The sequence below is a fragment of the Streptomyces sp. NPDC005752 genome (assembly GCF_040630715.1).
GTDB lineage: Bacteria > Actinomycetota > Actinomycetes > Streptomycetales > Streptomycetaceae > Streptomyces.
Map to the genome: position 1 here is coordinate 57,009 of NZ_JBEXYB010000015.1, position 55,551 is coordinate 112,559.

A 55,551-nucleotide genomic window follows, 5' to 3' on the forward strand; every position below is an offset into this window, starting at 1 on the left:
GACGGGGATCTCCCTCGACCAGCGCGACGCGCCCTGGCTCGAAGGGCGACTCTGGGGCCTCGCTGAGGAGATCTCTGAGACATTCGATGGAACCGCACGCTGTACCCGCTATGTCAACGCACTCACCCGAGGGAAGAAGCACTTCACGCCCCAGAACATCGACGAGCTGAGGCGTCTTGTCGAGGAGGACCTGAGGCTGCACCAGGCAGAGCTGCCTGACGGCTACCAGACCGCGTACGACGACATCAGCCGCGGCCTCGACCTTCCCTCCAAGGTCATCATCACCACCACATCGACATCGGTACGCCGCTCCATCGCCCACCAGATCCAGCGCGCTCTACTCCGAGGGGGACGCGTTAAGCCATTCTCATAAACGACCCTTTCCCGGAGTAAGATCGAAAATGATCGGCGGGAGCGGTCCGGATCGCGGATTCACTGTCACAACTCGATCTCACTCAAAAGTGGAACCAGGCATGTTCTGAGAAATGTTTGTGACAGCATCCGGGGTCATGACGGGCCCTCGAACCGCACCCACGTCCGAAGCGGACGACGTCGAGCGCCACACCTGCCCACGCTGTCACGCATCGCCAGGCTCACCCTGCCGATCGCGCTCCGGCGCGGTCACCGGGACCTATCACACCGGCCGCTTCACCAAGGTGCCCCGGCTCGCGAAACTCCTGCGCGTGCCCACCCCCTCCGACCGTGCCCCCGGCCAGCCGTGGCGACCCGGCACCCGCGCCCGTCGACCCCGACACCCCAAGCGCCGACATCCGCATCGGATACGCCCGAGGCTCGACCCTCACCCAGGAACTCCAGACACAGCTCGGCGCCCTCGCGGCCAAGCACATCCCCCGCGACAAGATCTTCGCCGAGAAGATCAGCACCCGCGTGAGGGTCCGCCCGCAGTTCGAAGCAGCCCTCACCGCCGCCCGCGAGATCAAAACCCACGCCCCGCACTGCCGGGTCATCTTCACCGTCTACGAGATGAAACGCCTGGGACGCGATGCCGCAGAACTGACAACCCTGGCCGACCACCTCACCGCCCACGGCCTGGTGCTGGAGATGCTCGCCGGACCTCTCCAGGGGATGTACGACCCCAGCGGTCCAGGACGCCTGCTGTTCGGGTTCTTCGCCGCGATGGCCGAGACCGAACGCGAGAACATCCGCGAGGCCACCCTCGAAGGACTCGACACCGCTGCCCGCAAGGGCAACCACGGAGGCCGGCCCCCGGTCATCACCGACGACATGCTCCACACCGTGCTCCGTCGCCGCGCCCAGGGCGAAACCGTCGAGACCATCCAGCCCGACCTGCTCATCCCCACCGGCCGCCGCAAAGGACAAAGCCCCAGCCTTTCCAGCATCTACCGGGCGCTGGCCGAGCACGAGAAGGCCCAGGCGTACCCGGAGGCCATCGAGACGGCGCACGCCGACTTCGCCGCCCTCCAGCAGCGCGACCGCAGCCCAGAGAGCAGGTGGTGCAGCGTCACATGCTGCCACCCGGGCGCGCAGTCGGGCAGCCACTCGACAATCGGAACATCCGCGGCAATGACCCCGTCTTCAATCAGAAGCATCGCCGCTGCCGCGGTGAACTACTTACTCACCGACGCGACCCGAAATTGTGTGTCCGACGTGCACACCGCACCTGTCCCGGCGTCGGCCACACCGGCCGACACCCGCATGACGACTTCCGGCCCACGCATCACCAACACGGACCCACTCAACCCGTAGACCTCGTTCACCAGGAAACCGTAGCCATAATCGATGCTTGATGGGGGCCTCGACCCAAGGCCGGTCATGTGGCTGAAGACGCTGCACCGCTGGTCGTGGAAGGACATCTGCAGGTGGCTTCCTGGACGCGACGGGTCCTGGCTGCCGATCGCGTGGACGGGGTGGAACTGGTCAACCCGGCGCGGACACCTGCAATTACGCGGTACCGCTACCGGGGCGACGCGACCCAACCCCCTGGACGAACGCCTGACGAACAGCTCACGGCAGGAACTGTGGAGAGCCCGGTATTCGGTAACGGGTACACCGGGTTCGGCGAGCGGCCTGGAGAGACGGGCCGGTGGCGACACCGGTACCGCGCTCCAGGCCGACCAACCGACCCGGCCGCCCTGCCTCGACTTGCCTGAGGTCGGACATCTACGCTCGACGCCCGGGCGGCAGTGATCGCGCCGGACGGGTTCAGAGGGGGAGTGTGCGATGCGCGCGGGGTGGATCAGGCTGTGGCAGTGGACGGCGTGTGGCGGGATCGGGCTGAGTCTGTACGCGGGCTGGTTGACGGTCGATGACATCCGGGACCGCGCCTCCAGCGAGCGCGACATCAGCGCTACATGTGATCGGCTCGTGTCCCCGGCTGCGGTGATGGACCTGCAGGACGGGATGGTCCGGGCGAAGGGCAGCGACTACGACGGGTCCAGGCTCGATGTAGGCGAACTGCCCGGTTCCTGCACCGTCTACAAGGTGCTTGGTCCCGGCAAGACCACGGGCCTGTTCACGTTGGCGGTGCGGGGCAGCGACACTTCCGAGCCGTTGTACCGGATCGGTGACAACAGTGAACTAGAACCGTTCCGCGCCAGTCACGGCAGCCAGAAACCTGATGTCACCGCGATCGCCGATCGGCGCCCCGAACCGCGACCAATCGGCGATGGCACCTTGGGCCGGTACGGCAACTGGTACACCACCATCCGCGCCGAGTGCGGCCCCGGCAGCCGCGCGACGGCCCCGAAGCTCCTGAACGTTACTGCCCGCGCCGACTACGAGGACGTCTCCGCAGCGGACCGTGAGCGCCTCGCCCGCATCGCCCGCTCGGCCGCCGCGGAGCTCACCGAGCGGATCGGCTGCCAGACCCGACTGCCCGCCCTGCCTGAGCACCTGGCACCCGTACCGTCTGGCCTCCGTCCCGCGCAGGCGGCGAACGAGTCATGCCGCTGGTTTGCCCGACACCTCGAGGAGCGAGGGCAAGGCGGGCTGCCCGACCGTGCCCTCGCAGTACCCGCACGGGACGCATACCCGATCGAAAGCTGCCTTCTAGCGGTCAGCCCCGACCAGGTGGGCCGTATCGCCGACGGCTTGCACGACGACGACCGCGATTACGCAAGCAGTGCGCTCACGCACTCGCCCTGGTGGCTGCGCACCGTCTCCTACTTCGGAGCAGAGGCGCGCACGGTGGGATACGAGGACACTGGCGGCGAAAGCAAGATCATCAAAGCAGGGACGGCCGGACACGCAAGCGGAGTGTGGTGGGCCTCCTCCATCTGCGATGGCAAGCCCGCCCTGCACACCCTCAGCTCCAGCTACACGTATGACAACGTGCTCGGCCCGCAGACGCTGTCGGCCCTGTTCCGCACGTACGTCGACGACATCACCAAGCGGCGCGGCTGCACCCACGTGGCGTACCCGGAGGCGAAGGAATTCCGTGCTCCCTGAGCACCACCCGTACTGAGCTCGTCATCTGGCGAAAGACACCAACTCGAGTGCTCAGCCACAGCCGAGCACGTGATCGGCCGAGCCGGACAGCGGCTCACTTCCGCCAGATCGAACCACTACGCCGCCGCCCACTCGTGCGGCCTCCCGCCACGCCACCACACTCGGGCCTGCCGACATCTGAACCGGAGCGCCCGCCACGAGAGCTGTGCCGGAGCCCGGTCTCATCGGCAACGCCACCGGCACCCCTACTCCGGCGGACGGTCGGGGACGAGGCAGAGCTACAGACTCGGCCTGCGGCCACGGACGCCGGGAGGGAGCGTCATGACCGCCGTGCGGCGGATGCGAGCATCGGCAGCGAGAGGGTGTCGGCCAGGGCCTGCTGCCCCGAGATGTTCGCGTGGACACCGTCCCCGGTGTCATAGGGCGGGTTGATGGCGTTCGGCTTCAGCGGGTCCTTGAGGACCTGGTCGAAGCCCATGACGCCGTCGCAGGTGTCGCTGCAGTTGTTCCACTTCGAGACGAACGAGTTGATGGCGTGGCGGCTCCTGTTGTGCTCATCGGTGTAGCCCGGGCGGGGGGTCACCGGAGTGACGTACACCTTGATCCCGGCAGCGTGCAGACGGCGGAAGGTGCCGCGGTAACTCGCCAGCACCTGTGGGGCGTCGCATCCTGCGGGAAGGTCGTTGGTGCCGTAGTAGTAGAGGACTCCGGTGACTCCGTGGAGGGCGAGGACGTCCCTCTCCAGGCGTGCCTGTGCGTCGAGGCCGCGGAGGTGTCCGGCGAGCTCGGGGCAGTCGGCGGCGCTGGTGGTGCCGTTGACACCGGCGTTGGCCACCGCGAGCTGCCGTGTGGGAGGGAGTTCCGTGATGATCCGCCGGGCGAGACCGTCGGTCCAGCGGCGGTTGGTGCCGAATTCCGTGCAGCCGGGTCCGCAGTCGGTGGAACCGACCCCGTCGACCACGGAGCTGCCGTAGGCGACGAGGCTGCCCTTCAGGTGCGGATTGTGTACGTCCACGGCGGTGACCAGGTAGGTGGACTCGGTCGTCTCCGTGTAGGCGGCTCCGCTCGCGTCACGGGTGTGGTCGCCGGTGCCCGGTTCCGTCAGGTAGTTGGTGCGGAAGGCGGTCTGGTGCCGGCCCGGGACGACGGTGCCGGAGACGGACAGGGAGACCGCGACGTCGCTCTGGGCGCGGGTCGTCAGGGAGGTGGGGTCACTCCACAGCTCGCCGCCGGCCGGGATCACCGCTTCCCGCCGGCCGCCGAAGGTGACGGGGCGTGGGCGTCCCTGTGTGGCGGCGCTCCGTCCGTCGGTGATTCCCACGGTGGCTGCGTTCACCGCGAGGGGGGTCGTTCCGAACGTGTTCTGGATCCGGATGCGCAGTGCGTCACCGCCCTGGCTCAGGTGGCTGATCATGCGGACGGTCTGATCACGTAAGGGAGCGGGGGCGAGGTCGTGCTGTGCGCCGACCCACGTCGTGAACCAGCCCCGCGCGCCGGGCCGTTGTCCGGATGCGCTGTCACCCGCGGCCTGGGTCGCCGGGGCGGGGAGGACGAGAGCTGCCGTTATCGCGGTGGTGACCAGGGCGATCGGGAGGAGTCCGGCCGACGGCACCCGACGGCGGCGGGCTCTGGTGAGGAACGAACTGATCATGGACTTGCCTTTCCGTGGGAGGAGAAGGTGTTCCGTGCCCAGTGGCCGTCCCGGGCCCGGACCGGATACGCGTGCCATTCTTCGCGGGACCGGACGGGCCCCTGCCCGGAGGGCGGAGGATCAGGCGCTCCACGCCACCGGCCCCCACCGGCGGGGAATCGAAGGGCTCAGCCAGGTGCCTGCCGGAAGTCATCCGAATCCCGGCACCACCAGGACGAGCCACGCCGCGGCCGGCACCACGGCGACCACGACCCCGCCGTACACCATCAACTGCCGGAAGAACCGGTCCCGGTCGACGTCCGGCGCCGCGGCGAGAACGAGAGCGCCGTTGGTGGAGAAGGGGCTTACGTCCACCACGGTCGCCGACACCGCCAGTGCCGCGATCATCCCGACCACCCCGATCTCTCCGAGCGCGAGGAACGGCACGGCCAGCGGGATCAGCGCGCCCATGATGCCGACCGACGAAGCGAACGCCGATACGATCGCGCCGATGTAGCAGAGCAACAGGGACGCGAGCAACGGGACTCCGATACCTCCGACTCCCTCCCCGGCCCATGTGATGGTGCCCATCTCCTCGAGCACGCCGACGTAGGTGAGTACGCCGCAGATGAGCAGCACGGTGGGCCAGGCGATCGCACCGACCGCCTTGCGGCTGGTGTCCGGCCACACGGCACTGATCAGCACGGCCAGAGTGATGGCGGTCAGACCCGCGTCCAGATCGAAGACGAGCACGGCGACGACGAGAACGACGAGCGAGAGAAGAGTGGCTGCGCGGGGCCCGTCGAGCCGGGCACCCGCCTCCTCCGGTGGGTCGTCCGTGCTCTCCGCGGTGCGGTGGCGCATAAGCCTCAGACCGCCGAACAGCACGAACACCACGCCGGCGATGACCAGGTTGGCGACCAGGGAGGCGAGGAACAGCGCGATCTCGTTGCCCGGCAGGTTCTCGCGCTCCAGGATGCCGTTCACGATCGTGCCGTAGATGCTGATCGGTGAGAAGCCGCCGCCCTGTGCTCCGTGCACCACCATCGCGCCCATCAGAAGCGGGCTGATGCCGTAACGGGCGGCGAAGCTCAGGGCGATCGGCGCGACGATCGCCACCGCGGCCGGGCTGACCGCGCCGATCGCCGTCAGCGCCCCGGTGATCACGAACATCACCCAGGGGATCAGGGCGATCCGACCGCCGACCAGACGTATGGACGCCTGCACCAGCCAGTCCGTGGTGCCGTTGGCCCTGGCGATCGCGAACAGGTAGGTGACGCCCACCAGGACGACGAAGAGGTCTCCCGGGAATCCGGCGAAGATGCCGTCCGCGTCCAGGTCGGCGACCAGCTCGCCCACCGCGAACGCGGCAGCGAAGGCGAGCGCGCCCATGTTGATCGAGCGCGTGGTGGCGATCACGAAGACCACCACGAGTGCGAGGATAGAAATGAGTTCCGCGGACATTGCGGGCTCCCGTCCGAGCCGACCCTCATTGGCCAAGTGGATGAGCCACTCAGCCTGTTGACGGCACTCAGAGTCGGGGTCGCGTTGGGAACCGTCAAGGGTGCGTGCGTCATTTGGTTCAGCCTCTGGACCACTGGCCGCTGTTAGGCTTCCGGAGCCAGGAGGGCGCGGGGGCCCTCCCGAAGGGGGCAGGGGATGTCCGACGCACTGCGGCCCATGGGGCGTACACGACTGTACGAGCAAGTGCTCGACCGGCTGCGTTCCTACGCGGCCGAGAGCGGTCTGGTGGCCGGCGACAGACTCCCGCCGGAGCGCGACCTCGCCCAACGCCTGGGCGTGTCCAGGGCGTCGGTGAAGCAGGCCATCGTCGTCCTCGAGGTTCAGGGACTCGTCGAGGTACGGCACGGAGGCGGCACCTACCTCCTCGGAAGGGGGCTGGACGCCGAACCGGTCGAACGGCTCGTCGAGCGCCGGCGCAGGCTGCCCGATGTGCTGGAGGCGCGCGAGGCGCTGGAGACTAAACTCGCCGAACTCGCGGCGGACCGGCGCACCGAGGAGGACTTGACCGCGCTGAGGGCGTCGCTCGCCCACATGGCCGCGGAGATCGCCGACGGCGGCCACGGCGTCGAAGGCGACCGGCGCTTCCACGCCTCCGTGACGGCGGCCGCCCACAGCGCGCTGCTCGCCGAGTTCATGCGGTCCATCGCCGACCAGATCACCGAGAGCAGGCACGAGTCCCTGCGCCAGCCCCACCGGCCCGGCCGCTCCCTGACCCAGCACAGGGCGATCCTCGACGCGATCGAGGGACAGCGCGGCAAGGCCGCGGCCGCAGCGATGCGACGCCATGTCCGCGCCGTCGCGAAGGTGCGGCTCCTGGACTGGAATCCGGAGCCGGAGCCCACCGACGGGACACCCTGAACGGCACCCACGGAGCGTCATCGGATCTTCACCGGCAAGCCTTCGCCGCCGGAGGAGTCCGTAACGATGTTTTGCCAGGTCAGATGGCCGAAAATAGAGCAAATCGGATAACCCGAAGATTGGGTCTCCCCAACCGGCACATCGTGGGCTTAACTTATGTGTCATGACCTCCCCCCGCTCCACCTACGGCAGCGGCTACTACGCCGCGCCGTCGTTCCCCGACACCCCGATCTACGACTCCCTGGTCGCCGAGCGGGGGACCCCTCAGATCGCACCGATCCGGGTCCCGGCCGCCTACGACACCGGGAACAGCTATCTGCCGGCGCTGCCGTCGGCGCTCCCGGCCCTGCCCGCGGCCCCGTCGCAGCACACCGGGTCCTACGGCTACCCGCAGCAGGCGGCGCAGCCGCAGTACCAGAGCGCCGGGATGCAGCAGGCGCCGGCCATGCAGCCCGCACAGCTGCAGCACGCGCCGGCGCCGTACATCCCGCAGCAGCCGTCGTCGCCCCGCGGCTACCAGCAGCAGCCGTCGGCGAGCCGCGGCTATCAGCAGCAGCCGCCGCAGCAGCAGCGGCCCGGCACGGGGTACGAGTCGATGCGTCCCGCGTCCCCCAGGCCCGCTCCCGCGCAGTCGCCGTACGAGGAGCCCTACAACCGGCCGTACCAGAGCCGGGGGTACTGACGGGGAACTGCCTCCACTGTCGGTGACGGCTGGCAGGATGAGGGCATGTCTTCTCCTGTCCTCGGGGCCGTGTACATCCATCCGGTCAAGTCGCTGGCCGCGTGCGCGGCCGAGCAGGCCGTCGTCGAGCCGTGGGGACTCGGCGGTGACCGCCGCTGGATGCTGATCGACACCGACGACAGGGTCGTCACCCAGCGTCAGCAGCCGCGCATGGCACAGCTGTCCGCCGATCCCTTGCCCGGTGGCGGATTGGCTCTGTCGGCACCCGGGAGCCCGTCGCTGACGGTCGAAGTGCCCGATCCGGTCCGCACGGTCGCCGCGGAGCTGCACCGGAGCAGGGTCGAGGTGGCAGTGGCCGCGGGGGCCGCACACGCCTGGTTCGGCGCGCGTCTCGGTGCGGAGGTCCGGCTCGTCCATCTCGACGCGCCGTCGCACCGCAGGCCCGTCGATCCGGAGTTCGGCCGGCCGGGCGAGACGGTGTCACTCGCCGACGAGTTCCCCCTGCTCCTCACCACGCGTTCCTCGCTGGACGCACTCAACTCACTGGTGGCCCAGGGGGATCATCCGGAGGAGGGCCCGCTGCCGATGAACCGTTTCCGGCCGAACGTGGTCGTGGAAGGCACTGCGCCCTGGGCCGAGGACGGCTGGAGGCGGATCGCGATCGGGGAGGTCGCTTTCCGCGTCGTGAAGCCGTGCGGACGGTGCGTCGTCACGACCACCGACCAGCGGACGGCGGAGCGGGGCAAGGAACCGTTGCGCACACTCGCCCGGCACCGCCGGGACGGGAGGCATCTCCTCTTCGGCCAGAACATGATCCCGGAGGGCAGCGGTACGATCCGGGCCGGGGACCCGGTGCGAGTCCTCGGATGACCGCAGGAGCGGCGACGGCACCGGAACTCGCGGCGGCACGGGGAGTGTTGGCGGCGTGAAATTGCTCTCTCTTCGCCGCCGGGGAACGTAATCGTGGTCCTGTCGGGTTATCACGGTCAGGGAAGGGGGGTGCACGACTGTGCGAGCGGTTCTCGAAATCCGGCGGTGGCGGCGCAATCCCGTGTGCCGCGCCACCGACCGTCACGAGGCGTGGGTGGCTCTGGCCGCACTGCTGTTGATGCTGCTGGCGGCACCGGTTCTCGGCTGGAAGACCGGTTCGCTCACGGACGGCGCCCTGCAGCGGACGGTGCGGGCCCAGCACGCGCAACGCCACCTCACCGCCGCCCTGGTGGTCCGCGCGGCCTCCGGCACCTCCCGTTTCGCCCAGGATCCCGAGACGGCCGTCACGGACGGTTCCATGCGCACGCCGGTGGTGGCCGACTGGCGTGCCCCGGACGGTACGGCACGCACGGGCACCGTGTCGACGGCGTCCAGGAAGACCGCTCCAGGCACCCGGATCCGGATCTGGACGGACGATCTGGGCCACCCCGTGATGCGCCCCATGGACATCCCCACGGCCCACACCCACGCGGCGCTCGCCGGGATCGGTGCGGCGCTGCTCGCGGTCGGTCTGACGGAGATCGCTCGCAGGCTCGTCGTATGGCGCATGATGCAAAGGCGGTACGCCCGCCTCGACCGCGCCTGGGCCGAAGTCGGCCCCGACTGGGGCAGAACGGGTACGGGCAGCTGACCACGGCGTGCGCGGTTCTCCCTCGTGCACGGCCGGGGAGGGCCCCTGGGCAGCCGACCCGTCAACCCGCGCCCCTCGCGCGCGCTACGGTGGACCGGCCCGCCCGACTCCTAGGCAGGCGGGCCGGTGGGCTGCCGGTGAACCGGCGGCCCGCGCGGACAGGCACGAGGCAGCGCACACGGCACGAGGTGGGGGCACAGCAGCACCATGGCACAGGGCACGGTCCAGGTGACGCACACCGGTACATCGCGATGGCGGCGCCGTACGGGCGAATACGCCTCCCTCAGCGCCGCTCTGGAAGCCGCGGCGGACGGTGACGTCCTCACCATCGCCCCCGGCACCTACCGGGAGAATCTCGTCGTGGACCGCGCGGTGACACTGCGCGGCCCCGAGGGGTCCGCCGGCTCCGTACGGATCGCGCCGTCCGACGGCGTGCCCCTGACCGTCCGCGCCTCGGCCGTCGTCCAGGACATCCACGTGGAGGGCCAGGACGCGGCGGCCCCCGCCCTGCTCGTCGAGGAGGGCGCACCCGAGCTGTCGGATCTGCGCATCGTGACCAGGTCGGCCGCCGGCATGGAGGTACGGGGCGCGGCCCGGCCCACCGTGCGACGCTGCACGGTCGACAACCCGGCCGGCGTGGGCATCGCCGTACTCGACGGCGCGGGCGGTGTGTTCGAGGAGTGCGAGATCGTCTCGGCCGGGCAGTCCGGTGTCGCGGTGCGCGACGGTGCGCACCCGCGTCTGGAGCGGTGCCGCGTGCACCACTCCTCGGGTGCGGGACTGAGCGTGACCGGGGAGGGCAGCGGCCTTGAGGCGGTCGGCTGCGAGGTGTACGAGATCAAGGGCAGCGGGGTGCAGGTCACGGCCCGCGGCACCGCGCACCTCACGGACTGCACCGTGCACCGTACGTCCGCGGACGGTGTCACCCTGGACACCGACGCGGTCCTCACGCTGGCGGACTGCGACATCCACGACATCCCTGAGAACGCGGTCGACCTGCGTTCCCGTTCGGTGCTCACCCTGACCCGCTCCACCGTCCGCAGATTCGGCCGCAACGGGCTTTCGGTGTGGGACCCCGGCACCCGTGTCGACGCCAACCAGTGCGAGATCCACGACAGTACGGGCGACTACCCGGCGGTGTGGGTCAGCGACGGTGCCACGGTGATACTCGACTCGTGCCGCGTGCACGACGTGCCCGACGCCCTGTTCGTCCTCGACAGGGGCTCACGCGCGGACGTCGTGGACAGTGACCTGTCGCAGATCCGCAACACGGCGGTGTCGGTGAGCGACGGAGCCACCGCGCAGCTCGACGACTGCCGGATCCGCGAGGCTTCCACGGGAGCGTGGTTCCGCGATCACGGCAGTGGGGGAACGCTGAACAACTGCACGATCGACGCGGCCCAGACCGGGGTCATCGTGACCAAGGGCGCCGACCCGACCATCGAGAGGTGCACGGTCTCCTCGCCCGCGGAGGCCGGTTTCTACGTCTCAGCCGAGGGCCGGGGCACTTTCGAGAGCTGCCGGGTCACGGGGAGCGAGGGCTACGGCTTCCATGTGATGGACGGCTGCCGTTCCACCCTCACCCGGTGCCGGACCGAGCGGTGCGCACGCGGCGGCTACGAGTTCGCCGACGGCTCCGGTGGAGACGGGAGCGCGGGTGGACCGGTGGCTCAGGACTGCACCAGCGACGAGAGCGGTCTGCGCGGTGCCACTCCCCCGGCCCCCGCGGTGCTGACCGCTACGCAGAGCACGCCCGGTCTGCTCGGTGCGATGCCCGGGCAGCGGACGGCGGAGCCCGCCGCCGCCCCGACGGCTCCCGCCGAGCCGGTGCGCGACTCGGGAGCCGTGCTGGGCGAGTTGGACGCGCTGGTGGGCCTGGACAGCGTCAAGCGCGAGGTGCGCGCCCTGACGGACATGATCGAGGTGGGCCGCCGCCGCCGGCTGGCCGGCCTGAAGGCGGCGTCGGTGCGCCGGCACCTGGTCTTCACCGGCTCCCCCGGAACGGGCAAGACCACGGTGGCACGGCTGTACGGGGAGATCCTGGCCTCGCTCGGTGTCCTGGAGCACGGGCATCTCGTGGAGGTGTCCCGGGTCGATCTGGTCGGCGAGCACATCGGGTCCACTGCCATCCGCACCCAGGAGGCGTTCGACCGGGCACGCGGCGGTGTCCTGTTCGTCGACGAGGCGTACGCCCTGTCGCCCGAGGACTCCGGCCGGGACTTCGGCCGGGAGGCCATCGACACGCTGGTGAAGCTGATGGAGGACCACCGTGACGCCGTGGTGGTGATCGTGGCCGGGTACACCCACGAGATGGAGCGCTTCCTCACCGTCAACCCCGGTGTGGCGTCCCGTTTCTCGCGGACCATCACCTTCAGCGACTACGAGCCCGAGGAACTGCTGCGGATCGTCGGACAGCAGAGCGACGAGCACGAGTACACCCTGGCCGAGGGGACCGGTGAAGCGCTGCTCAAGTACTTCACGGCCCTTCCCAAGGGCCCCGCCTTCGGTAACGGCAGGACGGCCCGGCAGACCTTCGAGTCGATGGTGGAGCAGCATGCGGGCCGGGTCGCCCAGCTCACCGAGCCGAGCACGGACGACCTGACCATGCTCTACCCCCAGGACCTTCCGGCGCTTCCCTGAGCGGCGCCGCCCCGGTCGTCCGCGCCCGGCTGCTGGGGTACGACGGGCCCCAGCCTTTCGAGCAAGGCGGCGCGCTCGACGGCGAAGACCGGGTCGGCCTGGTAGTCCGAGTGTCCCAGAACCGGTTCCGGCAGCGGGTGTCGGGTGGTGCGGCCGTAGACCAGAGGATCCTTCAGCGGGCCGCGGTCCACTTCGTGACCCTGCCCCTCGTCGATCCGCACGGGACCGCCGATGGGGTCCGTCGAACGCCAGAGGTTGCGCCAGCAGTGCACGGACCGCTGCAGCCCTTCGAGCGGGACCCGGCCGAAGTAGGCCGGGAACCAGCGCCCGTAGAGCCGCTCGATCGGCGAACCGTAGGTGAGCAGCGCGACCCGGTTCCGGGCGGGGTCGGGGAGCTGCCACACGGCTGCGGCGGCGAGCACGCTGCCCTGGGAGTGGCCGGAGATGACCAGCCTGCCGCGGGTGCTCGCGGTCCACGCGCACATCCGGGACGAGAGGTCCGGGACGGCCCGCTCGGCGTAGCAGGGCGGTGCGAAGGGATGGGCGGCGCGGGGCCAGAACGTGCCCACGTCCCAGAGGATCCCGATGGTGCGGCGTGCGGAGACGTCGCGGTAGGCACGACGGCCCCAGGTGACGAAGAGTATGACGCCGAATCCCGTCAGCCAGGAGCCGGTCGACTGGGCCGTCTCGGCGAGTGATTCGACGAACGGGCCCGTGCCGTCCGTCGCGAGTCCTGGTACCTCGCCGGTCAGCCACGATCCGGTCACCGCTGCGATGCCGAGCAGCAGGGTGGCGGTCGAGAGCAGTCCGAGGATCCCGGGGGCGGAGTCGGTGAGCGCGGCGGCGGCCCGGGTACGGGCGATCTGCCGGGTGCGTCCGGGCTCGGGGTGCTTCTCCTCGTACTCCGCCTCGATCCCGGGTCCCATTCGGCGGGCTCGGCGCACGGTGCGCACCGCCAGCCAGATGACGGGAGGCAGCAGGAGGAGCAGCAGGACCGGGATGACGGAGGCCTGCCAGCTGAGGAGCACGGGCGGTCCCGCTATGTCGGCGCCCGCGCCCATGCCGGGGGTTCCCGGGCCGTCGAGCCAGTCGGCCACCCGCTGGGCGATCCCTCCGGTCATCACACCGCCGAGGGCGCAGGCGAGCATGGCCACCGCGGGGCCGCCGAGGCCGTGGAGGGTGGTGCGCGGATCGGGGGCACGCCGGTAGAGGCTCAGCGCCACCGCGGCGAGCAGGACGACGAGCAGTCCCTGCCCCAGCGCGAGCGCGCGGAATGCCGCCTCGCCGGGGAGTGTGCCCGTGGACACCCAGCCGGGACGCGACCAGCCCGCGTACACCACCGCGCAGGCCAGCAGGATGAGGGCGGTGCCCGGCAGGAACGTGGTCACGGCCCGGTCGACCCGGTTGTCGAGGCGTCGCTCGCTCCGCCCCCGGTGGCAGACGACGGCGACGGTCACGAGTCCGCAGAGTACGAGTACGGCTTCGAGGAGGAAGCCGGCGACCGCGGGTACGGGGCTGTCGGAGGACCGGTCGTACCGGGCCGCGGTGCCGCAGACCGCGGCGGCGACAGTGAGGAATCCGGCTGCCGTGTGCGCGGCGCGGAGCCGGGCGACCAGCCTGCGTCCGTACCAGAAGCCGGGCCTGCCGAGAGCGGGGCGGACCGGCACGGACCGTTCGGCCACGTCCCTCGCCTCGTCGGCGTCCGCGCCCGCCGTCACGGTGTCCGCTTCGTCCCAGGACAGGGGGCGCTGGGCCTCGTAGGCGCTCCAGGTGCGGTTGGACAGGTACCAGAGCAGTCCCACCAGTGCGGCGGGCACGGACGCGGCGACGGCCAGCCGGCGTCCGGGTCGGGAGAACCACCCGTCCTGCTGTGCGGACAGGAAGCCGAGCCATGAGCGCTGCCCGGCGCACTCGGGTGTGCCCGCGCACTGCCAGGCCACCAGGTCAAGGGCGACCTCGCAGGCCGCGGCGGTCAGCAGCACGGTGAGGCTGAGGGCGACGAGCCGCACCAGGATCCCGTAGAGGCGGACCGCACGGCCCTGCCCCGCCGCGGTGGGTCTCATCCAGTGGGCGAGATTGACCACCATGAAGGGGAGCAGCAACAGCCACAGGGCACGGGCGCCGTTGCCGGAGGTGAGGTTGGACCAGCAGTACGCCTCGGCGATGGGCCCGTCCCGGTGGCGCTCGGGGTGCTGTTCGGCTCCGACGTCCTCGGTGCGCCGGTACACGGCAGCCGTGGCGTCACCGGTGATCCTGGTCGTACGCGGATCGCCGAGCATCTCCTGCGGAGTGGTTCCGCCGACGCCGTGGACCAGCAGTTCGAGTGCGGCGCCGCTGCTCTGTTCGGCCTCGGCCCGGGGTGCATGGGGCAATGTCGGTGCCTCGCTCTCTGGTCCGTGCGGCTCGCGGCCGAAGGAAGGGGGCGGCCGGGTGGTGGAACTGATGCGTGGTCACCACCATCGCCGACAGGAGGCGTCCGCCGCAGCGGCTCTCACCGAATCTCCCCAGTGGGACGGCCCGCGGGGGTGCGTGGGAGGATGTGGGCGTCCCGCAGGAACGCTGCCGGACCGTGCGGACAGAGGGAAGGGCCGGGGCCCGGCGTTGAGCGAGAACCAGAACCTGCTCGCGGAGCAGCGGCGCGCTCTCATCCTGGACGATGTCCGCAAGCGCGGCGGGGTCAGGGTCAACGAGCTGACCCGCAAACTGAGTGTCTCCGACATGACCATCCGCCGGGACCTGGACGCGCTGGCGCGTCAGGGTGTCATCGAGAAGGTGCACGGCGGGGCGGTACCGGTCGTCGAGGCGAGCACGCACGAGCCCGGTTTCGAGGCCAAGTCGACGCTGGAACTGAGCGCGAAGGAGGACATCGCACGCGCCGCGGCCGCGATGGCGGTGCCCGGCAGCGCGATCGCGCTCTCCGGCGGCACGACCACGTTCGCGCTGGCCCGCCATCTCCTGGACGTGCCGGGGCTGACGGTGGTGACCAATTCGGTACGGGTCGCCGATGTCTTCCACGGCGCACAGCGTCCGGCGGCGACGGGCGGGTCGCGGGCCGGGGTGGCCACGGTGGTCCTGACCGGCGGGGTCCGCACGCCTTCGGACTCGCTCGTCGGACCGGTCGCGGACCGCGCGATCGGCTCACTCCATTTCGACGTCCTGTTTCTCGGCGTGCACGGGATCTCGGTCGAGGCCGGTCTCTCCACGCCGAATCTCGCCGAGGCCGAGACGAACCGCCGCTTCGTGCGGGCGGCCAGGCGGGTCGTCGTGGTCGCCGATCACACCAAGTGGGGCACGGTGGGGCTGAGTTCGTTCGCGGCACTCGACGAGGTCGACGCCTTCGTCACGGACGCGGGCCTGCCGGTGACAGCCCGGCAGGAGATCGAGGAGCACCTGCCGGGACTGGTGGTGGCGGGCGGACCGGCGGACGAGTAGTCCGCCGCCGGGCGACGCCGACGGCTTCCGCTCCGGGGCCCGCGGGCGGGGGACGTCCTAGGATCGGGACGTGGCCCTATTCCGCATCGAACGTTTCACTCCCCTTCCCGCCGCCGAGGCGTGGCGCCGGGTGACCGACTGGGAGCGGCACGGCGGGACCGTTCCGTTGACGTCGGTCACCGTTCCGGCGGGCCCGCCCACCCGCACCGGAACGGTCTTCGTCGCCCGTACCGGCGTGGGGCCGCTGGGTTTCGACGATCCGATGGAAGTGGTGCGGTGGACCCCGCCCGCCGCCGGCCGGGCGGGACTGTGCCTGCTGGAGAAGCGGGGCTCCGTGGTGCGAGGCCGCGCGTCGATCGATGTCCGTCCGACGGAGTCGGGCTCGCATGTGATCTGGGTCGAGGAACTGCGCGTGAGACTGCTGCCCCGGTGGGCCGATCCGCTGCTGGCGGGCGCCGGGCGGCGGGTCTTCGGCCGGGTGCTCGCCACCCTGCTCGACGACTGAGCGCCCTGACCGCGCGCACGGGCCGAGGGTGTCGCCGTCCGGAGGTGCGGGGCGGGGCGGGGCGGGGCCCTCGTGCAGGAGCGGGTGGCCCTCCTCGCGACCGGGAACTTCCGGAGGCGTCTCCCGGCCGCGCGGGTACCCCGCGGGCCGGCTCAGGAGGGCCAGGTGCCGGTGGCCAGGAAGTGGTCGATCGTCTCCGTGTAGGGCCGGATGTCCAGGCCCTGACCACTCAGCCATTCGTCCGAGTAGTACTTGTCCAGGTAACGGTCGCCGGGGTCGCAGAACAGTGTGACGACGCTGCCCGTGCTTCCCCGCTCCACCATCTCGGCCACGAGCTTGAACGCGCTCCACAGCCCGGTGCCGGTCGAGCCGCCCGCCTTGCGGCCGATGGCACGCTCGAGCACCCGGACCGCCGCGACGCTCGCCGCGTCGGGCACCTTCATCATCCGGTCGATGGCTCCGGGCACGAAGCTCGGCTCCATCCGGGGTCTGCCGATGCCTTCGATGCGGGAGCCGCAGTCGCTGGTCGCCAGCTGGTCGTGGCGGGTCCATCCGTCGAAGAAGCAGGAGTTCTCCGGGTCGGGCACACAGATCCGTGTGTCGTGCTGCATGTAGCGGACGTAGCGTCCGATGGTCGCGGAGGTTCCGCCGGTGCCGGCGGTGGCGACGATCCAGGCGGGCTCCGGGTACCGCTCCAGCTTCAGCTGCTGGTAGACGGACTCGGCGATGTTGTTGTTGCCGCGCCAATCGGTGGCGCGTTCGGCGTAGGTGAACTGGTCCATGTAGTGCCCGCCGGTCTCGGCCGCGAGTGCCGCCGACTCCTCGTACAGTCGGCGCGAGTCGTCGACGAAGTGGCACTGACCGCCGTGGAATTCGATCAGGCGGCACTTCTCGGGGCTGGTGGTGCGGGGCATCACCGCGACGAACGGCACACCGATCAGCTTCGCGAAGTACGCCTCGGATACGGCCGTCGACCCGCTGGAGGCCTCGATGACCGGCTTGCCGCGACGGATCCAGCCGTTGCAGAGCCCGTAGAGGAAGAGCGAGCGGGCGAGCCGGTGCTTGAGGCTGCCCGTCGGGTGCGTCGACTCGTCCTTGAGGTAGAGGTCGATGCCCCAGTGCTCCGGCAGCGGAAAGCGAAGGAGATGGGTGTCCGCCGAACGGTTGGCGTCCGCCTGGACCTTGCGCACCGCCTCCTTGAGCCAGGCCCGGTAGTCCGGATCGCTCCGGTCGACGTCCACGGTCTCCATGACGCCATCGCCGGGTGTGCGCGCACCGGTGTCCATCAGAGGTCTCCTTCGGATGACGGCAGTACTGAGTGGGCCCCACGTTATTCCCCCCACCTGCACAAACGTTCACTTTGACCTCCCATAGCCCTCCCTTGGCCCAGGTGTTCGGGGCTCCTGCCCTCCGAGAGCGCCCCGGACCGGTATCCGGGCCGGAATCAATCGCGGTGCGGTCTGGTGCACGAGCCCTGTCGGCGGGCAGACTTGCAGAAGCCGGTACAAGGGGGGCGAAGTCGCCATGGCCGAGACAGAGTTCAGCGCTGCGGATTTCGGCGTGACGGAGTTCGGCGCGGCGGAGTTCCGCGCGAGTGACGTAAGGATCCAGCGGTGGGCGCGGTCGCTGACCAGGGCCGGCCAGGTGATCGTCAAGGATGGCCGGATCGCGCTGCTGACGAGCAACGGGCGGGAGATCGCCAGCGCCCCCGTGTCGGCGGTGAGCGCCGGGAGGCCGTGGTTCCCCGCAGCCGACTCGGCGGTCGCGCGCATCGACGGGGTCCGGTACCGGCTGACCATGGGCCAGCGCAACCGCAGGCCCGGCGGGGCCGCGCCGGTCCGCAGATTCCTGGAGGCGCTGCGAGGGGCCGCGGGCCGGCGGAACTGACGCTACGGCCCGGTACGGACACCGCGAGTTGCGGAGCCTCACCCCCTGGGTCACGCTGGTCACACGTCACTGATGGTGCACCTGGGGTGACAGCGCAAGCCACCCCGCCGGAAGCCACGCAGGGCGGACCACGCATGACCAGAAACAGCAGTCAGCCATCTGCTGGATCCGTTCCTTCGTCTTCTTCCGGACCTATTTCGGGGAGTCGCAGCCGTGATCAGCGAGCCAAGCAGGCACTGCGCGGTGGAGCTCAAGGCCCTGCCGTCGCGGATCGGTCAGGTCCGCAGAATCATTTCGGCGCAACTGCGCTACTGGCATCTCGATCCCTTGATCGACCAGGCGGCGCTCGGTGTCACCGAACTGCTGACCAACGTCCACCGGCACGCACAGCCGGACAAGTCATGCACCGTCGAGATCGAGCTGCTGCTCGACCGGCTGACGGTCTCCGTCCACGACCACGACCCCCGGCTGCCGACCGTGTGCGATGCCGATCAGTCCGCCACCTCCGGGCGCGGACTGGCGATGATCGCCGCAGTCAGCGAGAGCTGGGGCGTACGACCGAGTGATGACGCGGGGAAGGTCATATGGTTCACCCTGTCCGCACCGTCCTTCACCACCACCGCCGCCTTGCACTCCCTCCCGGTGTACGGGTCGACGACCGACGGCCCGTTCGGCTCGGACGTCGCCGGGCTCATGGAGCCGACGGCGGCACGGACCCGGGCGCGGTCGGCCGTCGTCGGCTGACGGGGACGGACCGCCCCCGCACAGGGCACCCCGGAGCGTGTCGATCCTCTCGTGACCGACGCGCTCCGGGCTCTTCCACACGTCCACACGGGCACCCGCTTCGGACGGGCGTTCCCACCGGTCGGCGGCGCCCCTCGCCCTGTGCCGGTCAGGCGAGTGCGGCCAGCGGGTCGTCGAGCACGGGCTGCCAGGCGAGTTCCGCCGCGCCCACCAGGCTGTTGTGGTCCAGCGTGCAGGACAGGATCGGCACACTGCCGCTGCGGCCCCACAGGCTGCGGTCGGCGACCACGGCGCGCAGCCGTTCGGGGTCGGCCTCCAGGAGGTCGCGGTGCAGTCCGCCAAGGATGATGCGGTCCGGGTTGAGGATGTTCACCAGCCCGGCGAGGCCGAGGCCGAGCCGGTCGATCAGTTCCTCGGCCGCGGCCCGCACACCGGGGTCCCCGTACTCCGTGCGCAGCAGGTCGCCGGACTGCTTGAGCAGCGACTCCTCCGGGCCGGGCTCCCTGCGGGCCGCGGTGAGGAAGGCGAGGGGGTCGGTCTCGACATCGAGACAGCCTCGCCCGCCGCAGTGACAGGGGCGCCCCTCGGGGTTCACGGTGAGGTGCCCGACCTCCAGGGCCAGTCCCGAACTCCCGCTGTGCAGGCGGCCGTCCAGGACGAGGGCGCCACCCACGCCCCGGTGCCCGGTGGCGACACAGAGCAGGTGCTGGGCACCGCGCCCGGCGCCGTGCCGGTGTTCGGCGAGGGCGGCGAGGTTGACGTCGTTGCCGGTGAACGCGGGACCGGTGATCCCCGCCGCCCGTACACAGGCGGAGAAGATCTCCCGGACCGGAGCACCGGCCGGCCAGGCGATGTGCAGCGGGTTGAGCGCCGTCCCCTCGGGCTCGGCCACGGCGGAGGGCACGGCGAGACCAGCGCCGACGCAGCGCAGCCCGCTCTCGCGCAGGAGTTGGGCCCCCGCCTCGACGACCTCGCCGAGGACCTGGGCGGGATCCGCCATGACGGCGACGCAGCCTGGCGCGGTGGCCACCGTCCTGCCACCGAGCCCCACAAGTGCGGCGCGGAAGCCGTCGGAGTGCACCTGGGCGGCAAGGGCCACGGGCCCGCTGTCCCGGACCGAGAGCCGGTGGGAGGGGCGGCCCTGGGAACCGGCTGCGGAACCCGGGCTGGAGTCGACCCTGATCAGCCCGAGCGCTTCGAGCTCCGCGGCCACCGCACCGGCGGTGGCACGGGTGACACCGAGTTCGGAGGTCAGTACGGCACGGGTGGGAGCGCGTCCGGTGTGCACGAGCTCCAGGGCGGGCCCGAGCGCGCTGCGGCCCCTCTCCAACTTCGTCCGCGTGGTGGTCGACTTGCCGTTCATGGGGGCGAGTCTCCCATGATCCGGGGCGGTTTCCGACGCTCCGGCATCCGGCTCCGTTCATCGGGCGGTCGTCGGGACGACGTCTTGCACCCGCCGCCGGAAGACCTCTATGCTCACTTTGTGCCGCGACTGAACAAAATGCGGACGGCTCTGCCGAGGGGTTCTGGCGGAAACACCGCCCCTGCCTCCCTCAGCCGCCTCCGTACCGCGCTGACCGTCTTCTTCGCCCTCGACGGCTTCCTGTTCGCGGGGTGGGTGGTCCGCATCCCGGCCGTCAAGCAGCAGACCGGAGCGACGGCCTCCACCCTCGGGCTGGCCCTGCTCGGCGTCTCGGCGGGGGCGGTGATCACCATGATGCTCACCGGCGCCCTCTGCCGGCGCCACGGCAGCCACGCCGTCACCGTGGTCTGCGGCGTACTGCTGTCGCTGAGCATCGCCCTCCCCGCACAGACGGGTTCGGTCACCGCCCTGGGTCTCGTGCTGTTGCTCTTCGGCGCCGCGTACGGCGGCATGAACGTGGCCATGAACAGCGCTGCGGTCGATCTCGTCACCGCGATGCGCCGCCCGGTGATGCCGAGCTTCCACGCCGCGTTCAGCTTCGGGGGCATGACGGGCGCGGGGCTGGGCGGCCTGGTCGCCGGACGCCTTTCACCCGCAACGCATCTCCTGGCCCTCACCGGCGTCGGACTGCTCGTCACCGCCGTCACCGGGCCTGCTCTGCTGGGCGGAAGGGCTGCAGCCGCCCTTCCCACGGAGGAGCGGAGAACGGACGACTCCCGCGAGCAACCGCGGAGGATGAGCGCGCACACCCGCCGCGTCGTTGTCCTGTTCGGTGTCATCGCCCTCTGCACAGCGTACGGCGAAGGCGCCCTGGCCGAGTGGGGCGCCCTGCACCTCAGCCAGGATCTGCGAGCGACTCCCGGACTCGCCGCCGCCGGCTACTCACTGTTCGCACTCATGATGGGCATCGGCAGGCTCACCGGCACCACGCTCCTCGAACGGTTCGGGCAGACCCGCACCCTCGTGGCCGGTGGGATGACGGCCGGCGTCGGGATGCTGTTCGGCTCGCTCGCTCCGGCCGTGTGGCTCACCCTGCTCGGCTTCGCCGTCGCGGGCCTCGGCCTCGCCAACATATTTCCCGTCGCCGTCGGCCGCGCCGGGGCACTCGCCGGCCCGAGCGGAGTGGCCGCCGCGTCCACACTCGGCTACGGCGGAATGCTCCTGGGACCCCCGGTGATCGGCTTCCTCGCGGACTGGTTCTCCCTCCCGTCGGCGCTCACCACGGTGACGCTGCTCGCCGCTGTCGCGGCGGCACTGGGCCACACAGCCCGCCACGCGACGAACGCGTGAACGATTGAGTAGCCGTACTCAGGCCCCCACGGCCTGTGCGGCGCACGATGGAAGCACCAACCATCCAGGGGGAGCGGGACATGAGCCACCAGACGACGCACAAGCAGCGGCTGCGTACGGTCGCGCGACTGACCTTCGGCAACACGGCTTCGCGGATCTACCTCGGCCTCGTGCTGGCGGTCGCGGTGTTCGTCGCGGTCGACACGCTGTTCGTGTCCCACGACGACGCGCACCGGCGACCGAGCTGCCGAGGAGGAAGGCGAACACGGTCGGCGCGGCGAGGAAGAACACCCACACCCCGGCGAACGAGATCTCGCACTGGTCGTGTCGGTGCTCGTACAGGCCTGTGCGCTGGGCTGGTTCTCCCGGCTGCTCGGGGGCAAGCACCGGGGGCGTTCGGCGCACCCGCAGGGCGCCTGACGCACTCCGGCACCGTCCCCGGCGTGGAGGTGGCGGAGCGTCCGGGAGCCCTCGTCACCGAAGGCCACACGACCGCGGCGCACCGTGGTCCGGGCGGAGCCGCACCCCGGACTCGGGACCGCGTACCGTCCGTCGGCCCCGAGTCCGGTCCTTGCCGACATCCTTGGCCGCTGCGACACTTCGGGCATGCCACCACGCACTCAGGCGGAGCGGGACGCGATGACCGTCGAGATCGGCTACGCGCTGATCAGCGGAGTGCTGGTGGGCGCGGCCACTTTCACCGGGGTCTTTCTTCCCGCACTGCTCACGCAACTCCCGGACGGCGCTGAACGCATCTTGTTCCGGGCCGGGGCCGTGCTCGGGGCGCTGGTGTTCGCCGTGCGCGTCGTCCACGTGCTGTGGCGGTTCCCTCGCACACACGAGGAGCGGAGTCTGCCGCCCGTCCGGCGGAGCCGGCCGGGGCACACGAACCCCGACCCGTAGGGCGCGTGCGACGGGTCGCGCCCTGCCTCAGCTCGCTGCGCCTGCGGGCCGGCCGTCCAGCAGACCCACGGAGCGCCCGAGTTCGTGAACGGCGCGCCGGAAAAGAGGTTCACGCGCCTCGACCAGCCGGTTGAACTGTCCGAAGAGCTCGAAGGACACCAGCCCGAAGATCTGGGCCCACGCGGCGACCAGGGCCACCACGACGGCCGGCGGGAGGTCGTCGGCCAGGCCGGCAGCCATCCGCGCGGCCTCGGGCCGCAGTTCGGCGGCGAGCGGGGGAACCGCGAGGCCCTCGGTGCGGTGTGCGTCGCGTACGAGCCCCATGAGGACCAGGCCCACACGGGAGGCGGGGCCGACGGTGTCCCGCGGGGCCGAATAGCCGGGGACGGGCGAGCCGTAGATCAGCGCGTACTCGTGCGGGTGCGCGAGAGCCCAGTCCCGCACGGCGCAGGCGACCGCGACCCAGCGGGCGGGATACGGGCCAGGGGCGTCACCCGCGTTCGGGAGCGCCCCCTCCGCGGCTTCGCCCACCGCGTCGTAGGCGTCGACGATGAGGGCGGTCAGCAGGTCGTCCCGGCTGGGGAAGTAGCGGTAGAGCGCGGAGGAGGCCATACCGAGCTCACGAGCCACAGCACGCAGGGAGAGCTTCGCGGCCCCCTCCGCGGCGAGCTGCTCCCTGGCCTCGTCCTTGATCGCCGCCGCGACTTCGATGCGGGCACGTTCCCTGGCTCCTCGAATGGTGCTCATGCGATCAGTCTGCCACGCGATCGGATCACTGAACAGAAACGAGAGCACTGCTCTTGCTTTTGAGCAGCATATCCGTGCACACTGATCTCAAGCGAGAGCACCGCTCTCTCAATGGCGGGAGCCACCATGTCGCAGCAGCAGCCGTACTACCTCCGGGCCAACGCCTTCGCGCAGAGGTTGAACAGCGTCGTCGGCTGGCTCGCACGCCACGGCGTCAGCCTGCTCGGCTCCGCCGAGATGTCGGTGAGGGGCCGCAAGAGCGGGCAGATGCAGCGCATCCCCGTGAACCCCCACCACCACGACGGCGTCCAGTACCTGGTCTCCGCCCGAGGCCACTCCCAGTGGGTGCGCAACATGCGCGTGGCCGGAGGCGGAGAGCTGAAGGTGGGCCGGAAGGTCAGGACCTTCAGTGCGGTGGAGATCGCGGACGACGAGCAGAAGATGCGGATCGTCCGCGCCTATCTGGAGCGCTGGGGCTGGGAGGTCAACCAGTACTTCCAGGGCGTGACGGCCAGGTCGACCGATGCCGAACTCCTGGCCGCGTGCCCCGACCACCCCGTCTTCCGGATCACGGTCGAGAGTTGACCCCGTCCGTCCCCTGACGGTCCATCGCGTGCAGCGCCCGCTGGGCCAGCGGATGCGAGCGGACCAGCTCGGCCAGTGAGGTCGTTCCCCGGGTGACTCCCGCGAAGGCGTTCCAGGCGGGGCGGAACCCGGTCAGTACCGCGTGCAGAACGCCCGGGCGCCGCTCGAACAGCCTGAGCATGCGGCGCCCGACACTCATCTCCACGCCCAGCCCGGCCTTGATCGCGAAGGCGTAGTTGAGCGCCTGGCGCCGGGCGTCGACCGCGTCGTGCGACTCGGCGATCCGTACCGCCCACTCCCCCGCGAGCCGCCCGGACCGCAGGGCGAAGGAAATGCCTTCCCTGGTCCAGGGCTCCAGCAGCCCGGCCGCGTCGCCGCAGACCACCACCCGTCCGCGGGAGAGCGGCGAGTCGTCGCTGCGGCAGCGGGTGAGATGACCGGAGGAGACGGACGGTTCGAACCCGGCGAGACCCAGCCGGCCGACGAAGTCCTCCAGATACCGCTTGGTCCCCGCACCGTCACCCCGCGCCGAGATCACACCGACCGTCAGGGTGTCCCCCTTGGGGAAGACCCAGCCGTAACTCCCGGGCATCGGACCCCAGTCGATGAGCACCCGGCCCGCCCAGTCCTCGGCGACCGTCTCGGGAACGGGGATCTCGGCCTCGAGTCCGAGGTCCACCTGGTCGAGCTTGACGCCGACATGAGCCCCTATGCGGCCCGCGCTGCCGTCCGCGCCGACGACGGCCCGGGCCAGCACCGTCTCACCGCCGGCCAGCACCACGGCGACCGTGCGCCGGTCGGGCACGGCGGTACCGTGCTGCTCGACCCGTGTCACCGTCGCACCCGTGCGCAGTTCGGCGCCCGCCTTCTGAGCCTCCTCCACCAGGCCGGCGTCGAACTCCGGCCGGTTGATCAGACCGAAGAGCATGCGCCTGGACCTGCGGGTGCGTGAGAGCTTCCCGTTGAGCGAGAAGGTGACGGCGTGGATCCGGTCCTTCAGGGGCAGCTCGAATCCAGGGGGAAGGGAATCCCGCGAGAACCCGATGATCCCGCCGCCACATGTCTTGTAGCGCGGGATCTCCGCCTTCTCCAGCAACAGCACCCGACGGCCCGCGACGGCCGCCGCGTACGCCGCCGAGGCTCCGGCCGGGCCTGCACCGACCACGACGACGTCCCATACCGAGGACTCCTGCGGTTCCGACGACGACTCATCCGGCTCACGTCCGGCGTCTGCGTTCTCGCTGCTCACGATGTGCTTCTGCTCCCGATCCGACCAGTGGCCCCAACTGCTCACGGCATCCTACGGCGCGCCGGGACGGAACTCCTCTGTGGGAGGATCTGCCATGAATTCATTGCACACGCAACGCCGTATCCACGGCGTGGCCCCCGGCCGCGTACCCACCGCGCCACAGCCCTGACGTCGCACCCACGAGGAGCGTGCCCATGACCGCCCGTCCGATTTCCGAGACCGTTGCCTCGCTGATGCCCCGTGCGAAGACGGAGCTCGCCGAACTGGTGGCCTTCCGGTCGGTGGCGGACCCCGCGCAGTTCCCGCGGAGCGAGTGCGAGGCCGCGGCCGGCTGGGTCGCCGACGCCCTGCGCGCGGAGGACTTCCAGGACGTCGCCCTGCTCGACACCCCGGACGGAACGCAATCGGTGTACGGCTACCTGCCCGGTCCGGCGGGCGCGCCCACGGTACTTCTCTACGCGCACTACGACGTGCAGCCGCCGCTGGACGAGACCGCCTGGCTCTCCCCGCCGTTCGAGCTGACCGAGCGCGACGGCCGCTGGTTCGGCCGGGGTGCGGCGGACTGCAAGGGCGGCTTCATCATGCACCTGCTCGCGCTGCGCGCCCTCAAGGCGGACGGCGGCGTCCCCGTCTCCGTGAAGGTGATCGCGGAGGGTTCGGAGGAGCAGGGCACGGGCGGCCTCGAACAGTACGCCGAGGCGCACCCGGAGCTGCTGGCCGCCGACTCGATCGTCATCGGCGACACGGGCAACTTCCGCGTCGGGCTGCCCACCGTCACCGCGACGCTTCGCGGTATGACCATGCTGCGGGTGCGGCTGGACACCCTCGAAGGGAATCTGCACTCGGGGCAGTTCGGCGGCGCCGCCCCGGACGCCCTGGCCGCGATGATCCAGCTGCTGGCGTCCCTGCGGGCCGAGGACGGTACGACGACGGTCGACGGGCTCACGCACGATGCGGAGTGGGACGGACTGCAGTACGCGGAAGGCGAGTTCCGCAAGGACGCCAAGGTGCTCGACGGCGTCGGACTGATCGGCACGGGGACGGTCGCCGACCGCATCTGGGCGCGGCCCGCGGTCACCGTCGTCGGGATCGACTGCCCGCCCGTGGTCGGGGCCACGCCGTCGCTGCAGGCGAGCGCCCGGGCGCAGGTCAGCCTCCGGGTGCCGCCGGGCCAGGACGCCGCCGAGGCCACGAAGCTGCTGACCGCCCATCTCGAGTCCCACGCTCCCTGGGGCGCCCGGGTGTCCGTCGAACAGGTCGGCCAGGGGCAGCCGTTCCGCGCCGACGTCACCAGCCCCGCCTACACGTCGATGGCCGAGGCCATGCGGATCGCCTACCCGGGTGAGGAGATGCAGTCCTCGGGCATGGGCGGCTCCATCCCGCTCTGCAACACGCTGGCCGCGCTGTACCCGCAGGCGGAGATCCTGCTCATCGGGCTGAGCGAACCCGAGGCCCAGATCCACGCGGTGAACGAGAGCGTCTCTCCCGAGGAGCTCGAGCGGCTCTCGGTCGCGGAGGCGCTGTTCCTGCGGAACTACGCGGAGTCGAAGAAGGACTGAGGGTTCGGCGCGGGCACGCGGAGCGAGCGTGTGCGGGGGGCCGCGCGGGCACGCCGGGTACGCGCTGAGCGAAGTCGCCAGGAGCAGAACCCCGGGGGACGACCGGCCTGCCGCCCGTACGTTCACCGTATGGACTGTGTCGAAGTACTCCCGCAACTGCACATGTTCCGATTCCCGATCGGCCAGGCGTACCTCTGGCGTGACGGCGCGGACCTGACCCTGATCGACGCGGGTGATGTGAACGCGGCGGCCGCCATCGAGAACGGTGTGCGCGGGCTCGGCCATGACCCGGCCGGGATCCGGCGGATCGTGCTGACCCACGGCCACCGCGACCACTACGGCGCCGCGCAGGAGCTCGCGGACAGACACGGCGCCGAGATCATGGCGCACCGGCTGGACGCACCCGTCGTCCGGGGCGGGAGGAGGGTTCCCGAGCCCGTCCTGCACGACTGGGAACGTCCCCTGTACGAGCGTGCGCTGACGGTCCCCGAGGCACCGCCCACCCGGGTCGACCGCGAACTCACGGACGGCGACGAGCTCCCGTTCGGCGGCGGTGCCCGGGTGGTGCACAGCCCCGGGCACACCCCTGGCTCCATCGGCGTTCACCTGCCCCGCCACGACGTGCTGTTCACCGGCGACGCCGTGGCCGGGGTGGGCGGGGTGATGCTGGGCGTGTTCAACACCGACCACGTGCAGGCCGAGGCGTCTTTCCGCCGTCTGGCTGCACTCGGCCCCGCCCTCGCCTGCTTCGGCCACGGTGACCCGCTGACCATCGACGCCCGGTCGCCCGGTTCGCCGGACCGTGGAGAGCTCCGCCGGGGAGCCGGCTGCGATCGCCCACTCCCGCGTTGAGTTCGGCCCGGGTCCGCCGCACGTCAGCCGCCCGTCCGCGGATCGCGGACAGCGGCCCGACGTGATGCGCGCTCCCGGTGGTCACGCCCCGAGGCCGGCCGCCACGGCCCGGACACTCGGCAGACAGCGGGCCGACCCGCGCCTGCCGCTCCCCCGGCTCCTCGAGACGCTCACCCTGCCCGAGCTGGCCCGCAGCGCGGGTGCCAACCCGGCCCTTCCCCTGGGTGAGATGGCTCGGGTCATGGACGAGGCGGCGGTGCCCGCATGACGACGGGCGCCCGCCTGTGACGCCACGCGTCCGGGTGCTCCCACAGGACGTGGTGGGCTGAGGAGAGCCGGACCGGCAATGACTCCGTGGGCGGCCGCCGGAGACTACCGGCCGCCCACGGGCACCCCGGCCTCCAGATTCAGCACGGTGGACCGCTCGCGGGCACGCAGCGCCCACCGGAGCCTTTCGAAGCGGGTCGGCGGAAGCATCCCGGACGCCTCCTCCTCGGTGACGAACCGCCAGGCGCGCAGTTCCGAACCGGGCAGCAGCAGCCGCGCGGCCTGCTCGCCCCGCAGCCGGCCACCGTCGAACAGGAAGCGCAGCCCCCCGTACGCGGGCGGCTTCGGCGCCTCCCAGTCGACCACCAGGAGCCTCAGAACCGTGTCGAGCCGGAGCCCCAACTCCTCGGCGACCTCCCGCACCCCCGCCTGCGCCGGGGCCTCCCCGCGCTCCACCACACCGCCGGGGAACTCCCAGCCGGGCTTGTAGGTGGGGTCGACGAGCAGCACCCGGTCCTGCTCGTCGAAAAGCAGCACACCGGACGCGACGGTCTCCGCACGCGGCGCGGGGGTCTGGACTATTCCGCACTCCCCGGCCTCACCGGTGCGCAGCGCCTCGGCGATCCGCTCGGCCGTCTCGTACGGGGTGAGCGCGCTGGTGTCGATCGTGTGGGCGTCCGCGGTGATCCACCCGAGGGCCGCCCGGTAGGGCTCGATGTGCGCGTAGGCCCACTGCCGGATCCGCTCGCTGTGCTCGGGGTCGTCGACACATTCCTCGCGCTCGGCGATCCGTCTCCGCAGGATCGTTTCCTCAGGTGAGAGCAGTACATGGCGGACCGGTATGCGACGGGAGGCGAGCCCGCCGAATATCTCGTCGCGGTAGTCCTGCCTCAGCAGCGTCATCGGAACCACCAGCACCCCGGAGAGTTCGGCGAGTAGCGCGGCGGCCGTGTCGACCACCAGGCGCCGCCAGATCGGCAGGTCCTGTATGTCGGTCACTTCGGCGAGCTTCTTCTGGGGCAGCAGTCCGCGCAGTCCCCCGCCGATCAGTTCGGGGTCGTAGAAGGTGCTGTTCGGGATCAGATCGATCAGTTCGCACGCGGCGCTGGTCTTGCCCGCACTGAACGCACCGTTGATCCAGACGATCACGGGTCCCCCTCTTCCGTAGCCCCCTGTGGCTTGCCCGCAACACCCCGCTCCGGAAACCCCGCGGGGCGACGCGGTTGGGCCGGCGCGCGTCCCTCCGCCGGCCCGCAGGGTCGCGCCGACGTGACGAGGGGGCGGCCGGCGCCGCCGGAGCGGTCGTACGGCGCGACGACGAGGGGGTGACGCGTGAGCCGCACCGTACTGGAACGGTGTGCCGCAGCAGGGCCGCGGGGAAGTCGGCCCGCGAAGGAGTACGCGGAGGCCCGCCGTGGCGAGGAGCCGGCTGCCGGGTTCGTGATGGACCCGGAGGAGGACCTTCCTGGTGGTGCCCCCGCAGCCGTGGGACCGGGGACGCCGAGCCGGAGGAGCGGCCCCTCCGGGAGACGGTTTACGGGGCGGCCACGGCCCGCACGCCGTTCGGGGCACCGCGACGGGCCGTCGAGGCCGCGGCCGCGGCGCCCACCAGGCCCGCATCGGTACCCATCACCGCGGAGGTCACCGTGAGGCCCTGGACGAAGGACAGCGTGGCGTAGTCGCGCAGGGATGCGCGCAACGGGGCGAAGAGCACCTCGCCCGCGCCGGCGACTCCCCCTCCGATCACCGCGATGTCGATGTCGGTCAGCGTGGCGGTGGCGGCGATTCCGGCGGCGAGCGCCTGGGCGGCCCGCTCGAAGGAGGCGGCCGCCACCGGATCCCCGGCCCGGGCGGCGGCGGCCACCGCGGCGGCCGTGGCGTCGCCGTCCGGGCCGGGACGCCAGCCGTTGTCCAGAGCCCGCCGGGCGATGTTGGGTCCGCTGGCGAGGCGCTCGACACAGCCGCGCGCGCCGCAGGGGCAGAGGTCGCCGTCCAGGTCGACGCTGATGTGGCCGATGTGACCTGCGTTGCCGGAGGGGCCAGGGTGCAGTCTGCCGCCCAGTACGAGGCCGCCTCCGACGCCGGTCGAGACGACCAGGCACAGCGCGTTGTCGTAGCCCCGGGCTGCGCCCAGCCAGTGCTCGGCCGCCGTCATCGCGACCCCGTCCCCGACGAGGGTGACCGGCAGTCCGCCCGTCTCCGCGGCGACCCTGTCGACCAGCGGGAAGCCGCGCCAGCCAGGGACGTTGACCGGACTGACCGTGCCGGACGAGGCGTCCACGGGCCCCGCGCTTCCGATGCCGACCGCACGTGCGCGGTGCCACATCGGGGAGGCGGTCAGCTCGGCCAGGACCTCGCTCACCGCCCCCATCACGGCCTCGGCGCCCTCACGGGCCGGCGTGGGGCGCTGGGCCCGTACGAGAAGGGATCCGCCTCCGTCGACCAGCGCCCCGGCGATCTTTGTACCGCCGATGTCGAGCGCGGCGACGAGGTCGGTATGCATCGGTGAGGACACTCCGGAGGGGTGAGGCGCAGGACCTGCGGCTTCAGTCGGATGGTCTACCCAGTCTCCATTCTCTTGACAACGTTGTCCAGGGCCTATGCTCGACGCCACAGCATCCGGACACCACCCGGCACCCCCGGCGGAGCCCGGAACCACACGTTCCCGACGACAGGACAGCGCACCGTGGCCGAGACCGCCCGCCACCCATCCGAGTCCCGCTACGGCAACCGGCCGACGATGAAGGACGTGGCGGCCCGTGCCGGAGTGGGCCTCAAGACGGTCTCACGCGTGGTGAACAGCGAGCCCGGCGTCACCCCCGACACCGAGCGCCGCGTCCAGGAGGCCATCGAGGCACTCGGGTTCCGGCGCAACGACAGCGCGCGCGTTCTGCGCAAGGGCCGCACAGCGTCCATCGGCCTGGTGCTGGAGGACCTCGCGGACCCGTTCTACGGTCCGCTGAGCCGCGCCGTCGAGGAGGTCGCCCGCGCACACGGTGCCCTGCTGATCAACGGCTCCAGCGCCGAGGACCCGGAGCGCGAGCAGGAACTCGTCCTCGCGCTCTGCGCCCGGCGGGTGGACGGCCTCATCGTGATCCCGGCGGGCGACGACCACCGGTATCTGGAACCCGAGATGAAGGCGGGCATCGCCACCGTGTTCGTCGACCGTCCGGCGGGCCGGGTCGACGCGGACATGGTCCTGTCCGACAGCTTCGGCGGAGCGCGCGCGGGAGTCGCCCACCTGGTCGCCCACGGCCACCGCCGGATCGGCTTCATCGGCGACCAGCCGCGGATCCACACCGCGACGGAGCGGCTGCGCGGCTATCACGCGGCCCTGGCCGACGCAGGGATCGCGGTGGAGGACTCGTGGGTCTCCCTCGGCCCGACCGACCCGGCCCGGGTCAGGGCGGCGGCCGAGACCATGCTGGCCGCACCGGAGCCGGTGACGGCACTCTTCTCGGGCAACAACCGGGTGACGGTCACCGCCGTCCGCGTCCTCGCCGAGTGCGACCGCCGGATCGCCCTGGTCGGCTTCGACGACATCGAGCTGGCCGACCTGCTCGGCATCACGGTGATCTCGCAGGACGCCGCGGCGGTCGGCCGGACCGCGGCGGAGCACCTGTTCCGCCGCCTCGACGGCGCCGCTCACGCCCCTGTGAGGGTGGAGCTCCCGACCCGGCTCGTCCCGCGCGGCTCGGGGGAACTCCCGCCTGCGTGACCGCTCACGGCGCCGTCACGGTCAGCCCACCGCGGCGGGGCGAGGCGAAGCCGTCCAGGCCGGCGCGGGTCAGGCCGGTGAGGGCCTCGACCTCCGCGGTGTCCAGGGCGCCGCAGTCGATGCCGCGGAGCAGATAACCGCTGAGCGCCTTCGCGGTGGCGGGCTCGTCCATGACGTCTCCGCCGGCCTTGGCCACGTAGGCGGCGAGCCGGGACGCCGCCTGGCCGAGGCCCTCGCGGTAGAAGGCGTAGACAGCGGCGTAGCGGGTGGGCAGATGGCCGGGGTGCATGTCCCAGCCCTGGTAGTAGGCGCGGGCCAGGGCCCGGCGGGTGAGGCCGTGGTGGAGGCGCCAGGCTTCGTGGACCTGTTCGGTGGGGCCGACGGGCAGCACATTGGTGGAGCCGTCGCAGACGCGCACACCGGTGCCCGCGGCGGCCACCTGCATGACGGCCTTCGCGTGGTCGGCGGCGGGATGGTCACTGGCCTGGTAGGCGGGGCTGACGCCGACGCAGGCGCTGTAGTCGAAGGTCCCGTAGTGCAGACCGGTCGCCCGGCCCCGTGCGGCGTCGATCATGCGGGCCACTGCCGCGGTGCCGTCCGCCGCCAGGATGGACTGGCTGGTCTCGATCTGAATCTCGAACCCGAGGCGCCCGGCGGGCAGACCGTGCGTCTCCTCAAAGGCCTCGAGAAGGCGCACGAAGGCGGTGACCTGTTCGGGGTACGTCACCTTCGGCAGCGTCAGGACGAGGCCCTCGGGGAGGCCGCCCGCCCGCATGAGCCCGGTGAGGAAGATGTCCGTGGTGCGGATGCCCCTGTCGCGCACACCGGCTTCCATGCATTTCATCCGGATGCCCATGTACGGGGCAGCGGTACCGCCGGCGTACGCCTCGGCGACCAGACGCGCCGCGCGGGCGGCGGCTTCGTCCTCCTCGGCGTCGGGACGCGGCCCGTAGCCGTCCTCGAAGTCGATGCGCAGGTCCTCGACCGGCTCACGCTCCAGCTTGTCCCGTACGCGGTCGTGGACGGGCTCCGCGAGCTCCCGCGGGATGCCGAGGACCGAGGCGAGGGCGGCGGCGTCGGGGGCGTGCGCGTCGAGCGCCGCCAGGGCCCGGTCGCCCCAGGTGCGGAGGGTGGTGGAGGTGAAGTCGTCGGCGGGTACGTAGACGGTGTGGACGGGCTGGCGCGTGCCGGGGTCCCCCGGGTAGCGGCGGGCGAGCTCGGCGTCCACCGACGCGAGGGAGGCGCTGATCCCCTCACCGACCGTGCCGGCGAGGCTCGTTGCCACCATCTCCTGCTGACCCATGACCGTACCCTCCACGTTTTCAGTACTTCCGCTTCCCGGAATCTTTCATCCGCATGGTGAAGTTATAAGCCCCTGGTCCCTGCGTCAATGGTGAACGGAAACGGCCCGGGGCCGCGCGGTGCGAACACCACGCGGCCCCGGGCCGTCGTGCGGAGCGAGCTCCTGCCGGGTCAGCCCTTGCGGGACTTGACCTCGTCGGTGAGCTGCGGGACGACGTCGAAGAGGTCACCGACGACGCCGTAGTCGACGAGGTCGAAGATCGGCGCCTCGGAGTCCTTGTTGACCGCGACGATGGTCTTCGAGGTCTGCATGCCGGCCCGGTGCTGGATCGCACCGGAGATGCCCGAGGCGATGTACAGCTGCGGGGAGACCGACTTGCCCGTCTGGCCGACCTGGTTGGTGTGCGGGTACCAGCCGGCGTCGACCGCGGCGCGCGAGGCACCGACGGCCGCACCGAGCGAGTCGGCGAGGGCCTCGATGATCGCGAAGTTCTCCGCGCCGTTGACACCACGGCCGCCGGAGACGACGATCGCGGCCTCGGTCAGCTCCGGACGCCCGGTCGACTCGCGCGGGGTGCGCGAGAGGACCTTGGTACCGGTGGCCGTGGCGGAGAAGGAGACCGTGAGGGCCTCGACGGCGCCCGCGGCGGGGGCGGCCTCGACGGCGGCCGAGTTCGGCTTGACCGTGATGACCGGAGTGCCCTTGGAGACACGGGACTTGGTGGTGTACGAGGCGGCGAACGCCGACTGCGTGGCGACCGGTCCCTGGTCACCGGCCTCCAGGTCGACCGCGTCGGTGATGATGCCGGAGCCGATGCGGAGCGCGAGGCGGGCCGCGATCTCCTTGGCCTCGGCCGACGAGGGCAGCAGCACGGCGGCCGGGGACACCGCGTCGTACGCGGCCTGGAGCGCGTCCACCTTCGGTACGACGAGGTAGTCGGCGAACTCAGGCGCCTCGGCGGTCAGTACCTTGACCGCACCGTGCTCGGCGAGCGCGGCGGCGGTGTCGGCGGCCCCGTTGCCGAGGGCGACGGCGACCGGCTCGCCGATGCGGCGAGCGAGCGTCAGCAGCTCCAGGGTGGGCTTGCGGACGGCACCGTCCACGTGGTCGACATAGACGAGAACTTCAGCCATGGGACTTCAATCTCCTGCGTGCGAGGGAGTGCGGGGCGGTGGAGGTAACGGCCGGGGCTCAGATGAACTTCTGGCCCGCAAGGAACTCGGCCAGCTGCTTGCCGCCCTCGCCCTCGTCCTTGACGATCGTGCCCGCCGTGCGGGCGGGACGCTCGGCCGCGGAGTCGACCGCGGTCCAGGAGCCGCCCAGGCCGACCTCGTCCGCCTCGATCTCCAGGTCCTCGAGGTCCAGGGATTCGACCGGCTTCTTCTTGGCCGCCATGATGCCCTTGAACGACGGGTAACGGGCCTCGCCCGACTGGTCGGTCACGGAGACCACGGCCGGCAGCGACGCCTCGAGCTGCTCGCTCGCGGTGTCGCCGTCGCGACGGCCCTTGACCGAGCCGCCCTCGACCGAGACCTCGGAGAGCAGCGTGACCTGCGGTACGCCGAGGCGCTCCGCGAGCAGCGCCGGGAGAACACCCATGGTGCCGTCCGTCGACGCCATGCCGCAGATGACCAGGTCGTAACCGGTCTTCTCGACAGCCTTGGCCAGGACCAGGGACGTACCGATGACGTCCGTGCCGTGCAGGTCGTCGTCCTCGACGTGGACGGCCTTGTCGGCGCCCATCGACAGCGCCTTGCGCAGCGCGTCCTTGGCGTCCTCCGGACCCACCGTGAGCACGGTGATCTCCGCGTCGTCCGCCTCGTCGGCGATCTGCAGTGCCTGCTCGACCGCGTACTCGTCGAGCTCCGACAGCAGACCGTCGACGTCGTCACGGTCCAGGGTCAGGTCATCGGCGAAGTGCCGGTCGCCGGTGGCGTCGGGCACGTACTTCACACAGACAACGATCCTCAAGCTCACGCCGGCTCTCCTACTGCATCGTCATTTCTGGGCTGCCTTGTTGCACGCAGCATAGGCGCCTTATCGGGCGGTTTCCGGTCGGGGCGACCCGGCTCCCGGTGAAATATTACTCGCCAGTACACCCATTACGTTACCCATAAGCAAGCGCTTGGAACTGTGACGTAGCCGACGAGATCGCCTCCCGCACGGCTCCGCCCTCCCTCAGTCTCGCAGAGCCGTGAAACGGCCCTGGTGGTAGACCAGCGGCCGGCCCCCTTCCGAGGGGTCCCCCGCCACCACCTCGGCGATCACGATGCGGTGGTCCCCGGCCGGAACCCGGGCCACCACCCGGCAGACCAGCCAGGCCACGACTCCCCCGAGGAGCGGCACTCCCCCGGGCCCCGTGCGCCAGTCGGTGGACGGGCCGAACCGGTCCGCGCCGCTGCGGGCGAACGTCGCGGCCAGGTCCCGCTGATCCTCACCGAGTATGTGCACGCCCACGTGCTCCGCCTCCGCGACCACCGGCCAGCTCGAGGACGAGGTGCCCACCCCGAAGGAGATGAGTGGCGGCTCGGCGGCGACGGAGTTGAGCGAGGTCGCGGTGAAGCCGACCGGACCCGCGCCCGCGGCCGTGATCACGGCGACTCCGGCGGCGTGCTGCCGGAAGACCGAGCGGAGAAGGGCGGGGGCGGCCGCCGGGGACGTACCGACGTGGGGCGAGGTCGTCATGGAAAGGTCCTTCCGCAAAGAGGCGTACGGGTCCGAGGGCTCTTCAGACACCCGGACAGCGCGCGCTCGCGTGGCGCACGAGGTCGGCACGGACCCGGCCGAAGAGAAGGATTTCTGGCGACATAGCGTCAGGGTGACGATGCGTGGTGTGCGCAGTCAAGCGCGTCCCGTCATATGGGAGGAGCGTCACGGCCCGTCACATCGCCCGGCCCAGAGCGGCGACGACGTCCGCCGTACGCGGCGCGCCCGCAGCCCTGCGCACGATGCGGCCCTGCGCGTCGAGCACCAGGACCGTGGGGGTCCGGTTGATGCCGAGGGCGCGCACGAGGGCGAGATTCGCCTCGGCGTCGATCTCGACGTGGGCGACACCCTCGACCATGCCGGACACCTCGGCGAGGGTGCGCCGGGTGGCGCGGCACGGCTGGCAGAAGGCGCTGGAGAACTGCACCAGGGTGGCCCGATCCCCCAGCTCCGCGCCGAGTTGGGCCGCGTCCAGTGTCTCGGCGGTCGTCCGCCCGTCCATCGAGGCCTCCCTCTCAGAGTTCTGCGCAAAGGGTCAGCACCCCGCGACCTCATTACATTCCCGCGGTATTCACGTGACGAGAATCTCTCGTCCTGGGGCCTTTGGGGCTGGCCACGGCGTCGCACATGGGGCACGATCGCCCCAATGCCGAAAACCTACGGCTGCGTAACTTCCGCCGGGAGAACCCTCCCCAGGCATTGAAGAAGGGTCTTCATCCAGATGGCAGAGCTCGTCTATCGGCCGGTCATCGGCGCCGCTCGCACGCTGTTCAAGGCGCTCGACCTGAAGATCGACACCCAGGGTTCGGAGCACATCCCGAAGACCGGTGGCGCGGTTCTGGTCAGCAACCACATCAGCTATCTGGACTTCATCTTCACCGGACTCGGCGCCCTGCCGCAGAAGCGGCTCGTCCGCTTCATGGCGAAGGAGTCGGTGTTCCGGCACAAGGTGTCCGGACCCCTGATGCGCGGCATGAAGCACATCCCGGTCGATCGCAACCAGGGCGAGGACGCCTACGCGCACGCGCTCGCGTCGCTGCGCGCCGGCGAGATCGTCGGTGTGTTCCCCGAGGCGACCATCTCGCAGTCCTTCACCCTGAAGAGCTTCAAGTCGGGCGCCGCGCGGCTCGCCCAGGAGGCCGGCGTTCCGCTGATCCCGATGGCGCTGTGGGGCACCCAGCGGCTGTGGACCAAGGGGCGCCCGCGTAATTTCCGGCGCAGCCACACCCCGATCACCATTCGCGTGGGCGAGGCTTTGGAGGCCCCGGCGGACCAGTACGCGGGTGCCATCACCCGCCGGCTCCGTGAACGCGTGCAGGAGCTCCTGGAGGCGGCGCAGCGCGCCTATCCCGTGCGCCCCAAGGACGCGGCCGACACCTGGTGGGTTCCCGCGCACCTCGGCGGTACCGCTCCGACGCCCGCGGAGGCGCGCGAACTCGGCTGAGCCGGCGCGCCCGCGCGGGAGCGGACGTGACGTCACGACGGCGCGTGGAGCGTGGTCCACACCCCGGGGCTGAGCTTCTCGAGCGACTCGACGAGCTCGGCTGCCGCGGCCCCGAGTTCCGAGGACGTCGTGGGCGCCAGACCCTCCAGAAGGAACACTGCGTTCACCGTCTCCTCGGTGAGGCGGGTGCGCGCGCCCTGGCGCCAGTTCCACCGGCGGCAGGTGACGGCCTCGTCGTCGCACCAGACGACCTCCCCGGCCTCGGGGTGGTCCACGACCTCCTCTCCGCCCACCACGGTGGGGAACCGCTCCAGGCCGGTCGCGCGCACCAGGCGCATCGCGCCCCTGATCCGGTCGGTGTCCTCGCCCCCGACCGGGATCAGACGCGCGACGCTGAGCGCGTTGTAGGCGTCGACCAGTCGGTTGATGCGTGGCAGTCCCCCGTCGGTGAGCGCGCGCCTGGCGAGGGCTTCGGCGGAGTTGCGGGTACGGGAGGGCTTGGCCCCGAAGGCCGCGTACGTCTCGCGCCAGGCGGCGACGCGTGGATCCTCGTGCGGGGCCCGTCCGCCGAGCCGCTCGGCCAGCCTGCGGGCCGCGTCGTCCAGCAGGGCCGAACTGGTCCGGTCGCTGGGCCCGTTGACCAGGCCGCGCGCCTCGACTGCGAGGTGGGTGAAGCCCGGGGCGAGGCTACGGACTTCGTCGGAGATCGTGATGGTCAGGGTCATCGTCTGCCTTGCTTCGGGGCGGTCGGTTCGCGGCACAACGGCACTGCCGGGTGGGCGGGTTCAGAGCGCGGTGGGGAGCTTCAGGGAGAGCTCATCCCGGCTCCTGGAGCTCCGGAGTGCATGCAGCACCGTCGCATGCGGTACGTCATAGACTACCGGATAGTCCATTTCATTGAACTGTGGTCGCGTCACCCACGCCAGCCGTTCCTCCGATGCGAGAACCGGGCGTCGACCCCCCCGTGTTGCCGCGCGGATCCTGCCGCGCCCACCGATCCCACCCGGGAAGCCGTACGGCGACCAGGCCGTGGACGATCAGCCGCGCGTCGTCGCTTCCGGTGAGCCGCTGGTAACAGAGCCCCGCAGGGATGCCCGCGGCCCGCAGCAGGGCGGTCAGGGCATGCGACTTGGCGAAGCAGATGCCCGTACGGGCGGCGAGGACGTCCGACGCGCGCCAGGTGACCCGCGGGTCCCCCGTGTCCATCGAGTGCGGGATGGCGTCACGCACGAACCCGTAGGCGGCCGCCGCGTATGTATATGCATCGACCGTCTCAGCACCGAGGCGCTGGGAGATCTGTCTCACCAAGGAGTGGCGGTGATCGATGACCTCGTCGTCGGCGAGGTAAGAGGAGATGTCGGGGGCCCGCTGAATCAGCTCCGTGAGCCTGGAGCGTAGCGATGCGGCCGACCGGATTCAATACATTTCCGGTCGACCGCATGAGTATGCCGCTACTGGCGTGCCATCTCCTCCTTGAGCGCCTGCACGAAGGCGTCGACGTCGTCCTCTCGGGTGTCGAAGGCACACATCCAGCGGACGTCCCCGGCCTTCTCGTCCCAGAAGTAGAACCGGAACCGCTTCTGCAGCCGTTCGGTCACCTCGTGCGGCAGCCGCGCGAAGACGGCGTTGGCCTGGACCGGGTGGAGGATCTCCACACCGTCTACCGTCCGGACGCCCTCGGCGAGCCGCTGGGCCATGGCGTTGGCGTGGCGTGCGTTGCGGAGCCAGAGGTCCCGCGCGAGCAGCGCCTCGAGCTGGACCGAGACGAAGCGCATCTTGGAGGCGAGCTGCATCGACAGCTTGCGCAGGTGCTTCATGGCCCGGACGGCGTCCGGGTTCAGCACGACGACGGCCTCACCGAAGAGCGCACCGTTCTTGGTGCCCCCGAAGGAAAGGACGTCGACGCCGACCGTGTTGGTGAATGTACGCATCGGCACGTCCAGCGACGCGGCGGCGTTGGCTATCCGGGCGCCGTCGAGGTGCACCTTCATGCCCCGCTCGTGAGCGTGGTCGCAGATGGCGCGGATCTCCTGGGGCGTGTAGACGGTACCCAGTTCGGTGTTCTGCGTGATCGACACGACCTGCGGCATCGCCCGGTGCTCGTCGTCCCAGCCGTACGCCTCGCGGTCGATGAGCTCGGGCGTGAGCTTGCCGTCCGGGGTGGGCACGGTGAGCAGCTTGATGCCGCCGACCCGCTCCGGCGCCCCGCCCTCGTCGACGTTGATGTGGGCGGACTCGGCGCAGATCACCGCACCCCAGCGGTCGGTCAGCGCCTGGAGGGCGACGACGTTGGCTCCGGTGCCGTTGAAGACGGGGAAGGCTTCGGCTGTCGGGCCGAAGTGGCTGTGCATGATCCTCTGGAGGTGTCCCGTGTAGTCGTCCTCACCGTAGGCGACCTGATGGCCACCGTTGGCGAGGGCGAGGGCCGCGAGGACCTCCGGGTGCGCTCCCGCGTAGTTGTCACTGGCGAAACCGCGTACCTGCGGATCGTGATGACGTCGCGCATCGGTCCTTACGGTTGCGGGGTCAGCCACAGACGCTTTCCGTTCACTTCTCCGGCGGGCATGTCCCAGATTCCGGCGATGGCCTCGGCCAGCTCCGTGACATCCGTGAAACCCGCGAACTTCGCATTCGGGCGCTCGGCGCGCATCGCGTCGTGCACCAGTGCCTTGACGACCAGGATCGCAGCAGCCGAGGTCAGGCCGGACTCGGCCCCCGCCTTGCGGAAGGCGTCGGCCATGGCGAGTGTCCACGCTTCGGCCGCCGCCTTGGACGCGGAGTAGGCCGCGTTGCCGGCGGTGGGGTTGCTGGCGCCGGCCGCGCTGATCAGTACGTACCGGCCCCGGTCGCTGCGCTGGAGGACGTCGTGGAAGGCGAGCGACGTCGACTGGACCGTGCGGATCAGCAGCTTCTCGAGATAGTCCCAGTCGGCCAAACTGGTGTCCGCGAAGCCGGCGCCGCCGCGCCAGCCTCCGACGAGGTGGACCAGGCCGTCGACGCGGCCGAATTCCTTCTCCGTCTTGAGTGCCCATTCACGCGCGGCTCCCGGGTCGAGCAGGTCGACCGTGTCGCCGGTGACGGTCGCTCCGCCGTGCGCGTAGCGCGCGGCGTCGACCGCCTCCACGAGCCGCTCGGGGTTGGCGTCGGAGGCCACCACCGTCGCGCCCGCCTCGGCGAGCCTGAGCAGGGTGGCGCGACCCGCCGGCCCCGCCGCTCCGGCCACCGCGACCACCGCGCCCTCGAGCACGCCGCTGTCGGTTCCGCCTGTTGCGTTCATCGCCACCGCCTCCTCAGAACCCGCGCTCACGCGGCTGCCCGCCCGGCGTCCGCCGCGGTGATCCCCTTGGTGGAGGCGATCACATGCTTCAGCTTTTTCGCGAGCGCCTCATAGAACATGCTCAGGGGAAACTCGTCCGGAAGCACGTCGTCGACGAGCTTGCGGGGCGGCAGACTCAGGTCCAGGGCGTCCGGGCCCTTGGCCCAGCGGGATCCCGGGTGGGGGGCGAGATAGGTCGCGACCAGGTCGTACGCCGCGAACCAGTGCACGAGTTTGGGGCGGTCGATGCCGTCGCGGTAGAGCTTCTCGATCTCACCGCAGAGCTGGTTGGTGACCTGCGGGGCACGGGCCCAGTCGATCTTGAGGGTGTTGTCGGTCCAGCGGACCACGTCGTGCTTGTGAAGGTAGGCGAAGAGGAGCTGGCCGCCGAGACCGTCGTAGTTGCGCACGCGCTCACCGGTGACCGGGAAGCGGAACATCCGGTCGAAGAGCACGGCGTACTGCACGTCACGGCCCTGACCGAAGCCGTCGGCCTCCAGCTTCACGGCCTCCTTGAAGGCGGTGAGGTCGCAGCGCAGCTCCTCGAGTCCGTACATCCAGAACGGCTGGCGCTGCTTGATCATGAAGGGGTCGAACGGAAGATCACCGTGGCTGTGGGTACGGTCGTGGACCATGTCCCAGAGCACGAAGGCCTGCTCGCAGCGGTCCTGGTCGCCGATCATCTCGCGGATGTCGTCGGGCAGCTCGACGCCCAGCAGGTCGACGGACGCCTCGGTCACACGCCGGAAACGGGCGGCCTCACGGTCGCAGAAGATGCCGCCCCAGCTGAATCGCTCCGGCGCCTCGCGCACGGCGATGGTCTCGGGGAAGAGCACGGCGGAGTTGGTGTCGTAGCCCGAGGTGAAGTCCTCGAAGGTGATGCCGCAGAACAGCGGGTTGTCGTAACGCGTCGCCTCGAGGTCGGCGAGCCACTCGGGCCAGACCATCCGCAGAACGACGGCTTCCAGATTGCGGTCCGGATTGCCGTTCTGGGTGTACATGGCGAATACGACCAGGTGCTGGAGACCGTCGGCACGGTTCCTGGCGGGCTGGAAGGCGAGCAGGGAGTCGAGGAAGTCCGGGACGCCGAAGCCGTCCGCGGCCCAGCGGCGCAGATCGGCGACGAGCGCGCGGTGGTAGGCGTCGTCGTGCGGGAGCAGCGGGGAGAGCTGCTCGACCGCGTCGACCACGCGTCGGACGACGGCTCCGGCCGCTTCGAGGGAGGGGGCACCGTCGGCGTCGAAGTCGATGGACCCGTCCTCGGACTGCCAGGGGCGGAGCTCCTCCACGGCACTCTTGAGCGCGGGCCAGGCCGGGTGCTCCACGACCCGCTGGGCAGCAGCTATCGCACCGGTGGTGGTCGCATGCTCAAGAATTTCCGTCATAGCACTTCCTTCACGGGAGAACCTCGCGTCAAGCAACCGTATCCATGAGCGGTTCCTTCAGACAAGTGGAGGGCAGAAAATTATCCTGCCACACCTCATAGTCACCGTTATTTTTCCTGCCACACATCGGCGTGACAACTTCTTCGGCAGGTGCGCAGGGCAGAGACCAAGCGGCACGCGCGAACTGATTGCCTTGGGGTAGGAGCCGCACGCGGGGCTCACACGACGGACGGAAGCAGGAGTGCCTTGACTTTTCTCACCATCGGTCATCGCGGGGTCATGGGTGTCGAGCCGGAGAACACGCTGCGCTCGTTCGCACACGCGGAGCAGGCCGGCATGGACGCCGTCGAGCTGGACCTCCACCTGAGCAAGGACGGCGCACTCGCGGTGATGCACGACGCCGCCGTGGACCGCACGACGGACGGGCGGGGTCTGATCGCCGAGAAGACCATGGCGGAACTCCGCGAACTCGACGCCGGGCAGGGTGAACGGGTACCCGTCTTCGAGGAGGTCCTCGACGCGATCGGCTCGCCCCTCCAGGCCGAGATCAAGGACGAAGCGGCAGCGCGGGCGCTGGCCGAGGTGATGCTGCGACGCGATCTGGCCGGCCGCGTCGAGGTGTCCTCGTTCCACGACGAGGCGGTCGCCGAGATCGGGCAGCTCGTCCCGGGCGTGCGTACGGTGCTCATCGCCAGCCGATGGGAGGCCGACGTGGTGGACCGGGCGAAGGCGGTCGGCGCTGCGACGCTCGCCCTGAACATCCGCCGCCTCACCCTCGAGGTGGTCGAGCAGGCGCACGCCGAAGGCCTGAAGGTGATCGGCTGGGTGGTGAACACCCCGGACCACCTGCGTCTCGCCCGTGCGCTGGACCTGGACGGCGCGACGACCGACCGTCCCGAGATCCGGCGCGCCGGCCGCTTCACCGCCTGAGGCGCCCGGCAGGCCCGCGCGGGGACCACCGCTTCCCGCGGTCTACAGGTTCTTGACCAGCAGCTCGAACGCGAGGTCGTCGCGCTGCGGGATACCGAATCGCTCGTCGCCGTACGGGAAGGGCGTCAGCTCTCCCGTACGGCGGTAGCCCCGCCGCTCGTACCAGGCGATCAGCTCCTCGCGCACGGAGATCACGGTCATGTGCATCTCACTCGCACCCCAGCCCTCGCGGGCCGTGCGCTCCGCCTCGGCGATGATCACCTTGCCGAGCCCCTCTCCCTGCAGCGCCGGGCTGACGGCGAACATGCCGAAGTACGCGGCCTTCCCGCGGTGTTCGAGCTGACAGCAGGCGACCGGCTCGCCGTCCCGCTCGGCGACGAGCACCCGGCCCGAGGGCGCCGCGAGCACCTCACGCACCCCGTCGGCGTCGGTGCGCTGCCCCTGGAGGATGTCCGCCTCCGTGGTCCAGCCGGCCCGGCTCGCGTCGCCCCGGTAGGCGGACTCGACGAGTCGCACCAGGACCGGGACATCGTCCTCGGTCGCGTCGCGGAAGGTCAGTTCTGCCCGTGCTGCCGTGGCCGGTGCGATGTCCATGTGGCTCTTCTCCGGTGGTGTCCCGACTGTGCTGCCCCGAGACTAACCCGGCCCCGAACGCCCCCCTCGGCCCCGAGCGCGCGCCCCCGCACCCCAATGCGCCCCGGTAGGAGCGGCCGGGACGGGGCATCGATGGGACGACACCGGCGTGCCGCGCCGTAGGGGGAGGTCCCACTGTGCACGGACCGGCGATGTCCGGCTGGCTGCTCATGGCGTTGTGCGGAGTCACGGGGGCGTACTGCCTGCTGCGTACCCGGGACGGTACGGAACGGGAGCGCGGACCGGCCCGCGCCGAGGCGCTCATGGGGTTCGGGATGGCAGCGATGGCGGTGCCCCCGGCCCTGGTGACGCTCCCCGCGTGGATGTGGGTGGTGTACGCGGTGGTGTTCGGCGCCGCCTCGCTGCACGCACTCGCGTGCGCCAGTGGCGGCGGCCACCACCTGCATCACCTGGTCGGCTCGCTGGCCATGGTGTACATGGCCGTGGCCATGGCACCGGGGGCCGCGCACGCCGGCGGCGGCCACCTGGGGCACACGGCGACGGCCGGGGGCGCCCCCGTGCTGACGGGAGCCCTGCTCGTCTACTACGCGCTCTACGTCCTGCGCTCGGCAGGACGGCTGATACCCGCTCCCACACCGGTCGGCGCCTCCGCCGAGGGCGTCGGAGCCGGCGTGACGGGCCCGGCCTGGGGTGCGCGCCCGGAGCTGGCCCTGGCGTGCAGACTGACGATGGGAATGGCGATGTTCGCCATGCTGCTCACATTGTGAGACAACAGGCCCCGCACTCCGTGTCGTACGTCACTTGGCGCCCGCGGCCATACCCGTGGATACCGCGGCGCTCATAGGCTGACGCCCATGTTGGTCTCCCTCGCGCTGCTGCTGCTCGGTGCACTGGCTGCCGTCCTGGCCCCGGGCCTGATGGCCAGGGCCCGGTGGCCGGAGCGCGAGCCGGTCGTGGCCCTGTGGGTCTGGCAGTGCGTGGTCGCGGGCGTCCTGTTGTCGTTCGGGCTCTCCATGACCTTCAGCGCGGCCGCCGCCTGGCAGGCGGTCCGCGGCCATGTCTTCGCGCCCGCTCCGCACGCCGTGGTCGAGGCGTACGCCCTGGGCGCTTACGGGCCGTGGTCGGCCGTCATCGCGGTCCTGCTCGCACTCGGCGGGGTGTGGAGCGCCGCCATGCTCGTGCGGGAGATCCACCGGGCCGGCGTCCGCCGCAGGATGCGGCGCACCGAACTACTGGTCCGCTCCCCGCTGATGCCGGGCGAGGAACCCGGCAACGGGCGCCTCGTGGTGCTGGAGGGCGAACGGCCCGACGCATGGTGGCTGCCGGGGTCCGCTCCCCAACTGGTCGTCACCACCGCCGCACTCGGGCGGCTGAAGGGTCGTCAGCTCGATGCCGTGCTGGCCCACGAGCAGGGCCATGCGCAGGCCCGCCACGACTGGCTCCTGCACTGCTCGGACGCCCTCGCGACCGGGTTCCCCCAGGTACCGGTGTTCGCCGCCTTCCGCGATGAGATGCACCGCCTCGTCGAGCTGGCCGCGGACGACGTCGCCTCACGGCGTTTCGGACGCCTCACGATCGCCCTCGCCCTCGTCGAACTCAACGAGGATCGCGGGGTGTTCGGCCCGGCGCCGTCGTCCGGCGCCCATGTCCCGCTCAGGGTGAACCGCTTGCTCGCCCCGGTGGAACGACTGACCGCGGGCCGTCGGCTGCGACTGACGGCCGCCGCCGCGCTGGTGCCTGCCGTACCGCTGCTGGTGGCTTTCGTCCCCGGACTCCGCGCCCTGGGATAGCTTCACGCGCGGATCATGAACAAGAATCGTCCCATGTGTCCCCCTCCCCTCCCTCCGCCTGCCCGCACCCGGGTGCCCTTCCTGACCACGGGCCTCGTGCTCGCGTCGCTGTCCGCCGTCCTCCTGGTGCTGGTCTCGGTGCGCTGGCCACCCCTGATGTCGCTGGACACCACGGTGGCCGAGGCGCTGCACCGCAGGGCGGTGACCGAACCGACGCTTGTCCACGCCAACCGGGTGCTGACGGACTGGGTGTGGGACCCCTGGACGATGCGCGTGCTGACCGCCGTCGTCGTGATCGCCCTGTGGTGGCGCGGCTCACGGCTGCTCGCCGGGTGGATCGCCGCGACCAGCCTGCTCGCCACGCTCGTACAGCAGGGTCTGAAGGCCGCTGTGGGCCGGGAACGTCCGCAGTGGCTCGACCCGGTGGACTCGGCGCACTACGCGGCCTTCCCCTCGGGTCACGTGATGACCGCGGCGGTGACCTGCGGGCTCCTCCTGTGGTTGCTGCGTCTGCACGACGCGCAGCCTGCGCTGTGGTGGGGCTCGGCGGTGGTCGCCCTGGTCTCGGTGGCCGGAGTGGCCTTCACACGCGTCTACCTGGGCGTGCACTGGCTGAGCGATGTGGTGGGCGGGGTCCTGCTGGGAGGAACGGTGGTCACGCTCTCCGTGGCCGGACATACCGCGTACACGCGGCGCTTCCGCCGGCAGGCCTGCGACGGGGGCTCCCTCTTGTAGGCCCTCACCGGGAACGAGGATGATCGGCTCCATGAAGACCAAGGGCGTACTTTTCGACTTCTCCGGGACCCTCTTCCGCATCGAACCCGTCGACGCCTGGCTGCGTGCCGTCCTCGACGCGCGGGGCACAGCGGTGGAGCAGACCGACTTCGAACGCTACGCACGGGAGCTGACCCGGGCCGGGGCACTGCCCGGCGGCCCGCAGCCGGAGCGGATTCCGCCGTCGCTGGCCGCCGCGTGGGACGCGCGCGACCGCAGTGCGCCGCTGCACAGGGAGGCGTACACGGGTCTGGCGCGCGAGGCGGCCCTTCCCGACCCGGGCCTGTACGACGAGCTGTACGACCGCCACATGAGTCCCGCCGCCTGGCAGCCGTACCCCGACGCCGAGGACGTGCTTCGTGGGCTGCGCCGTGACGGAACCGCGGTCGGTGTCGTGAGCAACATCGGCTGGGACCTGCGCCCCGTCTTCCGCGCGCACGGCCTGGACGAGCTGGTCGACGTCTACGTCCTGTCCTACGAGCACGGCGTCGCCAAGCCCGATCCGCACCTGTTCCGCACGGCGTGCGCGCTGCTGGAGTGTGACCCCGCGGACGTGGTCATGGTCGGGGACGACCGCCACGCGGACGGCGGCGCGGCCGCCGTGGGCTGTGAGGTGCGTTTCGTCGACCACCTGCCCGTGGCGGAGCGGCCGGACGGGCTCCGGGCGCTCGACCTGCTGGAACGCGACAAGGAGCGGACTGACGGGGACCGCTCGTGAAGAATTCCGGGAGGAGGTGTGAGGGATGTCCCTGCCCCTGAGGGGGTCCGAGCTCCCCGCCGGGGTTTAGCTTGGTGGACATGTCCCCGAACCCGTCCGTCGCCGCGCGCCCCGCATCCGTGGTCAACGAAGAGATCCGCACCCTGTGGCAGCGGTCGGGCGGGCTGCTGTCCGCGGACGACGAGACGGAGTACCAGCGTCTGCTGGTGGAGTGGGCCACGGCCTCGGGTACGAGCGTGCGGCAGCCGGCCGCCTGAGAGACCACGCGAGGTCCTGCGGCTGATTCCGGCGATCCCCCGCATCGCCGGAATCAGGGCTCAAGCATCTCCCCGCGCCGCTCACGGGTCAATGAGATAAATGTGCCCTGCCGGACGGCTGCGGGAACGCGTCAGGCCTGGCGTAGGGGCTCGGCCCGCAGCTCCGCACCACCGAGAACGCTGTCCAGCGGGCCTGGAAAGAGTGCGTCCAGGTCATCCGTCCGAACGGAGCTCGGCTTGGCCGCGCCTCGGTAGAACTGGGCGATCACGCCGTTCTCACGGAGCACCTTGAAGTGGTGCGTGGGCCGGGACTTGGACACCGGGAGATCGACGCGGGGCCAGGCCTGCTCGTCGGCCACGGTGGCCAGTCGGCGCACGATGCCGAGCCTGATGGGATCCGACAGCGCATGGAGAACGCCTTCCACGCGGATCTCGTCCCGCGAGGGGTGTGCGAGCACACGGGCGGCGTTCGTCGTCACGATGGCTCCACTTCGCACAGGGGCCATCAGTGGACGAGAGGTGTCGCAACCCTATCCACGTGCGGCCACCACGAGCCGGACGTGAGGGCTGCCGTCCGGCCTCCGGCCGAACTCCTCCATCGGCAGCAACCGCACCGTGAATCCGGTCCGCACGAGGTCGTCCACCACGTCGGCCAACGGAAACGTGCGGTAGTACATGACGAAGGGCGGGCGCCACAGCGCATTGCGCGCCCGCATGGCCAGGTCGAAGCCGAGCAGCGACCAGTAGGCGCGGGAGCCCACCGCGGGCGGCGCACCCACCGGGAAGACGAACAGTCCGCCCGGCCGCAGCGCCGCGTACACCTGGTCGAACAGCTCGGGACGTTCCTCCGGCAGGAAATGGCCGAACGCACCGAGGCTCAGGGCCAGGTCGAAGACGCCCGGGAACGGCAGCGCCAGGGCGTCGGCCCGGACCCAGTCCACCGCCGGCCCACCGGGGTCAGCGGTGTACGCGGCGCGGGCGACGTCGAGCATGCCGACACTGAAGTCGACCCCGGTGACCCGCTCCTGGCACAACCCGCGCAGCACGCCCACACCCGCTCCGGTGCCGCAGCAGACGTCCAGACCCCGGCCGAACGGCCCGAGGGGCCGCACCGCGTCGGTGACGGCTTCGAGCACCCGGTCCGGGGTCCGGTAGGGCGTCAGGTCGAACTTCGGGGCGAGCAGGTCGTATCCGCGCATCGTCGAGGAGAACGCCTGTACGGCCAGTTCGCGCAACGTGGGGCCCTGGGGAGTGAACATCGCCGCTCAGCGTACCCACAGACACGTCGGCGCGCCGCGTGGCGGCACTGTTCGGACGCCTCCTCGGGGCCGCCCGACAGGCCGCGCGTGCGGCTCCGCCTCATCCGCCCTGCCGCAGCCTGCGTCGCAGCGGGATGTCGGCATCGGCCGCGTACATCTGGCTCCAGCTGCGTCCGCTTCCGGATGTCCAGGTCACCTGGACGTTCTCCCCGTCGGTCCTGACGGCCTCCACCGTCATGAGCCTGTCCCCGTCCCGTACGTCGCCGCGCAACAGCTCATGCGCCTTGACGGTGACGGGCTCCGCCGTTCGCGCGTTCTCCGCCTCGGTGGCCGCCGCGACGAGTGCGGAGGCCAGTTCCCTGGCCGCCGCCGGTGTGCAGGACCAGGAGGCCTGCACGGAGGTGCCCTCGATCCTGATCGCGACCCGGTCGGGCCCGTCCGCGCCTCCGGGGGCCACTTCCAGGGCCGCACCGCGTCCCTCGGGGTCCCGGATCTCGATGCTCATTCCTGCCGCCTCCTCGTACCGCTCCGGTCCGCTCGGCCGGAGCCTCCCCGGCGGGCCGGGACAGCTGGGCCCGATGCCACCGGTGTCCACCATGGAGGTTCTGGAGTACCACGGTCGGGCCGGCCATCCGCAATTTCACGGCGTGCGCGCCTTCCGGGCCGATCCCACGCGCGGTGCCGGTGCGGTCGGCGTCGTCCGAGGTGCCGCGGGCCCAGCCGGTGTGCACGGTGCGGGGAGGAGGAATCCCCGGCAGGGCCGTCCCTCGCCGGCCGGGCCGACCGGTGTTCGCGCGAGCACGGAGGTGATCGCGCCGGGGCGGGCTTCGAAAGTTTCGAAGCCCGCCCCGCGCACGTGGGCAGGAGGGTGCGCGGGGCCGAGGTACCCGGGGACCGCGGCCCCCGGTCGTCGTCACTTCGACGCGAGGGGCGCACCGAGCGACGGAGCGCACACCATGTGCCGCCGGTGGTCGACGGTGCGCTCGGGTCCGGTGAGACGCAGCCGCACGGTGTGCTTCACATCCGCCATGTCGCTGGACGTGGCGAAGCGCAGCTCGAGATCGCCGGGTTCGACGATCCGGCGCCCGCCCGCCCCGGTGAAGGAGACCAGGTCGGGATGGAAGCGGAAGCCGACCCTGCGGGACTCCCCCGCGGCGAGCGGCACCCGGGCGTATCCGATCAGCCGGGCCTCGGGGCGGGTGGTCTGGGCGACCGGATCGTGGACGTAGAGCTGGACCACTTCTGCCCCGTCGCGGCTTCCTGTGTTGCGGACCGTGATGGCGAGGTCGGTCTCGCCGTCGGTGGGGAGTTCGGCGGCCACGTCGTCATCTGCCTCCCAGACGAACGAGGTGTACGAGAGCCCGTGGCCGAAGGGGTAGAGCGGGGTCGGGTCCAGGTTGCTGACCCCGTTGGCCCGGCCGAGCGGCGGCTGCAGATAGGTCCACGGCTGACCGCCCGGGCCGTTGGGCACGCCCAGCGGCAGGCGTCCGGAGGGGTTGACCCGCCCCGAGAGCACGCCCGCGAGCGCCGGTCCGCCCTCCTCACCCGGGAAGAACGCCTGCACGCAGCCGGCCAGCCGGTCCGCCCGCCCGCCGAGCGCGTACGTACGTCCCGTCAGCAGCACGAGGACCACCGGGGTGCCGGTCGCGAGCAGCGCGTCCAGGAGCTCACCCTGGAGACCGGGCAGCGCGAGGTCGGCCGCGTCGCAGCCTTCGCCGGAGGTGCCGCGGCCGAACAGCCCGGCCCGGTCACCGAGGACGGCCACGCAGACGTCCGCCCCGGCCGCCAGGGCGGCGGCGCCCTCGATGCCCGCGGCGTCGGTACCGTCCACGTCGCAGCCCGGCGCGTGGTCGATGGCCGCACCGGGGAACTCCTCGCGGAGCGCCTCCAGCACCGTCGGTACCTCGATGCCCATGGGCGTCTCCGGGTGCAGCACCCCGACGTGGCTCGGGAAGGAGTAGCAGCCGAGCATGGCCAGCGGGTCGTCGGCACGGGGCCCCACGACCGCGATGCGTCCGCCGCCGCTCAGCGGAAGGGCCGCCTCGGGATTGGCGAGCAGCACGCAGGACCGCTCGGCGAGCAGCCGGGCCAGTGCGCGGTTCTGCGGCAGGTCCAGATTCACCGTGCCGCGCGCCTGCTCCGGATCCACCCCGCGCAGAGCGGTGGGCAGGTCCCGCCGGTCCGGGTCGAGCAGGCCGAGCTCGCACTTCTGGAGCAGGACCCGGTGCAGGGCACGGTCCACCAGTTCCTCGGCCACGAGTCCGTCGCGTACGGCGGCGACCAGCTCGTCCCCGTAGCTGCGCACGGTGGGCAGCTCCACGTCGACGCCGGCCGTCAGAGCCAGACGGGCGGCGTCGCCGCGGCCCGAGGCCACCTTGTGGAGGGTCTCCAGGAAGCCGATGCCGAAGTAGTCGGCGACGACCGTGCCGGTGAACCCCCAGGTGTCCCTGAGGAGTCCGGTCAGCAGCGTCGGGTCGGCGGCGGCCGGGACTCCGTCGATCTCCGCGTACGAGTGCATCACCGAACGGGGGCCGCCCTCACGGACCGCCATCTCGAACGGCGGCAGGAGTACGTCGGCCATCTCCCGGGCGCCGGCCCGTACCGGCGAGAGGTTACGGGCGCCGGCCGAGGCGGAGTAGCCCGCGAAGTGTTTGAGCGTGGCGACGATCCCGGAGGACTCCAGGCCCCGGACGTACGCCGTACCGATGGTCGCGACCAGGTAGGGATCCTCGCCGATGGTCTCCTCGACACGGCCCCAGCGCAGGTCCCGCACCACGTCCAGAACCGGGGCGAGGCCCTGGTGGACACCGACGGACCGCATGTCGCTGCCGATCCGGTACGCCATCTCGGCGACCAGCTCCGGGTCCCAGGCCGCACCCCAGGCGAGCGGCACCGGATAGGCGGTGGCACCCCAGGCGGTGAAGCCGGCCAGGCACTCCTCGTGGGCCAGCGCCGGGATACCGAACCGGCCCGCCCCGGCGATCCTGGCCTGGGCCCTGGCCAGCGACACGGCGCCGATGCCCGGATCCACCGGGGCCGTGCCGAACGGCCGGGTGAGCTGGCCGAGTCCGCGGGTGGTGATGTCCTCGAAGTCGACCGTGTCGACCATGTCGTTCTGGTGCGGCGCGACTCCGTCGCCCTCCGCGTCGGCACCCACCCAGATTCCGTAGAGCTGAGCGGCCTTCTCCTCGAGTGTCATCCGGGCCGCCAGGTCGGCCACCCTCACCTCGGGGCTGAGCGAAGGGTCACGCCACGGGCCGTCGACGGCGGGGGGTGTGTCGGCCCGGCGGGCCTGCTGGGCGGGGTGGATTGCCATGGCGGCAGGGGTTCCTCTCATGAGTGCGGTGGTCCGGTGCGGCGTCGGTGTGCTACTTGCCGCCCACCCCCATCAGTCCGTCGATCAGCGCCCGCCGGGCCACGAGGTACACGGCGAAGATGGGGATGACGGAGAGGACGATCGCTGCCAGTACCGCGGGGATGTTCACTCCGAACTGGCTCATGAAGTTGAACAGCCCCAGCGTCAGGACGCGCTGCTCCTCCGACTGGGTCAGGATCAGCGGGAACAGGAAGCCGTTCCACGCCTGCAGGGCGGAGAAGATCGCCACCGTGCTGATCCCCGCCTTGGACATCGGCACCGCGAGCTGCCACAGCATGCGCACGGACGAGGCGCCGTCGAGGGCCATCGCCTCGTACATCTCCTCGGAGACGTCGCGCATGGTGCCGCTGAGCACGAGGACCGCGACAGGCATCGCGAACGCGGCGGTGGGCAGGATGATCGCCCACAGCGTGTCGTACAGCCCCATCTCGCCGATCATGAGATACAGCGGCACGATCACCGCCTGCGCCGGGATCGCCACGCCCAGCAGGAAGGTCCGGAAGGCGAGCGAGGAGAGGCGGCTGCGGGTGCGCACCGCCACGTACGCGACGGGGACGGAGAGCACCAGCACGATGGCGACCGTGGCCACGGCGACGATCGCCGTGTTGCCGATCAGCGTCAGGAACCCGCTGTTCAGCACGGTGCCGTAGTTCTCGAGCGTCGGCTCGGTGGGGATCGCCAGCGGATCGCCGTTCAGGGCCTCGTCCTGGCGCATCAGCGAAGCGGAGACCAGCGTGTAGAGCGGCACCAGAACGATGATCAGCCAGATGAGCGAACCGATGCCGGCCACCGGGTTGCCCAGGGACCTGCGCCGTCGGACCGTACGGCGGGCGTGCGGCGCGACGGGGGCGGCTCGGCGCGGCGGCGCTGTGGGGCGGGTGTCGGTGGACATCTCGTCACATACCTTCCCGGGTGGACCTCATGGACCCGAAGCCACTGAGGCGGACCATGACCAGCGAGATACTGGTTGCCACGACGACGAGTGCGGTGGCGACGGCCGCCGCGTAGCCGAGGTCGTACGTCTGGAAACCGGTGCGGTACATCAGGTAGGGCAGGATCGTCGTGTCCGTACCGGGACCGCCCTTGGTCATGATGAGCACGGTGTCGAAGTAGGTCAGCGAGCCGACGATCATCAGCACCGACGAGGTCGTCATCGTGTGGCGCAGTTGCGGCAGCGTGATGTGGAAGAACTGCCGCACCATGCCGGCACCGTCGATGGACGCGGCCTGGTAGAGGACCTCCGGGATCTGCCGGGCGCCGCCCTGGTAGATCAGCGTGTGGAAGGGCATGAACTGCCATCCGCCGACGAACGCCACGACGAGCAGGGCGCCGGTGGACGACCCCATGACGTTGGGATCGACGCCGATCCAGGGTCCGATCGTCCGGATCACACCGAAGTTGGGATCCAGCAGGGCGTGGAACAGCATCGCGATGGCGGTGGTGGAGAGCAGCAGCGGGATGAAGAAGATCGCGGAGAGGAACGCGCGGCTGCGTCGGCGGCCGGCCGCCCAGACGCCCAGCAGCAGGGCCACCGGAGTCTGGAAGACCCAGCTGATCGTGGTGAGGAGCAGGCTCAGCCAGGCGGCCTGGCCGAACTCGGAGTCCTTGAACAGCCTGGTCCAGTTGTCCAGGCCGGTCAGGGTCGGGGAGTTGAGCCCGTCCCATTCGCAGAAGGAGAGATAGACGGCGATCGTCAGGGGGACGATCGCGAAGACGGCGAAGAAGAGGATGCCGGGGAGGGCCCAGGCGACCGGAGGGCGGCCGGCGTCGCCGACGGCCGCCCTCCCGTTCCCGCGCCTCTTCGCGACCGGAGTGTGGTGGGACATCGTTACTTGGCGGCCTTCATTGCTGCGACGAACTGCTCGGGGGTCGTCTTCGCGGCGAACAGCTTGCTGATCTCCGTGAGCAGGGGTGTGGCGTACTGGGCTTCGAGTGCCTGGTCCCACGAGAGGGTGAAGCTCGGGGCCTCCTGCACCATTTCGTACTGGTAGGCGGCGAACTCGGGGTTGGGTGAACCGCTCAGCATCGAGGCCGCGTTGGACGTGGTGGGTACGTCACCGTTGTCGACGAGGGACTGGGCGTAGGACTTCGACGCCATCGCCTTCAGGAATGCGAGGGCGGCGTCCTTGTGCTTGGTCCTGGCGTTGACCGACCAGTAGTTGGTGGGGTTGCCCACGACGTTCGTGGGGTCCCCCACTCCGCCGGCGACCGTCGGGAACGCGGTCCAGCCCAGGTCCTTCTTCGCGAACCCGGGGGCCTTGCCCAGCTGGGTGGAGTACTCCCACGAGCCCATGAGGTGCATGGCGGCCTTGCCCTTGTTGAGCAGGGTCGGGGCTCCCCCGTTGCCGTAGTCGACGGAGTTGAAGTTCTTGCCGAACGCGCCCTCGTCGATCAGTTCCCTGACGGTCTGCGCCGTCTTGAGCACCGCCGGGTCGCCCCAGCCCTCCGTGTCGCCGTCCTGGATCCTCTTGAAGACCTCCGGGCCGCCGATCCGGTCCAGCAGGTACTCCATCCACATCAGTTCGGGCCACTTGTCGGAGCCGCCGAGCGCGAAGGGGGTGATGCCGGCGGCCTTGAAGGTCCTGATGGCCGTCTGGAGGTCCTCCCAGGTCTTGGGGGGCTCGATCTCGTGCTCGGCGAAGAGCGCCTTGTTGTAGAAGAGCATCACGGGCTGCATGCCGCGCATGGGCACCCCGTAGACCCGCCCTTCGAGACCGCCGGCCGTCATGATCGAGGGAAGGAAGCCGTCCTTGAGCGTCGCGTCGCCCTCGATCGTCGACGTGAGGTCGACCAGGTTCCCGGAGTCGACGTACGGCTTGATGGAACCGCCGCCCCAGTTGAAGAAGACGTCCGGGGCGCTGGGCGAGCCCATGGCGCTGCGCAGCTTGTTCACGTAGTCGGTACCGGGGACCGACACGAGCTTCACCTTGACCTCGGAGGTCTTGTTGAACGTGTCGACCGCGGCCTGCTGGACCTTGACCGCGTCGTCGCCGTAGACGTAGGCGGTGATGGTTCCGCTGTCGCTGCCGCTGTCCCCGGAGCCGCAGCCGGCGAGCAGACCGGCCATGACCATCGCGGCGCCAGCCGCGACCCATCTCGTCGAACGTGTGCCCTGAGTGAATATCCCCGACCGCATGACCGCACCCTCTGTCGAATGTTTCGGCTTGCCTATCGAATGTTGCCGGAACCGTACGGTCGCGTTTCGGGCCCGTCAAGAGGGCCGGAGCAACGAAGTACGAACCTTGCCCGGACTGCGATGCGGGCCCCCGGGCGAGCTACGATTCGTGCATGAGCCCTGCAAAGGTCCGGCCCCAACAGGAGAAGGCGTCCGGCGACGAGTCGTCGGAGAGCACCGCCACGCTGGCGGAGATCGCCCGAGCGGCCGGAGTTTCGGCGCCGACAGTTTCGAAAGTGCTGAACGGCCGAGCCGATGTCGCCCCCGGTACGCGTACGAAGGTGGAGGAGCTTCTGCTGCGGCACGGTTACCGCCGCAGGCGTGGCGCCTCCCAGCAGTCCAGGCTCATCGACCTGGTCTTCCACGAGCTGGACAGCGCGTGGGCGATGGAGGTCGTCCGGGGCGTCGAGAACGTCGCGAGGGAGGAGGGCCTGAGCCTGGTCCTCTCGGAGAGCGCCGGCCGGCTCACCCCCGGTCAGACCTGGGTGGACGGCGTCCTGGCCCGCCGCCCGGCCGGAGTGATCCTGGTGCTCTCGGATCTCGACGCGGCGCAGCGCGCCCAGTTGACCAGCCGCTCCATCCCCTTCGTCGTCGTCGATCCGGCGGGCGACCCCGGGGACGACATCCCGTCGGTCGGGGCGGCCAACTGGCAGGGCGGCCTCGCCGCCACCCGCCACCTGACGGGCCTGGGCCACCGGCGGATCGGCGTCATCGGCGGGCCTGCCCGGATGATGTGCAGCCGCGCCCGGCTGGACGGCTACCGCGCCGCGCTGGAGACCTCGGGTGTCCCGATGGACCCGGCGCTCGTGCGGGAGGGCGAGTTCAACCACGAGGACGGCTACAGGGCGGCCCTGGAACTGCTCCGGCTCCCGCAACCGCCCACGGCCGTCTTCGCGGGGAACGACCTGCAGGCGCTCGGCGTCTACGAGGCCGCGCGCGAGCTGGGGCTGCGGATCCCGGAGGACCTCAGTGTGATCGG

53 protein-coding genes and 1 pseudogene (2 of these 54 running past the window's edge) are annotated in these 55,551 nt (G+C 70.9%); 27 read left to right on the top strand and 27 right to left on the bottom strand.

Translation table 11 applies throughout. From position 1 onward, the window contains the following. From ABZ441_RS14995 to ABZ441_RS15005, 3 genes are all read left to right on the top strand, one after another. Window positions 1-373, top strand: partial view of a sigma-70 family RNA polymerase sigma factor gene (locus ABZ441_RS14995; RefSeq protein ID WP_358972998.1) — the 3' portion only. 248 nt of this gene lie to the left of the window's left edge; the window shows 373 of its 621 coding nt (coding positions 249-621); the start codon falls outside the window, past its left edge; the stop codon is at window positions 371-373. A 329-nt stretch (window positions 374-702) separates the two neighbouring features. Then, the gene (locus ABZ441_RS15000; RefSeq protein WP_358973001.1) at window positions 703-1,728 is read left to right on the top strand and encodes a recombinase family protein; all 1,026 of its coding nucleotides are present in this window, start codon (window positions 703-705) and stop codon (window positions 1,726-1,728) included. A gap of 549 nt (window positions 1,729-2,277) precedes the next feature. Further along, window positions 2,278-3,429: a hypothetical protein gene (locus ABZ441_RS15005; protein ID WP_358973004.1), complete on the top strand. Its 1,152-nt coding sequence runs from the start codon at window positions 2,278-2,280 to the stop codon at window positions 3,427-3,429. A gap of 319 nt (window positions 3,430-3,748) precedes the next feature. Here the strand turns inward: ABZ441_RS15005 and ABZ441_RS15010 are convergent, their stop codons facing one another. Then, window positions 3,749-5,080: a GDSL-type esterase/lipase family protein gene (locus ABZ441_RS15010; protein WP_358973007.1), complete on the bottom strand. Its 1,332-nt coding sequence runs from the start codon at window positions 5,078-5,080 to the stop codon at window positions 3,749-3,751. 189 nt (window positions 5,081-5,269) lie between these two features. Continuing rightward, a complete protein-coding gene (locus ABZ441_RS15015) occupies window positions 5,270-6,523 on the bottom strand; it encodes an SLC13 family permease (RefSeq protein WP_358973010.1) in 1,254 nt (417 codons plus the stop codon). A gap of 195 nt (window positions 6,524-6,718) precedes the next feature. Here ABZ441_RS15015 and ABZ441_RS15020 point away from each other — a divergent pair, with 195 nt between their 5' ends. From ABZ441_RS15020 to ABZ441_RS15040, 5 genes are all read left to right on the top strand, one after another. Beyond that, entirely contained in the window at window positions 6,719-7,441 is a 723-nt protein-coding gene (locus ABZ441_RS15020; RefSeq protein WP_358973013.1) for a FadR/GntR family transcriptional regulator, read from the top strand. A gap of 163 nt (window positions 7,442-7,604) precedes the next feature. Beyond that, a complete protein-coding gene (locus ABZ441_RS15025; RefSeq protein ID WP_358973016.1) occupies window positions 7,605-8,123 on the top strand; it encodes a DUF6643 family protein in 519 nt (172 codons plus the stop codon). A 45-nt stretch (window positions 8,124-8,168) separates the two neighbouring features. Further along, complete coding sequence (locus ABZ441_RS15030; RefSeq protein ID WP_358973019.1) at window positions 8,169-8,993, top strand: MOSC N-terminal beta barrel domain-containing protein; 825 nt, start codon at window positions 8,169-8,171, stop codon at window positions 8,991-8,993. Between the two features lie 139 nt (window positions 8,994-9,132). After that, complete coding sequence (locus tag ABZ441_RS15035; protein WP_358973021.1) at window positions 9,133-9,744, top strand: hypothetical protein; 612 nt, start codon at window positions 9,133-9,135, stop codon at window positions 9,742-9,744. Window positions 9,745-9,951: 207 nt separating this feature from the next. Continuing rightward, window positions 9,952-12,384 (top strand): right-handed parallel beta-helix repeat-containing protein, encoded by a 2,433-nt coding sequence (locus ABZ441_RS15040; RefSeq protein WP_358973024.1) that lies wholly within the window; start codon window positions 9,952-9,954, stop codon window positions 12,382-12,384. Here the strand turns inward: ABZ441_RS15040 and ABZ441_RS15045 are convergent. After that, window positions 12,354-14,756, bottom strand: coding sequence for a hypothetical protein (locus tag ABZ441_RS15045; protein ID WP_358973027.1), 2,403 nt, complete (start codon window positions 14,754-14,756; stop codon window positions 12,354-12,356). The genes ABZ441_RS15040 and ABZ441_RS15045 overlap by 31 nt on opposite strands. A gap of 229 nt (window positions 14,757-14,985) precedes the next feature. On the opposite strand from ABZ441_RS15045, the gene ABZ441_RS15050 reads away from it, so the two are divergent. Further along, window positions 14,986-15,816, top strand: coding sequence for a DeoR/GlpR family DNA-binding transcription regulator (locus tag ABZ441_RS15050; RefSeq protein WP_358973031.1), 831 nt, complete (start codon window positions 14,986-14,988; stop codon window positions 15,814-15,816). Between the two features lie 70 nt (window positions 15,817-15,886). After that, entirely contained in the window at window positions 15,887-16,321 is a 435-nt protein-coding gene (locus ABZ441_RS15055; RefSeq protein ID WP_358973034.1) for an SRPBCC family protein, read from the top strand. Between the two features lie 152 nt (window positions 16,322-16,473). Here ABZ441_RS15055 and ABZ441_RS15060 read toward each other — a convergent pair whose 3' ends face one another. Beyond that, a complete protein-coding gene (locus ABZ441_RS15060; protein ID WP_358973037.1) occupies window positions 16,474-17,607 on the bottom strand; it encodes a PLP-dependent cysteine synthase family protein in 1,134 nt (377 codons plus the stop codon). Window positions 17,608-17,845: 238 nt separating this feature from the next. On the opposite strand from ABZ441_RS15060, the gene ABZ441_RS15065 reads away from it, so the two are divergent. Together ABZ441_RS15065 and ABZ441_RS15070 are read left to right on the top strand one after the other, a co-directional pair. Next, window positions 17,846-18,208 carry a hypothetical protein gene (locus ABZ441_RS15065; protein WP_205020831.1) on the top strand — a complete coding sequence of 121 codons (363 nt, stop codon included), beginning with the start codon at window positions 17,846-17,848 and terminating at the stop codon, window positions 18,206-18,208. A 213-nt stretch (window positions 18,209-18,421) separates the two neighbouring features. Beyond that, on the top strand, window positions 18,422-18,952 hold the full coding sequence (locus ABZ441_RS15070) for an ATP-binding protein (RefSeq protein ID WP_358973040.1): 531 nt from the start codon (window positions 18,422-18,424) through the stop codon (window positions 18,950-18,952). 148 nt (window positions 18,953-19,100) lie between these two features. Here the strand turns inward: ABZ441_RS15070 and ABZ441_RS15075 are convergent, their stop codons facing one another. Next, the gene (locus tag ABZ441_RS15075) at window positions 19,101-20,315 is read right to left on the bottom strand and encodes an ROK family protein (protein ID WP_358973043.1); all 1,215 of its coding nucleotides are present in this window, start codon (window positions 20,313-20,315) and stop codon (window positions 19,101-19,103) included. A gap of 120 nt (window positions 20,316-20,435) precedes the next feature. Between ABZ441_RS15075 and ABZ441_RS15080 the strand changes: the two genes are divergently transcribed. Next, the gene (locus ABZ441_RS15080; RefSeq protein ID WP_358973046.1) at window positions 20,436-21,665 is read left to right on the top strand and encodes an MFS transporter; all 1,230 of its coding nucleotides are present in this window, start codon (window positions 20,436-20,438) and stop codon (window positions 21,663-21,665) included. A gap of 606 nt (window positions 21,666-22,271) precedes the next feature. Further along, complete coding sequence (locus ABZ441_RS15085; RefSeq protein WP_358973049.1) at window positions 22,272-22,568, top strand: DUF6332 family protein; 297 nt, start codon at window positions 22,272-22,274, stop codon at window positions 22,566-22,568. Window positions 22,569-22,595: 27 nt separating this feature from the next. On the opposite strand, the gene ABZ441_RS15090 is transcribed toward ABZ441_RS15085, so the two are convergent. Beyond that, window positions 22,596-23,315 carry a TetR/AcrR family transcriptional regulator gene (locus ABZ441_RS15090; protein WP_358973052.1) on the bottom strand — a complete coding sequence of 240 codons (720 nt, stop codon included), beginning with the start codon at window positions 23,313-23,315 and terminating at the stop codon, window positions 22,596-22,598. 126 nt (window positions 23,316-23,441) lie between these two features. Between ABZ441_RS15090 and ABZ441_RS15095 the strand changes: the two genes are divergently transcribed. Further along, a complete protein-coding gene (locus ABZ441_RS15095) occupies window positions 23,442-23,900 on the top strand; it encodes a nitroreductase/quinone reductase family protein (protein ID WP_358973055.1) in 459 nt (152 codons plus the stop codon). Here the strand turns inward: ABZ441_RS15095 and ABZ441_RS15100 are convergent. Further along, the gene (locus ABZ441_RS15100) at window positions 23,884-25,149 is read right to left on the bottom strand and encodes a geranylgeranyl reductase family protein (RefSeq protein WP_358973057.1); all 1,266 of its coding nucleotides are present in this window, start codon (window positions 25,147-25,149) and stop codon (window positions 23,884-23,886) included. The two genes, ABZ441_RS15095 and ABZ441_RS15100, sit on opposite strands and share 17 nt — an antisense overlap. A gap of 194 nt (window positions 25,150-25,343) precedes the next feature. Between ABZ441_RS15100 and ABZ441_RS15105 the strand changes: the two genes are divergently transcribed. From ABZ441_RS15105 to ABZ441_RS15115, 3 genes are all read left to right on the top strand, one after another. Next, window positions 25,344-26,708: a dipeptidase gene (locus tag ABZ441_RS15105; RefSeq protein WP_358973059.1), complete on the top strand. Its 1,365-nt coding sequence runs from the start codon at window positions 25,344-25,346 to the stop codon at window positions 26,706-26,708. Between the two features lie 129 nt (window positions 26,709-26,837). Continuing rightward, complete coding sequence (locus tag ABZ441_RS15110) at window positions 26,838-27,560, top strand: MBL fold metallo-hydrolase (protein WP_358973062.1); 723 nt, start codon at window positions 26,838-26,840, stop codon at window positions 27,558-27,560. Window positions 27,561-27,621: 61 nt separating this feature from the next. After that, window positions 27,622-27,828, top strand: coding sequence for a hypothetical protein (locus ABZ441_RS15115; RefSeq protein WP_358973065.1), 207 nt, complete (start codon window positions 27,622-27,624; stop codon window positions 27,826-27,828). Between the two features lie 104 nt (window positions 27,829-27,932). On the opposite strand, the gene ABZ441_RS15120 is transcribed toward ABZ441_RS15115, so the two are convergent. Continuing rightward, window positions 27,933-28,976, bottom strand: coding sequence for an NUDIX hydrolase (locus ABZ441_RS15120; protein ID WP_358973068.1), 1,044 nt, complete (start codon window positions 28,974-28,976; stop codon window positions 27,933-27,935). Window positions 28,977-29,361: 385 nt separating this feature from the next. Next, window positions 29,362-30,330, bottom strand: a complete 969-nt coding sequence (locus tag ABZ441_RS15125; protein ID WP_358973071.1) for an ROK family protein — start codon at window positions 30,328-30,330, stop codon at window positions 29,362-29,364. A gap of 183 nt (window positions 30,331-30,513) precedes the next feature. On the opposite strand from ABZ441_RS15125, the gene ABZ441_RS15130 reads away from it, so the two are divergent. Beyond that, window positions 30,514-31,545 carry a LacI family DNA-binding transcriptional regulator gene (locus tag ABZ441_RS15130; RefSeq protein ID WP_358973073.1) on the top strand — a complete coding sequence of 344 codons (1,032 nt, stop codon included), beginning with the start codon at window positions 30,514-30,516 and terminating at the stop codon, window positions 31,543-31,545. 4 nt (window positions 31,546-31,549) lie between these two features. On the opposite strand, the gene ABZ441_RS15135 is transcribed toward ABZ441_RS15130, so the two are convergent. The 5 genes from ABZ441_RS15135 to ABZ441_RS15155 all read right to left on the bottom strand — a co-directional run bounded on the left by ABZ441_RS15135 (window position 31,550) and on the right by ABZ441_RS15155 (window position 36,056). Beyond that, on the bottom strand, window positions 31,550-32,848 hold the full coding sequence (locus ABZ441_RS15135; RefSeq protein WP_358973076.1) for an aldolase: 1,299 nt from the start codon (window positions 32,846-32,848) through the stop codon (window positions 31,550-31,552). Window positions 32,849-33,018: 170 nt separating this feature from the next. After that, window positions 33,019-33,981 carry an electron transfer flavoprotein subunit alpha/FixB family protein gene (locus tag ABZ441_RS15140; protein WP_358973080.1) on the bottom strand — a complete coding sequence of 321 codons (963 nt, stop codon included), beginning with the start codon at window positions 33,979-33,981 and terminating at the stop codon, window positions 33,019-33,021. Between the two features lie 58 nt (window positions 33,982-34,039). Then, complete coding sequence (locus tag ABZ441_RS15145; RefSeq protein ID WP_358973084.1) at window positions 34,040-34,825, bottom strand: electron transfer flavoprotein subunit beta/FixA family protein; 786 nt, start codon at window positions 34,823-34,825, stop codon at window positions 34,040-34,042. Window positions 34,826-35,026: 201 nt separating this feature from the next. After that, a complete protein-coding gene (locus ABZ441_RS15150) occupies window positions 35,027-35,533 on the bottom strand; it encodes a flavin reductase family protein (protein ID WP_358973088.1) in 507 nt (168 codons plus the stop codon). Between the two features lie 196 nt (window positions 35,534-35,729). Next, window positions 35,730-36,056, bottom strand: a complete 327-nt coding sequence (locus ABZ441_RS15155; protein ID WP_358973091.1) for a thioredoxin family protein — start codon at window positions 36,054-36,056, stop codon at window positions 35,730-35,732. A 219-nt stretch (window positions 36,057-36,275) separates the two neighbouring features. On the opposite strand from ABZ441_RS15155, the gene ABZ441_RS15160 reads away from it, so the two are divergent. Then, on the top strand, window positions 36,276-36,998 hold the full coding sequence (locus ABZ441_RS15160; RefSeq protein ID WP_358973094.1) for a lysophospholipid acyltransferase family protein: 723 nt from the start codon (window positions 36,276-36,278) through the stop codon (window positions 36,996-36,998). Between the two features lie 32 nt (window positions 36,999-37,030). On the opposite strand, the gene ABZ441_RS15165 is transcribed toward ABZ441_RS15160, so the two are convergent. From ABZ441_RS15165 to ABZ441_RS15185, 5 genes and pseudogenes are all read right to left on the bottom strand, one after another. After that, window positions 37,031-37,723, bottom strand: a complete 693-nt coding sequence (locus tag ABZ441_RS15165; protein ID WP_358973097.1) for a phenylalanine--tRNA ligase beta subunit-related protein — start codon at window positions 37,721-37,723, stop codon at window positions 37,031-37,033. Window positions 37,724-37,783: 60 nt separating this feature from the next. Continuing rightward, window positions 37,784-38,372: pseudogene (locus ABZ441_RS15170) on the bottom strand (transglutaminase-like domain-containing protein). A gap of 77 nt (window positions 38,373-38,449) precedes the next feature. Beyond that, on the bottom strand, window positions 38,450-39,532 hold the full coding sequence (locus ABZ441_RS15175; RefSeq protein WP_358973100.1) for a low specificity L-threonine aldolase: 1,083 nt from the start codon (window positions 39,530-39,532) through the stop codon (window positions 38,450-38,452). Next, window positions 39,511-40,275 carry an SDR family NAD(P)-dependent oxidoreductase gene (locus ABZ441_RS15180; RefSeq protein WP_358973103.1) on the bottom strand — a complete coding sequence of 255 codons (765 nt, stop codon included), beginning with the start codon at window positions 40,273-40,275 and terminating at the stop codon, window positions 39,511-39,513. Before ABZ441_RS15180 ends, ABZ441_RS15175 begins: the two co-directional genes overlap by 22 nt. Window positions 40,276-40,301: 26 nt before the next feature. Continuing rightward, complete coding sequence (locus ABZ441_RS15185) at window positions 40,302-41,699, bottom strand: DUF6421 family protein (protein WP_358973106.1); 1,398 nt, start codon at window positions 41,697-41,699, stop codon at window positions 40,302-40,304. Between the two features lie 279 nt (window positions 41,700-41,978). Between ABZ441_RS15185 and ABZ441_RS15190 the strand changes: the two genes are divergently transcribed. Further along, window positions 41,979-42,629, top strand: a complete 651-nt coding sequence (locus ABZ441_RS15190) for a glycerophosphodiester phosphodiesterase family protein (RefSeq protein ID WP_358973233.1) — start codon at window positions 41,979-41,981, stop codon at window positions 42,627-42,629. Between the two features lie 42 nt (window positions 42,630-42,671). On the opposite strand, the gene ABZ441_RS15195 is transcribed toward ABZ441_RS15190, so the two are convergent. Beyond that, complete coding sequence (locus ABZ441_RS15195; RefSeq protein ID WP_358973109.1) at window positions 42,672-43,223, bottom strand: GNAT family N-acetyltransferase; 552 nt, start codon at window positions 43,221-43,223, stop codon at window positions 42,672-42,674. 176 nt (window positions 43,224-43,399) lie between these two features. Between ABZ441_RS15195 and ABZ441_RS15200 the strand changes: the two genes are divergently transcribed. From ABZ441_RS15200 to ABZ441_RS15220, 5 genes are all read left to right on the top strand, one after another. Next, window positions 43,400-43,990 (top strand): DUF5134 domain-containing protein, encoded by a 591-nt coding sequence (locus ABZ441_RS15200; RefSeq protein WP_358973112.1) that lies wholly within the window; start codon window positions 43,400-43,402, stop codon window positions 43,988-43,990. A gap of 87 nt (window positions 43,991-44,077) precedes the next feature. Beyond that, a complete protein-coding gene (locus ABZ441_RS15205) occupies window positions 44,078-45,013 on the top strand; it encodes a M56 family metallopeptidase (RefSeq protein WP_358973115.1) in 936 nt (311 codons plus the stop codon). A gap of 33 nt (window positions 45,014-45,046) precedes the next feature. Continuing rightward, the gene (locus ABZ441_RS15210) at window positions 45,047-45,748 is read left to right on the top strand and encodes a phosphatase PAP2 family protein (protein WP_358973118.1); all 702 of its coding nucleotides are present in this window, start codon (window positions 45,047-45,049) and stop codon (window positions 45,746-45,748) included. A 31-nt stretch (window positions 45,749-45,779) separates the two neighbouring features. After that, a complete protein-coding gene (locus ABZ441_RS15215; RefSeq protein WP_358973121.1) occupies window positions 45,780-46,505 on the top strand; it encodes an HAD-IA family hydrolase in 726 nt (241 codons plus the stop codon). 80 nt (window positions 46,506-46,585) lie between these two features. Then, entirely contained in the window at window positions 46,586-46,762 is a 177-nt protein-coding gene (locus ABZ441_RS15220) for a hypothetical protein (protein ID WP_358973124.1), read from the top strand. Window positions 46,763-46,893: 131 nt separating this feature from the next. Here the strand turns inward: ABZ441_RS15220 and ABZ441_RS15225 are convergent, their stop codons facing one another. The 7 genes from ABZ441_RS15225 to ABZ441_RS15255 all read right to left on the bottom strand — a co-directional run bounded on the left by ABZ441_RS15225 (window position 46,894) and on the right by ABZ441_RS15255 (window position 54,470). Continuing rightward, window positions 46,894-47,241, bottom strand: coding sequence for a transcriptional regulator (locus tag ABZ441_RS15225; RefSeq protein ID WP_358973126.1), 348 nt, complete (start codon window positions 47,239-47,241; stop codon window positions 46,894-46,896). A gap of 51 nt (window positions 47,242-47,292) precedes the next feature. Continuing rightward, window positions 47,293-48,021, bottom strand: coding sequence for a class I SAM-dependent methyltransferase (locus tag ABZ441_RS15230; protein ID WP_358973129.1), 729 nt, complete (start codon window positions 48,019-48,021; stop codon window positions 47,293-47,295). 100 nt (window positions 48,022-48,121) lie between these two features. Continuing rightward, window positions 48,122-48,526: a hypothetical protein gene (locus ABZ441_RS15235; RefSeq protein WP_358973132.1), complete on the bottom strand. Its 405-nt coding sequence runs from the start codon at window positions 48,524-48,526 to the stop codon at window positions 48,122-48,124. Window positions 48,527-48,934: 408 nt separating this feature from the next. Beyond that, complete coding sequence (locus tag ABZ441_RS15240) at window positions 48,935-51,337, bottom strand: glycoside hydrolase family 3 N-terminal domain-containing protein (protein ID WP_358973135.1); 2,403 nt, start codon at window positions 51,335-51,337, stop codon at window positions 48,935-48,937. A 52-nt stretch (window positions 51,338-51,389) separates the two neighbouring features. Then, a complete protein-coding gene (locus ABZ441_RS15245) occupies window positions 51,390-52,289 on the bottom strand; it encodes a carbohydrate ABC transporter permease (protein WP_358973138.1) in 900 nt (299 codons plus the stop codon). Window positions 52,290-52,293: 4 nt separating this feature from the next. Then, a complete protein-coding gene (locus ABZ441_RS15250; protein WP_358973142.1) occupies window positions 52,294-53,223 on the bottom strand; it encodes a sugar ABC transporter permease in 930 nt (309 codons plus the stop codon). Between the two features lie 2 nt (window positions 53,224-53,225). Beyond that, window positions 53,226-54,470, bottom strand: a complete 1,245-nt coding sequence (locus ABZ441_RS15255) for an extracellular solute-binding protein (protein ID WP_358973236.1) — start codon at window positions 54,468-54,470, stop codon at window positions 53,226-53,228. 215 nt (window positions 54,471-54,685) lie between these two features. Between ABZ441_RS15255 and ABZ441_RS15260 the strand changes: the two genes are divergently transcribed. Next, on the top strand, window positions 54,686-55,551 hold the 5' portion of the coding sequence (locus ABZ441_RS15260) for a LacI family DNA-binding transcriptional regulator (RefSeq protein ID WP_358973145.1). The gene runs 205 nt beyond the window's last position; only the first 866 of its 1,071 coding nucleotides appear in the window; its start codon is at window positions 54,686-54,688; the stop codon falls past the right edge of the window.

Excerpts from the sequence above, each read along its gene's own strand:
- ABZ441_RS15140 (WP_358973080.1), bottom strand. The coding sequence starts at position 33,981 with ATGGCTGAAGTTCTCGTCTATGTCGACCACGTGGACGGTGCCGTCCGC.
- ABZ441_RS15230 (WP_358973129.1), bottom strand. The coding sequence starts at position 48,021 with ATGTTCACTCCCCAGGGCCCCACGTTGCGCGAACTGGCCGTACAGGCG.
- ABZ441_RS15085 (WP_358973049.1), top strand. The coding sequence starts at position 22,272 with ATGCCACCACGCACTCAGGCGGAGCGGGACGCGATGACCGTCGAGATC.
- ABZ441_RS15125 (WP_358973071.1), bottom strand. The coding sequence starts at position 30,330 with ATGCATACCGACCTCGTCGCCGCGCTCGACATCGGCGGTACAAAGATC.
- ABZ441_RS15025 (WP_358973016.1), top strand. The coding sequence starts at position 7,605 with ATGACCTCCCCCCGCTCCACCTACGGCAGCGGCTACTACGCCGCGCCG.
- ABZ441_RS15255 (WP_358973236.1), bottom strand. The coding sequence starts at position 54,470 with ATGGTCATGGCCGGTCTGCTCGCCGGCTGCGGCTCCGGGGACAGCGGC.
- ABZ441_RS15165 (WP_358973097.1), bottom strand. The coding sequence starts at position 37,723 with ATGACCCTGACCATCACGATCTCCGACGAAGTCCGTAGCCTCGCCCCG.
- ABZ441_RS15190 (WP_358973233.1), top strand. The coding sequence starts at position 41,979 with ATGGGTGTCGAGCCGGAGAACACGCTGCGCTCGTTCGCACACGCGGAG.
- ABZ441_RS15195 (WP_358973109.1), bottom strand. The coding sequence starts at position 43,223 with ATGGACATCGCACCGGCCACGGCAGCACGGGCAGAACTGACCTTCCGC.
- ABZ441_RS15185 (WP_358973106.1), bottom strand. The coding sequence starts at position 41,699 with ATGACGGAAATTCTTGAGCATGCGACCACCACCGGTGCGATAGCTGCT.
- ABZ441_RS15210 (WP_358973118.1), top strand. The coding sequence starts at position 45,047 with ATGTGTCCCCCTCCCCTCCCTCCGCCTGCCCGCACCCGGGTGCCCTTC.
- ABZ441_RS15105 (WP_358973059.1), top strand. The coding sequence starts at position 25,344 with ATGACCGCCCGTCCGATTTCCGAGACCGTTGCCTCGCTGATGCCCCGT.
- ABZ441_RS15150 (WP_358973088.1), bottom strand. The coding sequence starts at position 35,533 with ATGACGACCTCGCCCCACGTCGGTACGTCCCCGGCGGCCGCCCCCGCC.
- ABZ441_RS15075 (WP_358973043.1), bottom strand. The coding sequence starts at position 20,315 with ATGAACGGCAAGTCGACCACCACGCGGACGAAGTTGGAGAGGGGCCGC.
- ABZ441_RS15095 (WP_358973055.1), top strand. The coding sequence starts at position 23,442 with ATGTCGCAGCAGCAGCCGTACTACCTCCGGGCCAACGCCTTCGCGCAG.
- ABZ441_RS15040 (WP_358973024.1), top strand. The coding sequence starts at position 9,952 with ATGGCACAGGGCACGGTCCAGGTGACGCACACCGGTACATCGCGATGG.
- ABZ441_RS15205 (WP_358973115.1), top strand. The coding sequence starts at position 44,078 with ATGTTGGTCTCCCTCGCGCTGCTGCTGCTCGGTGCACTGGCTGCCGTC.
- ABZ441_RS15250 (WP_358973142.1), bottom strand. The coding sequence starts at position 53,223 with ATGTCCCACCACACTCCGGTCGCGAAGAGGCGCGGGAACGGGAGGGCG.
- ABZ441_RS15020 (WP_358973013.1), top strand. The coding sequence starts at position 6,719 with ATGTCCGACGCACTGCGGCCCATGGGGCGTACACGACTGTACGAGCAA.
- ABZ441_RS15220 (WP_358973124.1), top strand. The coding sequence starts at position 46,586 with ATGTCCCCGAACCCGTCCGTCGCCGCGCGCCCCGCATCCGTGGTCAAC.
- ABZ441_RS15160 (WP_358973094.1), top strand. The coding sequence starts at position 36,276 with ATGGCAGAGCTCGTCTATCGGCCGGTCATCGGCGCCGCTCGCACGCTG.
- ABZ441_RS15060 (WP_358973037.1), bottom strand. The coding sequence starts at position 17,607 with ATGGACACCGGTGCGCGCACACCCGGCGATGGCGTCATGGAGACCGTG.
- ABZ441_RS15015 (WP_358973010.1), bottom strand. The coding sequence starts at position 6,523 with ATGTCCGCGGAACTCATTTCTATCCTCGCACTCGTGGTGGTCTTCGTG.
- ABZ441_RS15090 (WP_358973052.1), bottom strand. The coding sequence starts at position 23,315 with ATGAGCACCATTCGAGGAGCCAGGGAACGTGCCCGCATCGAAGTCGCG.
- ABZ441_RS15245 (WP_358973138.1), bottom strand. The coding sequence starts at position 52,289 with ATGTCCACCGACACCCGCCCCACAGCGCCGCCGCGCCGAGCCGCCCCC.
- ABZ441_RS15110 (WP_358973062.1), top strand. The coding sequence starts at position 26,838 with ATGGACTGTGTCGAAGTACTCCCGCAACTGCACATGTTCCGATTCCCG.
- ABZ441_RS15135 (WP_358973076.1), bottom strand. The coding sequence starts at position 32,848 with ATGGGTCAGCAGGAGATGGTGGCAACGAGCCTCGCCGGCACGGTCGGT.
- ABZ441_RS15030 (WP_358973019.1), top strand. The coding sequence starts at position 8,169 with ATGTCTTCTCCTGTCCTCGGGGCCGTGTACATCCATCCGGTCAAGTCG.
- ABZ441_RS15235 (WP_358973132.1), bottom strand. The coding sequence starts at position 48,526 with ATGAGCATCGAGATCCGGGACCCCGAGGGACGCGGTGCGGCCCTGGAA.
- ABZ441_RS15180 (WP_358973103.1), bottom strand. The coding sequence starts at position 40,275 with ATGAACGCAACAGGCGGAACCGACAGCGGCGTGCTCGAGGGCGCGGTG.
- ABZ441_RS15155 (WP_358973091.1), bottom strand. The coding sequence starts at position 36,056 with ATGGACGGGCGGACGACCGCCGAGACACTGGACGCGGCCCAACTCGGC.
- ABZ441_RS15215 (WP_358973121.1), top strand. The coding sequence starts at position 45,780 with ATGAAGACCAAGGGCGTACTTTTCGACTTCTCCGGGACCCTCTTCCGC.
- ABZ441_RS15240 (WP_358973135.1), bottom strand. The coding sequence starts at position 51,337 with ATGGCAATCCACCCCGCCCAGCAGGCCCGCCGGGCCGACACACCCCCC.
- ABZ441_RS15010 (WP_358973007.1), bottom strand. The coding sequence starts at position 5,080 with ATGATCAGTTCGTTCCTCACCAGAGCCCGCCGCCGTCGGGTGCCGTCG.
- ABZ441_RS15065 (WP_205020831.1), top strand. The coding sequence starts at position 17,846 with ATGGCCGAGACAGAGTTCAGCGCTGCGGATTTCGGCGTGACGGAGTTC.